General features: G+C 67.9%; 53 protein-coding genes and 1 pseudogene (1 of these 54 only partly in view). 28 read left to right on the top strand and 26 right to left on the bottom strand.

Features of this window, described 5'->3' with window-relative positions; all coding sequences use genetic code 11:
* The 6 genes from C560_RS0108745 to C560_RS0108720 form a co-directional block, all read right to left on the bottom strand.
* Positions 1 to 461, bottom strand: partial view of an amino acid permease gene (locus tag C560_RS0108745; RefSeq protein WP_026537916.1) — the 5' end (the start) only. The gene continues 1,054 nt to the left of window position 1, outside the view; only the first 461 of its 1,515 coding nucleotides appear in the window; its start codon is at positions 459 to 461; the stop codon falls past the left edge of the window.
* Positions 462 to 488: 27 nt separating this feature from the next.
* Entirely contained in the window at positions 489 to 1,904 is a 1,416-nt protein-coding gene (locus tag C560_RS0108740; protein ID WP_026537915.1) for an aspartate ammonia-lyase, read from the bottom strand.
* A gap of 8 nt (positions 1,905 to 1,912) precedes the next feature.
* Entirely contained in the window at positions 1,913 to 2,959 is a 1,047-nt protein-coding gene (locus tag C560_RS0108735) for an asparaginase (protein WP_026537914.1), read from the bottom strand.
* 118 nt (positions 2,960 to 3,077) lie between these two features.
* Positions 3,078 to 3,773, bottom strand: coding sequence for a FadR/GntR family transcriptional regulator (locus C560_RS0108730; protein WP_026537913.1), 696 nt, complete (start codon positions 3,771 to 3,773; stop codon positions 3,078 to 3,080).
* 140 nt (positions 3,774 to 3,913) lie between these two features.
* Complete coding sequence (locus C560_RS0108725) at positions 3,914 to 4,651, bottom strand: YcnI family copper-binding membrane protein (protein WP_026537912.1); 738 nt, start codon at positions 4,649 to 4,651, stop codon at positions 3,914 to 3,916.
* A gap of 112 nt (positions 4,652 to 4,763) precedes the next feature.
* Positions 4,764 to 5,390 carry a hypothetical protein gene (locus C560_RS0108720; protein WP_051533064.1) on the bottom strand — a complete coding sequence of 209 codons (627 nt, stop codon included), beginning with the start codon at positions 5,388 to 5,390 and terminating at the stop codon, positions 4,764 to 4,766.
* 334 nt (positions 5,391 to 5,724) lie between these two features.
* On the opposite strand from C560_RS0108720, the gene C560_RS0108715 reads away from it, so the two are divergent.
* Complete coding sequence (locus C560_RS0108715) at positions 5,725 to 6,021, top strand: type II toxin-antitoxin system Y4mF family antitoxin (protein ID WP_026537910.1); 297 nt, start codon at positions 5,725 to 5,727, stop codon at positions 6,019 to 6,021.
* Positions 6,018 to 7,271 (top strand): type II toxin-antitoxin system HipA family toxin, encoded by a 1,254-nt coding sequence (locus C560_RS0108710; RefSeq protein ID WP_026537909.1) that lies wholly within the window; start codon positions 6,018 to 6,020, stop codon positions 7,269 to 7,271. Before C560_RS0108715 ends, C560_RS0108710 begins: the two co-directional genes overlap by 4 nt.
* Before the next feature lie 67 nt (positions 7,272 to 7,338).
* Here the strand turns inward: C560_RS0108710 and C560_RS0108705 are convergent, their stop codons facing one another.
* On the bottom strand, positions 7,339 to 7,956 hold the full coding sequence (locus C560_RS0108705) for a uracil-DNA glycosylase (protein WP_018776064.1): 618 nt from the start codon (positions 7,954 to 7,956) through the stop codon (positions 7,339 to 7,341).
* 425 nt (positions 7,957 to 8,381) lie between these two features.
* Between C560_RS0108705 and C560_RS0108700 the strand changes: the two genes are divergently transcribed.
* Complete coding sequence (locus C560_RS0108700; protein WP_026537908.1) at positions 8,382 to 8,891, top strand: hypothetical protein; 510 nt, start codon at positions 8,382 to 8,384, stop codon at positions 8,889 to 8,891.
* A gap of 25 nt (positions 8,892 to 8,916) precedes the next feature.
* Here C560_RS0108700 and C560_RS0108695 read toward each other — a convergent pair whose 3' ends face one another.
* Positions 8,917 to 10,482, bottom strand: coding sequence for an HNH endonuclease (locus C560_RS0108695; RefSeq protein ID WP_026537907.1), 1,566 nt, complete (start codon positions 10,480 to 10,482; stop codon positions 8,917 to 8,919).
* Between the two features lie 425 nt (positions 10,483 to 10,907).
* Here C560_RS0108695 and C560_RS0108690 point away from each other — a divergent pair, with 425 nt between their 5' ends.
* A complete protein-coding gene (locus tag C560_RS0108690; protein WP_231494299.1) occupies positions 10,908 to 12,629 on the top strand; it encodes a serine hydrolase in 1,722 nt (573 codons plus the stop codon).
* Positions 12,630 to 12,700: 71 nt separating this feature from the next.
* Positions 12,701 to 13,210 (top strand): hypothetical protein, encoded by a 510-nt coding sequence (locus C560_RS0108685; RefSeq protein ID WP_026537905.1) that lies wholly within the window; start codon positions 12,701 to 12,703, stop codon positions 13,208 to 13,210.
* Here the strand turns inward: C560_RS0108685 and C560_RS0108680 are convergent.
* Complete coding sequence (locus C560_RS0108680) at positions 13,207 to 14,751, bottom strand: amidohydrolase (RefSeq protein ID WP_026537904.1); 1,545 nt, start codon at positions 14,749 to 14,751, stop codon at positions 13,207 to 13,209. The two genes, C560_RS0108685 and C560_RS0108680, sit on opposite strands and share 4 nt — an antisense overlap.
* A 247-nt stretch (positions 14,752 to 14,998) precedes the next feature.
* On the opposite strand from C560_RS0108680, the gene C560_RS0108675 reads away from it, so the two are divergent.
* From C560_RS0108675 to C560_RS0108655, 4 genes are all read left to right on the top strand, one after another.
* The gene (locus C560_RS0108675; RefSeq protein ID WP_155855762.1) at positions 14,999 to 15,334 is read left to right on the top strand and encodes a hypothetical protein; all 336 of its coding nucleotides are present in this window, start codon (positions 14,999 to 15,001) and stop codon (positions 15,332 to 15,334) included.
* Positions 15,331 to 16,386: a zinc-dependent alcohol dehydrogenase family protein gene (locus C560_RS0108670; protein WP_018776072.1), complete on the top strand. Its 1,056-nt coding sequence runs from the start codon at positions 15,331 to 15,333 to the stop codon at positions 16,384 to 16,386. Before C560_RS0108675 ends, C560_RS0108670 begins: the two co-directional genes overlap by 4 nt.
* Positions 16,387 to 16,541: 155 nt before the next feature.
* Entirely contained in the window at positions 16,542 to 18,326 is a 1,785-nt protein-coding gene (locus tag C560_RS0108660) for a DUF4389 domain-containing protein (RefSeq protein ID WP_026537902.1), read from the top strand.
* A 91-nt stretch (positions 18,327 to 18,417) separates the two neighbouring features.
* Entirely contained in the window at positions 18,418 to 19,197 is a 780-nt protein-coding gene (locus C560_RS0108655; protein WP_018776074.1) for an SDR family NAD(P)-dependent oxidoreductase, read from the top strand.
* Positions 19,198 to 19,203: 6 nt separating this feature from the next.
* Here C560_RS0108655 and C560_RS0108650 read toward each other — a convergent pair whose 3' ends face one another.
* From C560_RS0108650 to C560_RS0108635, 4 genes are all read right to left on the bottom strand, one after another.
* Positions 19,204 to 19,863 (bottom strand): GntR family transcriptional regulator, encoded by a 660-nt coding sequence (locus tag C560_RS0108650; RefSeq protein ID WP_026537901.1) that lies wholly within the window; start codon positions 19,861 to 19,863, stop codon positions 19,204 to 19,206.
* A 119-nt stretch (positions 19,864 to 19,982) separates the two neighbouring features.
* Entirely contained in the window at positions 19,983 to 20,975 is a 993-nt protein-coding gene (locus C560_RS0108645; protein ID WP_026537900.1) for a transketolase family protein, read from the bottom strand.
* A complete protein-coding gene (locus tag C560_RS0108640) occupies positions 20,972 to 21,853 on the bottom strand; it encodes a transketolase (protein ID WP_442853149.1) in 882 nt (293 codons plus the stop codon). The genes C560_RS0108645 and C560_RS0108640 overlap by 4 nt, the downstream gene beginning before the upstream one ends.
* Before the next feature lie 90 nt (positions 21,854 to 21,943).
* A complete protein-coding gene (locus C560_RS0108635; RefSeq protein WP_026537898.1) occupies positions 21,944 to 23,281 on the bottom strand; it encodes an MFS transporter in 1,338 nt (445 codons plus the stop codon).
* A 194-nt stretch (positions 23,282 to 23,475) separates the two neighbouring features.
* Between C560_RS0108635 and C560_RS0108630 the strand changes: the two genes are divergently transcribed.
* The 4 genes from C560_RS0108630 (at position 23,476) to C560_RS0108615 (ending at position 27,453) form a co-directional block, all read left to right on the top strand.
* Positions 23,476 to 24,300 carry a sugar phosphate isomerase/epimerase family protein gene (locus tag C560_RS0108630; RefSeq protein WP_026537897.1) on the top strand — a complete coding sequence of 275 codons (825 nt, stop codon included), beginning with the start codon at positions 23,476 to 23,478 and terminating at the stop codon, positions 24,298 to 24,300.
* A 98-nt stretch (positions 24,301 to 24,398) separates the two neighbouring features.
* Complete coding sequence (locus C560_RS0108625) at positions 24,399 to 25,172, top strand: SDR family NAD(P)-dependent oxidoreductase (protein WP_026537896.1); 774 nt, start codon at positions 24,399 to 24,401, stop codon at positions 25,170 to 25,172.
* Between the two features lie 59 nt (positions 25,173 to 25,231).
* Complete coding sequence (locus tag C560_RS0108620; RefSeq protein WP_026537895.1) at positions 25,232 to 26,974, top strand: dihydroxyacetone kinase family protein; 1,743 nt, start codon at positions 25,232 to 25,234, stop codon at positions 26,972 to 26,974.
* 14 nt (positions 26,975 to 26,988) lie between these two features.
* Entirely contained in the window at positions 26,989 to 27,453 is a 465-nt protein-coding gene (locus C560_RS0108615; RefSeq protein WP_026537894.1) for a ribose-5-phosphate isomerase, read from the top strand.
* Positions 27,454 to 27,501: 48 nt separating this feature from the next.
* Here C560_RS0108615 and C560_RS0108610 read toward each other — a convergent pair whose 3' ends face one another.
* The 4 genes from C560_RS0108610 to C560_RS21455 all read right to left on the bottom strand — a co-directional run bounded on the left by C560_RS0108610 (position 27,502) and on the right by C560_RS21455 (position 31,318).
* Entirely contained in the window at positions 27,502 to 28,632 is a 1,131-nt protein-coding gene (locus C560_RS0108610) for a sulfite oxidase (RefSeq protein WP_442853148.1), read from the bottom strand.
* Positions 28,633 to 28,778: 146 nt separating this feature from the next.
* On the bottom strand, positions 28,779 to 29,633 hold the full coding sequence (locus tag C560_RS0108605; RefSeq protein ID WP_026537892.1) for an SDR family oxidoreductase: 855 nt from the start codon (positions 29,631 to 29,633) through the stop codon (positions 28,779 to 28,781).
* A 4-nt stretch (positions 29,634 to 29,637) separates the two neighbouring features.
* Positions 29,638 to 30,642 (bottom strand): aldo/keto reductase family protein, encoded by a 1,005-nt coding sequence (locus C560_RS0108600; protein ID WP_026537891.1) that lies wholly within the window; start codon positions 30,640 to 30,642, stop codon positions 29,638 to 29,640.
* 40 nt (positions 30,643 to 30,682) lie between these two features.
* Positions 30,683 to 31,318 (bottom strand): hypothetical protein, encoded by a 636-nt coding sequence (locus C560_RS21455; protein ID WP_043422839.1) that lies wholly within the window; start codon positions 31,316 to 31,318, stop codon positions 30,683 to 30,685.
* A 289-nt stretch (positions 31,319 to 31,607) separates the two neighbouring features.
* On the opposite strand from C560_RS21455, the gene C560_RS0108590 reads away from it, so the two are divergent.
* A complete protein-coding gene (locus C560_RS0108590) occupies positions 31,608 to 32,036 on the top strand; it encodes a YchJ family protein (RefSeq protein WP_051533078.1) in 429 nt (142 codons plus the stop codon).
* Positions 32,037 to 32,061: 25 nt separating this feature from the next.
* Here C560_RS0108590 and C560_RS0108585 read toward each other — a convergent pair whose 3' ends face one another.
* The 4 genes from C560_RS0108585 to C560_RS0108570 form a co-directional block, all read right to left on the bottom strand.
* Positions 32,062 to 32,856 carry a hypothetical protein gene (locus tag C560_RS0108585; RefSeq protein WP_026537889.1) on the bottom strand — a complete coding sequence of 265 codons (795 nt, stop codon included), beginning with the start codon at positions 32,854 to 32,856 and terminating at the stop codon, positions 32,062 to 32,064.
* A gap of 116 nt (positions 32,857 to 32,972) precedes the next feature.
* Positions 32,973 to 34,940: an acyl-CoA dehydrogenase family protein gene (locus tag C560_RS0108580; protein WP_051533077.1), complete on the bottom strand. Its 1,968-nt coding sequence runs from the start codon at positions 34,938 to 34,940 to the stop codon at positions 32,973 to 32,975.
* A 147-nt stretch (positions 34,941 to 35,087) separates the two neighbouring features.
* Positions 35,088 to 35,426 carry a hypothetical protein gene (locus C560_RS0108575; protein WP_026537887.1) on the bottom strand — a complete coding sequence of 113 codons (339 nt, stop codon included), beginning with the start codon at positions 35,424 to 35,426 and terminating at the stop codon, positions 35,088 to 35,090.
* A gap of 203 nt (positions 35,427 to 35,629) precedes the next feature.
* Positions 35,630 to 36,010 (bottom strand): PepSY domain-containing protein, encoded by a 381-nt coding sequence (locus C560_RS0108570; protein WP_026537886.1) that lies wholly within the window; start codon positions 36,008 to 36,010, stop codon positions 35,630 to 35,632.
* Positions 36,011 to 36,173: 163 nt separating this feature from the next.
* On the opposite strand from C560_RS0108570, the gene C560_RS0108565 reads away from it, so the two are divergent.
* The 3 genes and pseudogenes from C560_RS0108565 to C560_RS0108555 all read left to right on the top strand — a co-directional run bounded on the left by C560_RS0108565 (position 36,174) and on the right by C560_RS0108555 (position 42,252).
* A complete protein-coding gene (locus C560_RS0108565) occupies positions 36,174 to 37,646 on the top strand; it encodes a DUF3375 family protein (protein ID WP_026537885.1) in 1,473 nt (490 codons plus the stop codon).
* A gap of 2 nt (positions 37,647 to 37,648) precedes the next feature.
* Positions 37,649 to 38,524 (top strand): annotated as a pseudogene (locus tag C560_RS21450) (DUF4194 domain-containing protein); the annotation flags it as partial.
* Between the two features lie 188 nt (positions 38,525 to 38,712).
* On the top strand, positions 38,713 to 42,252 hold the full coding sequence (locus C560_RS0108555) for an ATP-binding protein (protein WP_026537884.1): 3,540 nt from the start codon (positions 38,713 to 38,715) through the stop codon (positions 42,250 to 42,252).
* Between the two features lie 97 nt (positions 42,253 to 42,349).
* Here C560_RS0108555 and C560_RS0108550 read toward each other — a convergent pair whose 3' ends face one another.
* Positions 42,350 to 42,844: an FBP domain-containing protein gene (locus C560_RS0108550; RefSeq protein ID WP_026537883.1), complete on the bottom strand. Its 495-nt coding sequence runs from the start codon at positions 42,842 to 42,844 to the stop codon at positions 42,350 to 42,352.
* 550 nt (positions 42,845 to 43,394) lie between these two features.
* Here C560_RS0108550 and C560_RS0108545 point away from each other — a divergent pair.
* The 6 genes from C560_RS0108545 to C560_RS0108520 all read left to right on the top strand — a co-directional run bounded on the left by C560_RS0108545 (position 43,395) and on the right by C560_RS0108520 (position 49,777).
* A complete protein-coding gene (locus C560_RS0108545; protein WP_026537882.1) occupies positions 43,395 to 44,507 on the top strand; it encodes an iron-siderophore ABC transporter substrate-binding protein in 1,113 nt (370 codons plus the stop codon).
* Positions 44,508 to 44,516: 9 nt separating this feature from the next.
* On the top strand, positions 44,517 to 45,584 hold the full coding sequence (locus tag C560_RS0108540; protein WP_026537881.1) for a FecCD family ABC transporter permease: 1,068 nt from the start codon (positions 44,517 to 44,519) through the stop codon (positions 45,582 to 45,584).
* A gap of 176 nt (positions 45,585 to 45,760) precedes the next feature.
* Positions 45,761 to 46,783: a FecCD family ABC transporter permease gene (locus C560_RS0108535; protein ID WP_442853147.1), complete on the top strand. Its 1,023-nt coding sequence runs from the start codon at positions 45,761 to 45,763 to the stop codon at positions 46,781 to 46,783.
* Between the two features lies 1 nt (position 46,784).
* Positions 46,785 to 47,615 (top strand): ABC transporter ATP-binding protein, encoded by an 831-nt coding sequence (locus tag C560_RS0108530; protein WP_026537879.1) that lies wholly within the window; start codon positions 46,785 to 46,787, stop codon positions 47,613 to 47,615.
* 119 nt (positions 47,616 to 47,734) lie between these two features.
* Complete coding sequence (locus tag C560_RS0108525) at positions 47,735 to 48,742, top strand: siderophore-interacting protein (protein ID WP_026537878.1); 1,008 nt, start codon at positions 47,735 to 47,737, stop codon at positions 48,740 to 48,742.
* Positions 48,743 to 48,928: 186 nt separating this feature from the next.
* Positions 48,929 to 49,777 carry an SGNH/GDSL hydrolase family protein gene (locus C560_RS0108520; protein WP_081801655.1) on the top strand — a complete coding sequence of 283 codons (849 nt, stop codon included), beginning with the start codon at positions 48,929 to 48,931 and terminating at the stop codon, positions 49,775 to 49,777.
* Between the two features lie 10 nt (positions 49,778 to 49,787).
* Here the strand turns inward: C560_RS0108520 and C560_RS0108515 are convergent, their stop codons facing one another.
* Positions 49,788 to 50,075 (bottom strand): YciI family protein, encoded by a 288-nt coding sequence (locus tag C560_RS0108515; RefSeq protein WP_018776102.1) that lies wholly within the window; start codon positions 50,073 to 50,075, stop codon positions 49,788 to 49,790.
* 103 nt (positions 50,076 to 50,178) lie between these two features.
* Here C560_RS0108515 and C560_RS0108510 point away from each other — a divergent pair, with 103 nt between their 5' ends.
* Together C560_RS0108510 and C560_RS0108505 are read left to right on the top strand one after the other, a co-directional pair.
* Positions 50,179 to 50,658 (top strand): MarR family winged helix-turn-helix transcriptional regulator, encoded by a 480-nt coding sequence (locus C560_RS0108510; RefSeq protein ID WP_026537876.1) that lies wholly within the window; start codon positions 50,179 to 50,181, stop codon positions 50,656 to 50,658.
* A gap of 85 nt (positions 50,659 to 50,743) precedes the next feature.
* Entirely contained in the window at positions 50,744 to 51,505 is a 762-nt protein-coding gene (locus C560_RS0108505; RefSeq protein ID WP_026537875.1) for an SGNH/GDSL hydrolase family protein, read from the top strand.
* 9 nt (positions 51,506 to 51,514) lie between these two features.
* On the opposite strand, the gene C560_RS0108500 is transcribed toward C560_RS0108505, so the two are convergent.
* The 3 genes from C560_RS0108500 to C560_RS0108490 are packed head-to-tail and all read right to left on the bottom strand — an operon-like array spanning position 51,515 to position 54,274.
* On the bottom strand, positions 51,515 to 52,285 hold the full coding sequence (locus C560_RS0108500) for an FAD:protein FMN transferase (RefSeq protein ID WP_026537874.1): 771 nt from the start codon (positions 52,283 to 52,285) through the stop codon (positions 51,515 to 51,517).
* A gap of 40 nt (positions 52,286 to 52,325) precedes the next feature.
* Positions 52,326 to 52,835: an FMN-binding protein gene (locus C560_RS0108495; RefSeq protein WP_026537873.1), complete on the bottom strand. Its 510-nt coding sequence runs from the start codon at positions 52,833 to 52,835 to the stop codon at positions 52,326 to 52,328.
* Complete coding sequence (locus C560_RS0108490; protein ID WP_026537872.1) at positions 52,832 to 54,274, bottom strand: ferredoxin reductase family protein; 1,443 nt, start codon at positions 54,272 to 54,274, stop codon at positions 52,832 to 52,834. The genes C560_RS0108495 and C560_RS0108490 overlap by 4 nt, the downstream gene beginning before the upstream one ends.
* A gap of 503 nt (positions 54,275 to 54,777) precedes the next feature.
* Between C560_RS0108490 and rpmB the strand changes: the two genes are divergently transcribed.
* The 3 genes from rpmB to rpsN are packed head-to-tail and all read left to right on the top strand — an operon-like array spanning position 54,778 to position 55,491.
* Entirely contained in the window at positions 54,778 to 55,014 is a 237-nt protein-coding gene (gene rpmB / locus C560_RS0108485; RefSeq protein WP_011693744.1) for a 50S ribosomal protein L28, read from the top strand.
* Positions 55,014 to 55,181 (top strand): 50S ribosomal protein L33, encoded by a 168-nt coding sequence (gene rpmG, locus C560_RS0108480; protein ID WP_003798558.1) that lies wholly within the window; start codon positions 55,014 to 55,016, stop codon positions 55,179 to 55,181. Before rpmB ends, rpmG begins: the two co-directional genes overlap by 1 nt.
* A 4-nt stretch (positions 55,182 to 55,185) precedes the next feature.
* Positions 55,186 to 55,491, top strand: a complete 306-nt coding sequence (rpsN, locus tag C560_RS0108475) for a 30S ribosomal protein S14 (protein WP_026266887.1) — start codon at positions 55,186 to 55,188, stop codon at positions 55,489 to 55,491.
* Positions 55,492 to 55,683: the final 192 nt, after the last annotated feature.

Below are 55,683 nucleotides of genomic sequence, written 5' to 3'. Positions count from 1 at the left end.
ATGTACAGCGCGACGGCGGTGATGTCCACGATCGCGGTCATGGCCCAGTTCAGCCAGTACAGCCAGCCGGTGACGAACGCGGCCTTCTCGCCGAAGAATTCGCGGGCGTAGGAGACGAAGGAGCCGGACGAGGGCCGGTGCATCACGAGTTCGCCGAGAGCGCGCAGGATCATGAAGGCGAAGAACCCGCAGACGGCATAGCTGATGATCAGGGCCGGTCCCGCGGTGGCGAGCCGGCCGCCGGCACCCATGAACAGGCCGGTGCCGATGGCGCCGCCGATCGCGATCATCTGGACCTGCCGGGGTTTCAGGCCCTTGTGATAGCCCTGGTCCTCGGCGTGGAGCGCGGCCTCCGAGGCGTGGGCGTGTGCCGGTATCGTGTGGTCGGAGACAGTCTGCTGCCGGGACTGCTGTTGTTGGGCGGGCTGATTTTGGGCGCGGGCAGTGTCAGGAGAAGTCATGGGGGTCCTTCGGGGTTCGGAGGTGCGCTACTTGCTCAGGTTGGCCAGGCGTTGCGGGCTGAGGAGGCTGGCGAGCTGCTCGGCGGTGAGCAGGCCGTGTTCGAGCACGAGTTCCGCGACGCCTTTGCCGGTGGCGAGGGCTTCCTGGGCGATGGCCGTGGCCGTGGCGTAGCCGAGTTGCGGGTTCAGGGCGGTGACGAGGCCGATGGATTGTTCCACGGTGAGGCGGAGGTGTTCGGTGTTGGCTGTGATGCCCCGGACGCAGCGGGCCGTGAGGGTGCGGCAGGCGGCTTCCAGGTGGGAGATGCTCTTGTGGAGGCTGTGGACGATGATGGGTTCGAAGGCGTTGAGCTGGAGCTGGCCGGCCTCGGCGGCCATGGTGATGGTGACGTCGTTGCCGATCACCTCGTAGGCCACCTGGCTGACCACTTCCGGGATGACCGGGTTGATCTTGCCGGGCATGATCGAGGAGCCGGACTGCACCGCGGGGAGGTTGATCTCGCCGAAGCCGGCCCGCGGGCCGGAGGAAAGCAGCCGGAGGTCGTTGCAGATCTTGGAGAGTTTCACGGCGACGCGCTTGAGCACACCGGAGAGGTGCACGAAGGCGCCGACGTCCTGCGTGGCCTCGATCAGGTCCACTGCGGTGATCAGCGGCAGGCCCGTGATCTCGGCCAGGTGCCGGCAGGCGGCCTCGGCGTACCCGGCGGGGGCGTTGAGGCCCGTGCCGATCGCGGTGGCGCCGAGGTTGATTTCGTGGATCAGCAGGTCGGCTTCGGCCAGGCGGAGCCGGTCCTCGCCGATCGTGACGGCGTAGGTGCCGAATTCCTGGCCGAGCGTCATGGGGACGGCGTCCTGGAGCTGGGTGCGGCCCATCTTCACCACCGTGCGGAACTCGAGGGCTTTGGCGGCGAAGGCGTCTTCGAGTTCGGTGAGGGCCTGGAGCAGTTCCCGGGCCGCGAAGATCGTGCCGAGCTTGACCGCCGTGGGGTAGACGTCGTTGGTGGACTGGCTGAGGTTGACGTGGTCGTTGGGGTGCAGCCGGGCGTAGTCGCCCTTCGGGTGCCCGAGGATTTCCAGGGCCCGGTTGGCGATGACCTCGTTGGCGTTCATGTTTGAGGAGGTCCCGGCGCCGCCCTGGATGACGTCGACGACGAATTGCTCGCTGAGCTTGCCGTTCATGACCTCGGTGCAGGCTTCCCCGATGGCGGCGGCACGCCCGACGTCGAGCAGTCCGAGCTCGTGGTTGGTGCGGGCGGCGGCGAGTTTCACGGCGGCCAGCCCGCGGACCAGGTGCATGTTGGAGGACAGCGGCTGGCCCGTGATGGGGAAGTTCTCCACGGCCCGGAGGGTGTGGACGCCCCAGTAGGCGTCGGCGGGAACGTCCCGGTCACCCAGGAGGTCGTGTTCGGAGCGGAATTCTGCGCGTTCGTCGGGCGAGGTCATGGCGGTCCTTAAAGGTCGTCGGGGGCGGGGGAGATCTTGGGGGCTGCGAGGAAATCGGTGGCCTGCAGCAGCCCGACGGGCCGGCCGCCGCCCAGCACTGGGGTGGCGGCGAGGCGCGCCAAGGGGGAGGTGTCGACGCCCAGCGCGGCCAGGACCCGGACGGTGACGGGCATCCGGGCGCGGTCTCCGCCGTCGGAGACCTTCACGGCGAGGGCGCGGCCGTCCGGGAGGCCCACCAGCTGGACGCCCTCGAAGCCGTCCTTGGCAAGCAGGCCGGGGACCAGGCGCATCAGCGCGGTGACGTCGCGGTCCTCGCCCGCAACCATCTCGGGGTGGCGGCGCATGGCGCGGCCGACGGCGGCTTCCGCTTCGCCGGATCCGCCCGCGGCAGCCGCCGCCAGCTGACCGAAGGCGCGGGCCATGCCGCGCAGCGTGAGCGCGAAGAGCGGGGTGCCGCAGCCGTCGGTGGTGGTGCGCTCGGGGTCCTCGCCGGTCAGGTCCGCCACGGTCCGGGCCACCAGTTGCTGCAGCGGGTGCCCCGGGTCCAGGTAGCCCTGGACCGGCCAGCCGTTGATGACGCAGGTGGCCGCCATGGCGGCATGCTTTCCGGAACAGTTCTGGGTCAGTTGGGTGGCCTGGCCGCCGCCGCCGAGCCAGTCTTCGCGCTCGCGGGCGCCGTAGGGGAGGTCGGTGCTGTTCTTGAGGTCCGCGGGCGTCAGGCCGTGCAGGTCCAGGATGCGCCGGGCGCCCTCACGGTGGCTGGCTGCGCCGGAATGGCTGGCGGCGGCGAGGGCGAGGAGTTCGTCCGGGAGGTCCAGCCCGGCGCGGACCATGGCGACGGCCTGCAGGGGCTTCAGGGCGGACCGCGGGTAGAACGGGGCGAGGGGCTCCCCGGCAGTCAGAAGGATCTGGCCGTCCGCTGCGGTGGCGATGACCGAGCCGTAGTGGACACTCTCGACCAGGCCGTCCCGGGTCTGGACCGCCAGCGGGACGTGCTGCGGCAGCCGCTCCGGGGCCAGCGGGGTCGGGGTGTTGGCGAGGGCAGGGGAAGTCATTGCGTCCTTTGTCGGTGGAGATCGATGCGGCTGTGGTGGCTGGTCACTTTGTTGGTGCTGGCTTGGTTGGTGCTGACCCATTGCTGACGGCATTGCTCGCGGCACCAGGAGCCTGACGTCAGGCGTTGAGGATCGAGTCGAGGGCAATGCCAACGGCGTGCAGATGCTGGCTCATGGCGATGCGGGCCGTCGCCGCGTCGCCGGCTTCGATCGCGGCCAGGATGCGCCGGTGCTCCTCGTCGGACGCGTGCTGGCGGTCCGCCACCATGTTCAGGGTCTCGGACTGGTGGGCGAGGGCGTCCCGGATGTCGGCGACGACGTTTTCGAAGACCTTGTTCCGGCTGGCCCGCGCGATCAACGCGTGGAAGCTGGAATCCAGGCCCACCCACACTTCGGGGTCGTCCTCGCCGCTCATCGCGGCAACGATGTCGCGCAGCGTTGCCAGCTCCTCGGCCGAACGGCGTTCTGCTGCCAGCCCGGCGGCAGGAACCTCGATATGGGGGCGTGCCTCCGTGAGGTCGCGGGCCGAGTATTGGCCCAGGACCAGGTCCTTGGCCACGCGGTTGGCGACGACGAACGTGCCCCGCCCAGTCCTGGTGACCGTCAGGCCAAGGGCGGTGCAGGAGCGCAAGGCCTCGCGGACCACGGAGCGGCTCACGCCGTACTGCTGCGCAAGGGTGGCCTCGGAGTTCAGCTTGGCGCCGACGCCGAGCCTGCCGGATTCGATTTCGGCGCGGAGGACGTTGAAAACGGCTTCGGCGGCGCTGAGGCGAGCCAAAGGCTGTCCTGCTGTCCGGCTGTCTGACAGGTTCACGCCTTAAAACATGGCAGGGATCACACCGGGATGTCAAGTGTGACGGCGGCCCCGGGGATCCGGGGCCGCCGTCACCGCTCGGGCCGGAGGTCCGGCGGCGGGCTACTTGCCTGGGTTTGTATCCGGGCTATTTGCCGGGATTACTGGACCTTGGACGGGCGGGTGCGGAGCAGTGCCGTGACGCCCGCGGCCAGTCCGGCCAGGCCTGCGGCCAGCCCGATCCAGCCGGCGGCGGATCCGCCGTCACTGGTCGTGCTCGCTGCCGCTGCCGCCGAGGGTGCCGCCGTCGTGGCTGCTGCGGGGACGGCTGCGCCGTGGGCGTCGGCATCCTTGGCCGTGGTCACGAAGGAGGGTGCCGGGTGCTCGGGCTCGGCCTGGCCCTCGACCGTCTTCTCGTCCCACTTCACGACGGTTCCGTCGGTGTAGGTCTGGGCCGTCGGCAGCGTCACGGTGGTTCCTGCGTCCGGCATGACGCCGACGGACAGCGAGAATGCCTGGTACTCGTCCGGTCCGATCTGGTGGGCCTCGTCAGCGGTCCAGACCACGGAACTCGGGGCCTTGGTGACCGTGGCGCCGGCGATCGTGATCGGCTTCGGCAGTTCGCTCGTGGTGATGACGGCCTTCCAGCCCTCGACGGGCTTCACGGACACCGACGTGAACGGGGTGTCCGTGGGCAGCGTGACTTCGAGCTTGCTGGTCTTGGCCGACTCGGACTCGTTGGGGACATTGAACGTCAGGTGGCTGTAGCCGCCCGCGGCCGGATCATCGGTGTCCACGTGGACGTGGGCGGAGGCCGCTGCTGCGCCGGCGGCGAGCAGGCCGGCGGTCATCGTAGCGGCAGCGGCGGTCTTGAGGGTACGGCGAAGGGAGGATTTCATGGCAAGGGTGCCTTTCACTAAAGGATCTTCGGTGGGGGCCGTCCGGTGGGGTGTCCGGCCGGCGGTAGCAGCGGGTGGCCGCCTGCTGTCCCCGTCCGTAGGTGAAAGGGGACTAATGCCAGGCGGCGCGCGACGGTTCCGGCGGTCCGCGCCTGGTCGGCAGGCGGAGGCCAACCCGGGCTTTGGGGAGGACCAGGTTGAGCGCGCAGGGGCCGGGCACGCGCAGGGGCGTGGCGGCGGAGGGCTGGGGCAGCTGCACGAGGGGGCGCAGCCAGGAAGCAAGCGCGGACAGGGCCCGCTCGCTGTGGGCGAGCAGCAGTGCCGTGCCGAGCGTTGCCAACGCGTGTGCGGCGAACATGGCACCGCCCATGTCGGCCGCGGAACCCGCCATGGAAGGGTCGGGCATCGCCGGGACCATGACTGCCGCCGAATGGCCCGAATGGCCCGGACGGCCCTCCGCCATCCGCGCCTGGAGGGACGCGGGCGCCCCTGGGGACAGTGCGCCGAAGGACCAGTGCAGCCACAGCTGCCCTATGCCGAGCAGGCCGGCCAGGGCGGGAAAGGACAGTCGGACGCGGGTCAGGACGGCCACGGGGATCATCGCCACGGCACATAACGCCGTCACGATCGCCGGCTCGGGCAGCCGTCCGCCGCCGGCCAGGTGGCCGCCGGCGGCCAGCGCCACGATGATGGATCCGATCAGGCCGGTGCGGAACAGCCGGAAGGGAGCGCGCGTCATCGTGTGCAGTCCTTTCCGGATTCCGTGGGGGTCTGGTTGTCGCTTAAGTCCCTTAAATCTTACGGGCCATTGCGAACCGCCAGGCTCGCGCGCGGCAGAACAGCCCAACCTGTCGCAGCAGGGCCGCGCCAGCCGGCTGTGACGGCGGGTGCCTTCAATCGCCAGCCAGTTTCAGCAGCCAGCCACGGCACCGGTACGAACGTGCCGTTATTGCCCTGTGCAGGCGTCTCGGCCCGTTCTATACTGGAATTGACCGCACAGCGGCACGTTCGTACCTATCGCATTTGTCTGCAGCGCAGGTCACTGGGACGTGTCCTGATCAACGGAGGTGGCCATGGGAAACGCATTTCCGGGCGAACTCGCTGCCGAAGCCCGTGCCCGGCGCGGGTCGCTCCGGCTGAGCCAGCGTGAGCTGGCCGAACTGGCCGGAGTCTCAGAGCGCTTCGTCCGGTTCGTCGAACAGGGCAAACGCACGGTGCAGCTGGACTCCCTGCTGGCGCTCCTGGACACGCTGGGGCTGGAACTCCGGGTCCAGACCCGGACCAGCGCCGCAGCCCGGGCCCTCGCCGGCCCGGTGGCCGGCCCGCGGTCCGACGGAGAACTGCGGGACGGCCCGGAGGTCCGGCCATGAGGCACCGCATCGCGGACATCTACAAGGCCGGCGTACTGGCGGCGCGGCTGGAACGGCACGACGGCGGCACCAGGTTCAGCTATCTGCCGGCCTATCTGGCGTCCGGGGGCCCCGCCGTCGCGAGTTCCCTGCCGCTAACTCCGGAACCCGTCCTGTCCGCGGCGGGGGCGGCACCGCCGTATTTCACCGGGCTTCTGCCGGAGGGCCGGCGGCTGAATGCGTTGCGCCGTTCCATCAAGACCAGCGTGGACGATGAACTGTCACTTCTCATCGCCGCCGGCGCCAACCCGGTGGGTGACGTGCAAATCGTTGGCCACGGCGAGAAGCTCGACCCGGACGAGCACGCCGTCGAGCTTGACCCCGGAACGCCCCTGGATTTCGAGGCCCTGCTGGGCGACTCCGGGCTGATCGACCCGGTGGCCCTGGCGGGTGTGCAGGACAAGCTGTCCGCCGGGATGATCTCCATGCCGGTGGCCAGCGCCGGCCGGCGGTACATCCTCAAACTCAACGCGCCCGAGTTCCCGCACGTCGTCGAAAACGAGTTCGCGATGTTCCGGTACGCGGCGCGGCTGCGGATCCCCCTGAGCCGGGTCCAGCTGATCCGCGACGTCGCCGGCCGGCCCGGGCTGCTCGTGGAACGCTTCGACCGTGTGCCAGTCGCCGGTGTGTCTGGGCCCAAAGCGGCGGCCGGGTCGCCGGGGGCGGTGCAGCGGCTCGCCGTCGAGGACGGTGCGCAGGTGCTGGGCCTTTACCCGGCAGACAAGTACAACGTGGGATACGGGCAGGTGTGCCATGCGCTTGCGGCGTATTGTGCGGCGCCGCTGCCCGCGGTGCGGAATTTGGCCCTCCAGGCGGCATTTGCGTGGCTGACGGGTAACGGTGACCTGCACGCGAAAAACGTTTCCATGGTGCAGCAGCCGGCCGGGGAGTGGTCAATCGCGCCGGTATACGACATCCCGTCCACGGTCGTCTACGGGGACAAGACACTCGCCCTGACCCTGGACGGCAAGCGGACAGGGATTTCCCGGAAGCATTTCCTGGGCTGGGCAGCGGGGATGGGGCTGACTGAACGTGCCGCCGTCCAGGTGCTGGAACTGGCGTTGAGGGCCTCGGAACCGCTGCTGGCGGACCTTCAGGCGGGCACGGCGTTCCGCTCCATGACCGACGGCGGCGCCTCGCCGTTTTCAGCGATGGTCACCCGCGACTGGGTCAAGGAACTCAAGCACCGGCGCAGGTTGCTGGCCGCGTGATGCCGTTGGTGCCGGCCCGGCTCGCGCCAGGGCCAGGTGCTGCGGACGGATGCCGCCGCGTGGAGCCTCAGAGGTGCTGGATGCCCGCCCGCTGCATGGCGTCTTTGTAGACCTCAACGTTTTTGGCGAGCAGTTCTTCCTGCTTGGCCGGGGACACTGCGAAGGCGCGGCCGCCAAGGGCGGTGGCCTTGTAGATCTTGACACCATGGTTCTTCAGCGAGGAATGGTAGGTCTTCTCGAAAAGCGTCAGGAAAGAGTGGGCGTCCGCGCCGTGCGCAATAACGGCCGAGACGCGCTTGTTGATCTTGAGGAACTGGCGGAAGGGCCGCAGGCCGTCCGTCTTCTCCTGGACGTTCAGGGCCGAGGACGCCTCCGGATCGCGGATCCACGGGTAGGCGTTCCACGGCATCACATAGCGGGGGTCCAGCTCTGCGGCCTCGTAAATGGAGGTGGCGCGGCGGGCGGCTTCATCGTCGTTGAAGTGCGAGACAAAGCCCGATTCGGTGCCCTTGCCGGGGCTGACATGCAGGCTGACGATCCGGCATTCGTCCTCGTCATGGATGGGGTCGATGTACGGGACCACGGATCCAGGCTTCTTTTCCATGAGTTCGTCGCACAGCTGCGTCACCGCGGCGATGTTCGGCTCCTGCAGCAGGGTCTTCTTTTCGTCCCAGTCAATCGTCACGATTTCTCCCTCAGCACTTGGCGTCCAGAATCAGGCGGCTTCCTCCACTCTACGCTTTCGCGGCAGGGGGTGTTTCGGCAGGGACCCATTCGGCCGGGGTTGCGCGGGGTTTGCCCAGAGTCAATGGCCCTCTGGTGACGGCCGTGAGGCGGGCGTAGGCTTAAAGCGCCTGCAGGTAACCATCTGATGACTCCGGGTTGTTCGGGACATGGAAGTGTCCGAGCCGTCTCTTAGCGAGATCGCGAAGGTACCTGCAGGCCTGACGTCCGCCGCCGCTTAGGTGGGCGGGCGCTTTTCTTTGCCGCCGTCGAACTGCTCTGATTTGCTCTCCAACCGGGGGCGGAGCACCGAAGCCAGGAAGGCCGAGTTATGGCATTCCGTGGTTGGTGGGCCGTACGCCGAGGAGTTTCTGCGAAAGTAGCGTCATGGACTTCGATGTGCAGACGCTCACCGCCGCTGGCTTTACCGGTTTCCGGTCGTTCGCGGAACTCGAGCTGAATGAGATCCCGCAGGCCCCCGGTATCTACGCGGTGCTGATGCCGGAGGGCCTTACGCCGCGGTTTCTGGCGGGAAGCACGGGAGGTCACTTCAAGGGCAAGGATCCTTCTCTTCCTCAGGCCGCCTTGTCTGCCGAATGGGTTGCCGGGGCTGAGGTCCTCTATATCGGCAAGGCCGGCGCCGGGAGGACGGGTAAGCGCGGCCTTCGAAAAAGGATCCAGGAATTTGCGGACTTCGGACGCGGTGTCCCGGTGGGCCATTGGGGTGGCAGGCTGCTGTGGCAACTCGCAGATTCGCAGGCCTTGATGGTTGCTTGGAAGGAACTGTCTCCGGAACTAGTGAACGCAGCGGAAGCACGTTATCAGGAGGATTTTCGTGCGTTCCACGGCCGGCTGCCGTTCGCCAACCTTGTTCAGGCCCGCATCACAGCGAACTAAGCCAGACCGGCCTCAGGTGGCTGTCTCAGGCCGCTGCCGCGGCGCCAAGCCTGGCGTGCTTGGGCGCCATGGCGACGTACCGGAGTTTGCGCCGGTGGAGCGATGTGGCTGATGGCCGAAGCGGAGTGCCCGGCAGGGGCGGTGATGTGGAGTAGTACCTGTGGCCGGTCGGTGTTGTCAGTTCAAGGGTGTGGCGGGGACCGGGTGCGGGGCGTGCTTTCCAGCCGGGGGTTTCCTTGGTGTGGTTGCAGGCTTCGCAGAGGCCTGCACCGTTGTCCGTGGTGGTCGGGCCGCCGGTGTGCCAGGGAATGATGTGGTCCAGGTGGCGGATCGGGGCGTCGCAGTACGGGGTGCGGCAGGTGTCGTCCCTGGCTTGGATGAATCGGCGGTGCCCGGGTGGGAAGATCCGGGCGCGGGAGTCCATGGCGATGAGCTCGCCGGTGCCGGGGTGGGTATAGAGCCGGCGAAGCCAGAGCCGGAACGCGGGATCGTCGACCTCTCCGGCGGTGCTGCCCGGGTGAGGGGGACCGCCGGTTGACTCGCCGGGTTCCCGGTGACCACTTTGCCCTTGTTCGGGTGAACCGACGCCGAATGTGCTGTCTTGAGCCTTTGTGCCGTTGATGAGGGTGCGGGCCCAGCCGGCGGGGACGGTGCCGTAGCCGGGGAGCAGGGCGGGTTCGGCGTCGGCCTGGAACAGGGTGCGGTCGGTCATGATGACCTGGATTTCGACGCCGCTGATCCCGCCGGGGGTGCCGGTGGTGCGTTCGACCAGGGCATCGGCCATCAGCTGCCCGCGGGTGCGGCTGTCTCCGGCCGCGCGGAGGGTGTCGGCGTGCCCGCTCAGTGCCTTGTAGACGGCGACGCCGGCGGTCACGGGCAGCAGGGCGGAGAGGTGGCACATGGTGTCGGGGGCCGGGCGGAGGCTGACGTGCCGGTCGGTGGCGGCGTGCGCGGCGCGTTCGGTCACGGAGCGGGGGTCACGCCGGTACGCGGCGGCGCGGGCCGCGGCGATCAGGGACCGGTCACCGGCGCCGGCGAGCGTTCCGGTGTCGGGCGCGAGCTCGGCGTCGACGGCGGCCCGGTCCGCGGCGGTCAGGCAGGCGGTTTCGCGCACGAGCAGGGTGGCGCGCCATTCGTTCAGCTGCCCGGTCTGCAGAGCGGCGAGGGTATGCGGCATTTCGGTCACGAGGGCTTTGGCCAGGCCCAGGAGCCGGCCGCCCCTGGCGGGGGATTCGCGCCGGGCCAAGGCAATCTGCGCGCCGATCCCGGCGCCGATCTTCTCGGCCGGGACCCCGAGCCGGGCCTGTTCGCGGCGCTGGAGCAGGTCGAAGGCCACGGCGAGCCGGGCCTGTTCCGCGGACGCGGCGGATTTCTGGTCTTCCAGGTCCCGGATCCGGTCGATGATCCTGGCGCTGGCGCTGGGCGCGGGGACGGCGGGCAGTCGGTCCGCCACGTCGGCGGCGGCCGTGTCCATGGCGCCCGGTCCGGCGCCCAGCCGGCCCGCCGCTGCGGCGGCAAAGGATCGGGCGCGGGCGAGGCCGCCGTCGCCGTGTCCCGCCGGAACCACTTCGGGCTCCTGATTGCCGTCCATGAATCCAGTCTCCTCCGGGGGTACGACACCAACGTGACTCCGAGGCGGGCGGACAGATCGCGGGGATCCGTGGGTGGTCACCGAACCGATGGCGGCATGACAGACTGCGGGACCCCGCCCGCCGGCGGCGGCACGGCTCCCGGCGCGGCCGAGGCCGCCGTCGCCGTGTCCCGCCCGAACCACTTCGGGCCCCTGATTGCCGTCCATGAATCAACTCTCCTCCGGGGGGACGACATTAAAAGGGGCAACCAGAGGAGGCCGCGAGGCTAGCGGGGTTTGGGTTTCGTTGGCGGTTGTGTCCGAAGACCCCCACCCGGCCGCCCCGCCCCTGTCTCAAACACCGGCCCGGGTCCATCATGGGAGAGGGCGTTAGCGCTGAGCCCCATTCGGGATCAGACAGGGCGGAATCGGGCGGAGGATTGTCCATGAACCAGAGGGAATCTATCGCGACGAGGATCGGCTCGCTGCCTTCGGACCGCCGCTCGCTACTTAGAGCGGTCGGCGTCGGGGCCGCGGGTATAGCGGGCATGCCGCTGCTGGCCGCCTGCACGGCCCAAAGTGTCCCCGGCGGTGCCGGAAGTAGTGCCCCTGGCACTTCCGGTACGCCGTCTCCGTCGCTGCTTCCGGCGCCGGAACCGCAGGTCAAGCCGCTCCTGGACCAAGAGAAGGTCAACGTCGCCTTGGCAAAACTGGATGGGATGGTCCAGGGCGTGATGGAAAGTACCGGTGTTCCCGGCGTCGCGGTGGCCGTGGTCTACAAGGACCAAATGGTGTACGCCAAGGGCTTCGGCGTGCGGGAATCGGGCAGGCCCGAGACAGTGGACGCCGATACCGTCTTCCAAGTGGCCTCGGTGTCCAAACCCGTGGCCTCCACGGTGGCGGCCGTGGCCGTGGGCCGCAAGGCCATCTCCTGGACGGAACCGGTGATCAACCACACCCCCGGCTTCGCCCTGAAAGACCCCTATGTCACGCGGAACGCCACGGTGGCCGACCTGCTGTCACATCAAGGCGGCCTCAGCACGGGCGCGGGCGATCTGTTGGAAGACCTCGGATTCGACCAGTCCTATATTCTCAGCCACCTCAACCAGCAGCCGCTGGACTCATTCCGGTCGAGCTACAACTACAGCAACTTCGGCTACACGGCTGGTGCCCAGGCTGTCGCCGATGCCATGAACAAGCCCTGGGCAGACCTCGCCGAAGAAGTCTTGTTCAAGCCCTTGGGCATGACCTCCACGAGCTATCGCCACGCTGACTACCAAAAGGCGACGAACAAGGCTCTGATCCACGTCCCCGCCGGTAACAAGACCTGGGTGGCCAAATACACCCGGGATGCCGACGCCGAAGCACCCGCCGGCGGGGCCAGCTCCTCCGTGCGCGACCTGGCCCGCTGGATCCGCCTGCAGCTCGCCAACGGCAGCTTCGAGGGAAGCGAGGTTATCGACCCGGACGCGCTTGGCGTCACGCATATCCCGCACGCGGTCTCGGGCCCACCGGCGACGCCGGGCGCCCGCACCCGCTTCTACGGCTTGGGCTGGAACGTCTCCTACGACGACCACGCCCGGCTCATGCTCGGGCACTCGGGAGCCTTCAACCTTGGTGCCGCGACCGCCGTCTCCCTGCTCCCCGGCGAGCAGCTGGGCATTGTGGCCCTGACGAACGGCCGGCCGCAGGGCATCCCCGAAGCCATCTGCGCAGCATTCCTGGACACGGCCCAGAACGGCGCCCCGACAGTGGACTGGATCGGATTCACCTCGGGCGTCTTCCAGAAGATCGATGAGGCGGAGAAGCCAAAAGTCGACTATTCCAAGGCGCCGGCCCAGGCCAAACCGGCGCAGGGCAACGATTTCTACGTCGGCAGGTACGCGAACTCCTACTACGGCCCGCTCGCCGTCGCGGTGGAGAACGGCGTGCTGACCCTTGAGCTGGGCCCGGCCGGCAGGACCACCAAGTTCCCGCTCACTCATTTCGACGGCGACACCTTCAGCTTTGAATCCATCGGCGAGAACGCCAACGGTCTTGCCGGGGCAATCTTCGCCCCCGGCGCGGACGCCCCTGGTGCGGACGCCGCAGCCGGAGGCGGCACGGCGTCGAGCGTCAGGCTTGATTTCTACGATCAGACCGGGCTGGGCACCTTCATCCGCGGCTGAGCCCGGACTTCAGTGAGTGAGCTTCTTCCGTAAGCTTCAAGGAACGCCACGAGCCCCGATCCAAGGAACCCATGCCCATCAACACACAGTCGCTCAAACAGGACGGATTCACCGGTTTCCGGCCGCTCCAGGACCTTGACATCAACCGGATCCCGCAGAAGCCCGGGATCTTCGCGGTACTGCGGTCCGAGGGCTTCCGGCCGCAGTTCCTGGCCAAGAGCACCGCCGGCATCTTCAAGAAGAAGAACCCCACCCTGAAGACGGAAGCTCTCGACGCCGAATGGGTGGACGGCGCCGATGTCTTCTTCGTGGGAAAAGCCGGCCCCGGAAGCAAGGGCAACCGCGGACTGCGCCGGCAAATCCAGGAATTCGTCGACTTCGGCGAAGGCAAGCCGCCGGGCCACTGGGACGGCCGGCTCATCTGGCAGCTCGCGGCGCCCGGGTCCCTGATCATCGCGTGGAAAGAGTTGCCCGTTGAGCAACTCAACGCGGCCGAAGCCCGTTACCATGCCGCGTTCGTCGAAGAATACGGCCGCCTGCCGTACGCCAACTTGGTCCAGGCACGCGTTAAAGGTGCCTAGCCGCAGTACGTGAACCGTCCCGCCACCAACGTGGCCGCCACCGGCATCGCCGCAAACTCCGCATCCGACACGGTCAGCGGGTCGCCGTCGAGCACTGCAATATCGGCGGGGTCCCCGACCCGGAGACGGCCGCGGCCGCGGGACGAGGCCGTGAGGGCCTCCTGCCGCGTGAGGGCCTGCTCGGCATGCCATGGCCCGCGGCCATCCAGCCGGGCCCGCGCCGTGGCGGCGGACATGGCAATCCACGGGTCCAGCGGGGCCACCGGAGCGTCCGAGCCCAAGGCGAGAGTGGCCCCGGCGGCCAGCAATGAACGGAGCGGGAAGGACCGGTCCGTGCGCCCCGGCCAGTTCGCCTCGGCGGCGTCCCGGTCATCGAGGGCATGCGCAGGCTGGACGCTCGCGGTCACGCCCAACCGGCCGAAGCGGGCGAAGTCCTCGCGCCGGACAAACTGGGCATGCTCCACCCGTCCGGCGATGCCCGCCGCCTCAAACGCATCCAAGGCGACTTGGTTGGCCGCGTCGCCAATCGCGTGGACCGCCGGCACAAAACCTGCCTGCCGCGCCCGGACCAGCAGGGCGAGCAGCTCCGCCTCTCTCACGGTCAGCAGCCCGTGGCCGCCGTTCGGATACGGGTCAACGCAGTACGCTGTGCGGGTATTGAGCGAGCCGTCGATCAACACCTTCAAGGGGCCCACGCTCAGGAGCCCGCCGGCGCCGGCCACCGACAAACCTGTCCGCAGTCCCTCGGCCACGGCCCGGTCCAGATCCTGCGGATAGACGCCCGCCTCAACCCGCAGGGCCGCGAAGCCGCCGGAGATCCTCCGCAGCCAGGCGTCGGGGTTCCACGTCATCTCGAAGTCCACGATCCCGACCACGCCCCGTGCGGCCGCAGCCTGACCTGCCTGCCGAACCCATGGGTCCACCACCGCATCCGGCAGCTGGCCGAGCTCCCGGGTCAGGTCGAACGCCGGTTCTTCCCGGAGCAGCCCGCCCGCATCCACCGGCACGCCGTACTGCTGGGCCGCTGCGGAGTTGAGCCAGACACTGTGGAGGTCGTGGCTGATCAGCGCCGTCGGCCGGCCGCGCGTCACGCCGTCCAGGAGGTCCAGGCTGGGCAGGTCCGGCCAGATGGCATCGCGGAATCCGACGCCCACCAGGGTCTGGACGGGACCCGGAGCGCCGGCGCAGTTTCCGGCCCCGGCGCTCGTGTCCCCGGCCATATGGGCCCCGACGATATGGGCCCCGACGACGGCGGCCGCCTCGCGCGCCGAACCGGCGCCGGAGAGGTCAAGCCGGTTGGAGGCCAGCGCCCACTGCGTCATGTGGACATGCTCATCCCACAGCCCGGGAATGACGTAGCGGCCGTCCAGTTCCACCACCCGGGTTGCAGCGGGGAGCGCACCCGAGTCCCGGCGCGAAGGGATGATCGCCGACACCACCCCGGCGCGAAGATGAACGTCGAGGCATATTTCCTCGCCGGGGTGCCGCACGGAGGCCAGCACGAGATCCGGGGCGCGGGAGGGATCGAGCGGATCAGACATAGAACAAGGCTAGGCGTGCCACGCGGCAGGACCCAAAAGGCGCACACGGGACTTTCGCCCCTTACCCCCGCTACGAGCGCCCCCCAAGCTGAGTGTGTGTGGGGAGGTTGCTGCACGGCCAGTTGGGGGCCGTGTTGAGCGAAGAACCCTTCACGCAATACGGCACGGGTCTCACCGCGAATTGGGGAAGGAAATGGCGTTTTGCACTTTCCGGCTTCAGCAGGAAAAGGCAGGAGACCACGGCCACATGAGTATCCATCACCATTCGGGGGACCCTAAACTCAAGGTGCTCATCCGCCTGAACGCCGACGCCGAAACAGCTCGGATCGAGGTGCACGGTGTGGTGACCGTAGCCAACGTGCGGGCACTGTATGTCGTTTGCCGCCGCGTCACGACCAAGCTTCCCGGGTTCGAACTCGTGCTCGACCTCGCCCATGCCCGGGTGTCGGCCGCCGCGATCGAGGAACTCCGTGAGCGTGTCCGCGCCTCGTTGCTGTATTCGGGGATCGATGGCACGGAAACTCCGTGCCGTTTGCGCCTCGTGGACCCGCTGGTCATCCTCAAAACCAAGGAGCACGTATGAAAGCCCTCGTCTATGGCGGTCCCGGGGAGAAATCGTGGACCGAGGTCCCCGATCCCACAATCCAGAATCCCAGCGATGTGATCGTCAAAGTGGACACCACCACCATCTGCGGGACCGATCTGCACATCCTCAAAGGCGACGTTCCCGCGGTGGCCAAGGGCCGCATCCTGGGCCACGAGGGGGTCGGCACCATCACGGAGATCGGCGCGTCCGTGACCAGCCTCAAAGTCGGGGACCGCGTCATCATTTCGTGCATCAAGTCCTGCGGGCACTGCGCTAACTGCAAGACAGGTCTGTACTCGCACTGCCTGGGGGAGGAGGGAACCTCTGGCATCGGCTGGGTTTTCGGACATCTGATCGACGGCACGCAGGCCGAGTTCGTCCGCGTCCCCTACGCCGAGAACTCCCTGCACCTCCTGCCTGAGGGGGTCAGCGACCAACAGGCCGTCATGCTCTCCGACATCCTCCCCACCGGCTTTGAGATCGGCGTGCAGTACGGCCGGGTCAAGCCCGGCGACACGGTCGCCGTCATCGGCGCAGGCCCCGTGGGACTTGCCGCGATCTCCACGGCCGGCCTCTACGGCGCCGCGACGATCATCGCCGTCGACCTCGACGCGAACCGGCTTGAGAAATCCCGCGAATTCGGCGCCACCGATGTGGTCCTCTCTTCCGATGCCGACTGGAAGGAGCAGCTCATGCTGCTGACCGACGGGCAGGGCGTCGACGTGGCGATCGAGGCCGTCGGCGTCCCGGCGACCTTCACGATGTGCACCGACATCGTGCGTCCCGGTGGCACCGTTGCCAACGTGGGCGTGCACGGCAAAGCCGTGGAACTGCACGTCGAAGACCTCTGGATCCGGAACATCAACATCAGCATGGGCCTGGTCAACACCAACACCACCCCCATGCTGCTCAAGCTCGTGGCACAGCAAAAAATCCCCGCGGACAGTTTCGCCACCCACCACTTCACCTTTGACGAGTTCATGGAGGCGTACGACACTTTCGCCCGCGCCGCGGAGACGAAGGCCCTCAAAGTCGTCATCACGGCATGACCGCGTTCGTTGTTCTCCACGCCGGCGGTGCCGGCATCATCGCCGAAGCCAAGCCGTTCGTGATCTCGCTCGGGCCGTAGCGGCCCGGGCCGCCATCTTCCGGAAGCCACGCCCGGCCGGGCGTGGCAAACGGACCATCTGAAAGGACGGCGGCCATGAAAGCAGGCCGGATTGTCATGCTGGTGATCGGCTCGCTGTGCGCGCTGGTCGGCTTGGGATTGTTGGCGGGCGCCGGCTTTGCGGGCTGGGTCAACTACCAGCAACGCGACGGCAGGTACTTCATCACGCCGTCGGCGCCGTTTTCAGGCAATTCCTACGCGCTAACGACCCCCCGGCTGGATCTCATGACCGGCGGCGGCGTGGACGACGGCGTTCCAGTGGACTTTGCGGGCAGCGTGCTGCTCCGCGGTTCCTCCACCGATCCCGGCAAGGAAATCTTCATCGGAATTGCCCCGCGGGCCGACGTCGCGACGTACCTGGCCGGTGTCCGGCGCACCGAAATCGTCGACGTCAGGTTCAACCCCTTCCACGCGCAGTACCGCGAAGTGGCCGGTTCCCAAATCCCGTCCAATCCGGCGCAGCAGACCTTCTGGGCCGCGTCTGCCACGGGCCCGGGGGAACAGGAACTGACCTGGGACCTCCGCTCCGGCGCCTGGGCAGTCGTGGTCATGAATGCCGACGCGACCTCTCCGGTGAGCGTGAATCTGCAGGCCGGGGCGCGCACCGATCTGCTCCTGCCGGTGTTCATTGGTCTGCTGGTCGGCGGCCTTGTGATGCTGCTGATCGGGGTGCCCCTGATCGTGCTGGGCGCCGTTGGACTCGGCCGTGGCGGCCCGGGCAAAGGCGGGACGGGCAGCGGTGTCCCTCCCGGCTACCTGCCGGCCCAGCCGGGCCAGCCCGGTCAGCCGTATCCCGCGGGTCCCTACCCGCCCAGGGCCACCCCGGGCCAACAGAACAGTGCTGCCCCGCCGGGTGCCGTAGCGGCCTACGCTGCCCCGCCGGGGACTCCGTATCCGGTGACGCCGGGTGCGACGACCCCATACGTCTACCCCGCCCGCCTCCACGGCTACCTCGACCCGAACCTGTCACGGTGGATGTGGCTCGTGAAGTGGCTCCTGGCCATCCCGCACTACTTCGTCCTGTTCATCCTCTGGTTCGCCTTCGGAGTGGTCACGATCGTGGCGTGGTTCGCGATCCTGTTCACGGGGCGCTACCCTCGCTCGCTGTTCAATTTCAACGTCGGCGTGATCCGCTGGAACTGGCGCGTGGCCTTCTACGCCTTCAGCGCGATCGGCACGGACGTCTATCCCCCCTTCACGCTGGCCCGCACCGATTACCCGGCGGACTTCGACGTTGACTATCCCGAACGGCTGTCCCGCGGCCTGGTGCTGGTGAAATCGTGGCTGCTGGCCATTCCGCAGCTGCTGATTATCAGCCTGCTGACGGGGACCGCGAGGACGTGGGAGTACCGGAACGGCGAGTGGGTGCAGCATGGGGTGGGCATCTCCCTCCTGGGGCTGCTGGTCCTCATTGCCGGCGTGATCCTGTTATTCACGGGCCAATACCGGCAGGGGCTCTTCGACCTCCTGCTCGGCCTGAACCGCTGGATCCACCGCGTCATGGCCTACGTCGCCCTCATGCGCGACGAATATCCGCCGTTCCACCTCGATATGGGTCCGGTCGATCCGGGCGAGCTGCCGGTGCCTACATACGCCGGACCCGGACCCGGCCCCGCGGTCGGACCAGGACCTGGACCCGGCCCCGGACCCGCGGTCCCCGGGGTCGGACCCGGACCCGCAGGACCGGGACCCGCAGGACCCGGACCCGCAGGACCGGGACCCGCAGGACCGGGACCCGCGGCCGGGCCTGCCGGACCCGCCGGACCCGGATCCGCCGGGCCTGGACCAGCCGCCGGACCCGGAGGGCCGCCCAGAAGCTAATGCCGTGCTGCTCCCGGTCCTCTTGCCACCGGCCCGCCGCAAGAACATAGTTGAGGGAATTCACGTACTCCGCGGCACAAGGCAGGCGACCATGGTGAACATCGGGATTCCTGAAAGCGGCTTGCTTCACGGCAAGACCGCCCTGATCTACGGCGGCGGCGGAGCGGTCGGCGGGGCGGTGGCAAGGGCTTTCGCGGCCGACGGCGCCACGGTGCACATTGCCGGGAGGACGGAATCACGGCTCGAAAAGGTTGCCAATGACATTCGCGAGGCAGGCGGCACAGCCGAAACCGCCGTCGTCGACGCCCTGGATGAAGAGCAGGTGGATGCCTTCGTAAGCCGGGTGGCGAAGAAGACCAAGAGGATCGACATCTCCTTCAACGTGATCTCGTTCGGCGACGTCCAGCAGCCACTCATGGAAATTGATGTGGATGACTTCACCCAGCCCATCACCCTGGCCGCGCGGACGCACTTCCTGACCACCCGCGCGGCCGCCGCCTACATGGTCAAGCAGCGCTCCGGCGTCGTGCTCATGTTCGGGGGCTCGGGCCCGCAGACGATCCCCGGCCTGGGAGGTTTCAAGGTGGCGCTCGACGCCATGGAGGGGCTGCGCCGGCAGTGGGCCCTGGAACTGGGAAAACACGGCATCAGGGTGGTCACCATGGTCACCGGCGGCATTATCGAAACCATCCCGTGGCAGGCCGAGGGCCGCGAGGAGATCGTGGTGGAGATTGCCAGGGCCGCGCACCTGAACCGCACGGCCACGCTGGCGGATGTCGGTAACGTGGCATCCTTCATCGTCTCGGACAAGGCGGCGGCCATCACGGACGCGACCGTCAACATCTCCGCCGGCGCGATCGTGGACTACTGACGCCGGTTAGGCCACCAGGTTGGCTGCGGCGACGTCCATGTGCTCGAGGACCGTCGTGCGCGCCAGTGTCGCGTTGCCGGTCTCGATCGCGGCGACGATGTCGTGGTGCCGGTCCACGCTCATGTTCTTGACGGCCCTCTCGATCCCGGCAAACATGATGGACATCCGAATGGAGCCCTCAAGCGACTCCCAGGAGTGCAGCAGGGTCTCGTTTCCGGTGAGCCGGCACAGTGTCCGGTGGAACTCCAGATCGGATTCAATCCGTTCCTCCAGGCTGGCCTCGGCGGCCGCGGCCATGGCTTCGACGGCCGAGCGCAGGGACGTAATCACGGATGCCCGGTCCGGCAACTCACACAGCGTCCGGACCGCCAGCGATTCGAGCGCGGCCCGGACGGCGAAGATGTCCCGGATTTCCTTGCCGTCCAGGTGCCGCACGGACAGCCTGCCACGCGGTCCGGCCGACAGCAGTCCTTCCTGCTCCAGCTGACGCAGGGCCTCGCGCAGTGTCCCGCGGCTGATCTGGAGCATGTCGGAGAGTTCGGTCTCCACCAGATGCCGCCCCGGCTCCAGCTCGCCGCTCGTGATGGCCGTGCGCAGGGCGGATAGCGCCTGCTCGCGGAGGCTCTTCTTTTCCAGTCCGAGAAGCGGGGCTGTTGCTCCTGCCATCGTTAGTCCTCACGCTCAGTGGTCAACTGCCTGTCAGTGGTCAACTGTCTACAGTTGGTGTGTTAACAGTTGATGGTACGGCACGGGCGGGGCCGGTGACGGCCGGCCCCGCAACATCCTCAGCCCAGTTCGGCGAGCACCTTGGCGACGATCCTCTGCACCGAGAGGCCGTAGCGTTCGTGCAGGGTGGGCAGTGCGCCGGCGTCCAGGAATTCGTCCGGCAGTGCCACCGGCACCACCCGTTTGCCCAGTCCCGCGGTGACCACGGCCGAGGCCACGGTCTCGAACAACCCGCCCACCACACTGTGGTTCTCCAACGTGACCGCGAGGCGGTCGGTGTCCAGCTCGGCGAGGACCGTCGCGGTGTCGAACGGCTTGATGGTGGGGGCGTGGACGACCGCGACATCCACGTGGTGCGCTGCCAGCGCCTCGGCCGCCTGGAGGGCCCGCATGGTCATGAGCCCGCTGGAGATGAAGACGACGTCACGGCCTCCACGCAGGACTTTCGCCTTGCCTAGCTCGAAGGTGTAGTCGTACTCGTCCAGCACGGTGGGGACGTTGCCGCGCAGCAGACGCAGGTATGTGGGCCCCTCGCTGGCCGCCAGCTGCGGGACCGCCTGCTCGATGTCCAGCGAGTCGCAGGGATCCACGATGGTCAGGTTGGGCATCCCGCGGAAGATCGCCATGTCCTCGGTCGCCTGGTGGCTTGGACCGTACCCGGTGGTCAGCCCCGGGAGCCCGCCGACGATATTGACATTGAGGTTCGGCTCGGCGGCATCCAGGCACAGGAAATCGTAGGCGCGCCGGGCAGCGAACACCGAGTACGTCGAGGCGAACGGGACCAGGCCGGTCTCAGCCAGGCCGGCCGCGGCGCCGAAGAGCAGCTGTTCGGCCATGCCCATTTGGAAGAAGCGTTCCGGGAAGGCCTGGGCGAAAATGTGCATGTCCGTGTACTTGCCCAGGTCCGCGGTCAGTCCCACGATCTTGTCGTTCTCCTGCGCGGCCTTGACCAGGGCGTGCCCGAACGGTGCGGACGCGGTCTTCTGGCCCGGGTCCGCGAAGGAGGCGATCATGGCAGAGGTCTTCAGTTTCGGTGTTGTTGCGGTACTCATCGTGCGGCCTTTCCTTCGAAACCTGCGGTCAGCTGCTCGCGGCAGAGCTGCCATTCGTGTTCTTCGATGCGCATGAAGTGGGCTTTTTCGCGGTTCTCGAGCAGCGGCACGCCGCGGCCCACCTTCGTGTCGCACAGGATCACGGAGGGACGTCCGACGGCGGCCGCCTGGGCGGCCGCGTTGTCGAACGCGGCCAGCAGCGCGCCGACGTCGTTCCCGTTCACGCGCTGGGCGTACCAGCCAAACGCCTGCCACTTTTCGGTGACGGGCTCGGTGCGCAGCACGGTGTCGGTCTTGCCGTCGGCCTGCAGGGCGTTGATGTCCACCATGGCGGTGAGGTTGCCGAGCCGGTGGTGGTGGGCGCCCATCGCGGCCTCCCACGTGGAGCCCTCGTCGAGTTCGCCGTCGGAGAGGAAGTTGTAGACCCGGGAACCCGAACCCTGGTAGCGCAGGCCCAGGGCGGCGCCGACGGCGATGGAGAGGCCATGGCCGAGGGAGCCGCCGGAAATCTCCATGCCGGGGGTGTAGGTGGACATCCCGGACATCGGCAGCCGGGAGTCGTCCGAGCCGTAGGTCGCCAGTTCCTTGACGGGGATGATTCCGGCCTCGGCGAGGGCGGCGTAGTGGCCGATCGCGTAGTGGCCGGTGGAGAGCAGGAACCGGTCGCGGTCCTCCCACCCGGGATCGTCGGCGCGAAACCGGAGCTGGTCCGCGTAGACCGCGGCGAGCATGTCGGCCGCGCCGAGGGCCTGGCCCACGTAGCCTTGGCCCTGGACTTCGCCCATGTTCAGGGCATGGTGGCGGATCCGGTAGGCGGCCCCTTCGACCCGCGCCAGGCGTTCTGCCTCGACGCCGGAGGCTTTGCCTCGGGTTGTTATTTCCTGTGTTGAAACCACAATTCTGCCTTTCAAATATGACGCGACGAGCTGCTGCGGGATGCCTTCGACGGCTTCCGGGGCGGCGCGTTTCTACGCGCTCACGTGGGTGGGGGTGCTTTTGGTGGCCTCGGCAGCGAGTGCACGTTCGCGCTTGCCCCAGGTTTCACGGGTGGCGACGGCGGCCCACAGGCCGATGGCGGCGTAGGTGCCGAAGAGCAGTGCCGGTCCCATCCAGCCGAAGCTGACGAAGAGCAATGTGGTGATGAACGGGGTGAACCCGGAGACCATGGCCGAGATCTGGTAGGCCAGCGAGGCGCCGGATGCACGGGTCTTGGCCTGGAAGAGCTCCGGGAACCAAGCGCCCTGGGCTCCGGCGAGCGAGTTCTGGCACACGGCGTAGGAGATCACCAGGGTGGCGATGATGAAGATGAACAGTCCTGTGTTGACCAGCAGGAACATCGGCACCGCGAAGGCCACGGCGAAGGCGCAGGACCAGATGTAGAGCGGGCGCCGGCCGATCCTGTCCGTCAGCCGCGCCCAGGCCTGGGTGGCGAAGATGCCGATTGCGGAGGCGATGCACAAGGCCACGAGCGTCTGGGACTTGTCGGCCAGGTGCTGGCTGTTCAGGTAGGAAATCATGTACGTGATGGAGACGGCGTAGCCGGCGGTCTCGGCGATGCGCAGGCCGATGCCCTTGACGATGTTGCGCCAGTCGGTCTTCAGGACCTCCGTGATGGGCGACTTGACGATGTCGCCGCTGTCCTTGACCTCGTCGAAGACGGGGGACTCGGGGACCTTGGAACGGATGATCAGTCCGACGACGACCAGCACGATGCTGGCGAGGAACGGAACGCGCCAGGCGAGTTCGCCGCCGAGCTGGACGCTGAAGAGGAACACGAGGTTGGCCAGCAGCAGCCCGACCGGGAAGCCGGCCTGGACCATGCCGGTGTACTTTCCCTTCGATTTCCAGGGTGCATGTTCGTAGCTCATGAGGATGGCGCCGCCCCACTCCGCGCCGAAGGCCAGGCCCTGGACGATGCGGACGAACACCAGCAGAGCCGGAGCCAACAGACCCACCTGGGTGTAGGTGGGGAGCAGGCCGATGACGAAAGTGGCGACGCCCATGAGGATGAGGGAGGCCACCAGGACCGGCTTGCGGCCGACTTTGTCCCCGAGGTGCCCGCCAATGATGCCGCCGATCGGGCGGGCCGCGAATCCGACACCCAGGGTGGCGAAGGCAGCCAGGGTTCCGGTCACGGGGTCGCCGGTGGGGAAGAAGGCCGTACCGAAGTACAGGGCAGCCGCCGTGCCGAAGCCGATGAAGTCATAGGTTTCAATGACGGCGCCGACGCTGGAGCCGATCGCGACCCGTTTCGCTTCCCTGGTGCCGTGCACCGGGCCCCGCATGGTCAGAGCTTCGTTGCTCATGTCAATCCCTTTCGAAGAGAGCTGCCGACGCTTCCGCACCGACACTGTCGACTGTTAACAGATGATACGCCAGTGTGACCCGCGCCATAAGGCAATGTCAACAGTCAACTTCAAAGGTTGACTGTTGACAGTCGAATTTTGTAGTGTGGTCCATATCACCACCGCCTCCGGGCGCTACCAGAGGATCAACGACGATGTTCAATTCCCGACTCGGCTGCTCGTCCATCAGCTTCCGCCACCAGAGCCTGCCAGAGGCCCTGCGCACCATCGAAGGCCTCGGCTTTGAGGAAATAGATCTCGGGGCCCTGCCCGGAGTGTGCGACCACGTTCCCTACGACCTCGACGCCGATGCCGTCGCCGCCGTCACGGCCGAAGTGGTTGCCTCCGGGCTGCGGGTCCGGTCGGTTAACGGGGACATCGGAGACCTGAACGCCTTGCTCGACGCCGACGCACAGTCAGCACGGAACCGGCACCTTGACGCGCTGCTCGCCCTCGCGGCCGGCATCGGCGCCAAGGCCCTTGTCCTGCCCTGCGGCGCCCTCGGCCACGACCCGGTCCGCGGCCTCGACGAGGACCTGGACACCGTTGCCGCGCAACTCACCGCCGCGAAGCGGCGGGCCGACGTGTTCGGCGTCGAGCTCTGGACCGAGTCCCTGCACTTCCTAAGGTTCTGCTGGAACCTTGAGCGCGCGGAAGAGCTGGCCGGGCGGCTGGCCGGTTCCGGGGTCGGGATCGTCATGGACTTCAGCCACATCGTGGCCGCCGGCGAGGATCCGTTGGACTACCTCAGGCGCCATCGGGGCCGGATCGCCCACGTCCACTTGCGCGATGCAGTGCCGGGGAACATCAACCTCAGCATCGGCAACGGCCAGGCCGATTTCGCCGCCGGCCTGGAGGCCCTCGCGGCCGACGGCTACACCGGCCACTTCTCCCTGGAGCTGGAGACCCGGGACGTCACCCACGGGGAGCGCCCGGCGGCGGCCGCCAAGGCGGCGAGCTTCATCACCGACCTCATCTGAACCATCGACTGCTCCGAAACGGCCCTTTTGGACCCCCAAAACGGCGCCACTGGAGCAATCGATTCAATCCAAGACACAACACCAACCCAAGGAGCATCATGAATACCATCCAGCGCACCGCCGTCCTCACGGGGGCAACCTCGGACCGGGGCATCGGCATCACCACTGCACGCCGCTACGCCAGCCAGGGCTGGGCCGTGGTGATCCTGGACCTCGACGGCGAGAAGTCTGCCAAGGTCGCAGCGGAGATCGGCAACGAGTTCACCGTTCCCGCGTTTGGCTTCGAGATCGACGTCGCCAGCGAGGACTCCGTGACAGCCGCGTACAACGCCGTGGCCGCCGAGGTCCGCTCCGGCAGCCTTCCCGCCGTCGGGGCCCTGGCCAATATCGCCGGCATCACCTCCCCGGTGCCGTTCCTCGAGACCACCCTGGACCTCTGGAACAAGGTCATGGCCGTGAACGCCACGGGCACCTACCTGGTCACCAAGGCGTTCCTGCCGGACATGATCGCCAGCGGCTGGGGCCGGATCGTGAACATGTCCTCGGTTTCCGCCCAGCGCGGCGGCGGCGTCTTCGGCAAGGTCCCGTACTCTGCGGCTAAGGCCGCCATCCTCGGCTTCACCAAGGCCCTGGCCCGCGAAATAGGCAGCACCGGCGTGACCGTCAACGCCATCACCCCCGGCGCCGTGGACACGAACATCCGTGTGGGCAGCACCGAGGAGCAGGAAGCGGCCATCAACGCGGGCATCCCGCTGGGCCGCAACGCCAGCACCGAGGAAATCGCGGCCGTCATTACCTTCCTGTCCTCCGAGGACTCCGCCTACCTCACCGGAACCACCATCGACATCAACGGCGGAAGCCACATCCACTAGCCGCCGCACTGTTCAGTTGACCGAGCGACAGACGACCGGCGCAGCCGAGAGAGCCCACGATGACCAGAATATTTAACAACCCGTCCGATTTCGCCGAGGAAGCCCTCGCCGGCTTCTGCGACGTCCATGCGAACCTGGTGCGCCAGGTTCCCGGCGGCGCCGTCCGGCGGCACCGGCCCCGCCAACCGAAGGTGGCCGTGCTGGCCGGCGGCGGCTCGGGGCACTACCCGGCCTTCGCCGGGCTGATCGGCACCGGACTGGCCGACGGCGCCGTGGTGGGGAACATCTTCACCTCGCCGTCTGCCCAGCAGGCGTACTCCGTGGCCAAGGCGGCGGATTCCGGCGCCGGGGTGGTCTTCACCTATGGCAACTACGCGGGCGACGTCATGAACTTCGGGATGGCCAGCGAACGGCTCGCCGCCGAGGGGATCGAAGTGGAGAACGTCCTGGTGACCGACGACGTCGCCAGCGCGCCGCCGTCGGAGTCGGAAAAACGCCGCGGCATTGCCGGTGATTTCACGGTCTTCAAGATCATGGGCGCGGCCGCCGAAGCCGGCGCCGACCTGGCCGAGGTGGTGCGCCTGGGCCGGAAGGCCAACGACCTGACCCGCACCATCGGCGCTGCCTTCCACGGCTGCACCTTCCCCGGCGCCGAGGCGCCGCTGTTCACCCTCGAGGACCGGCAGATGGGCCTCGGCCTGGGCATTCACGGCGAACCCGGCCTGTTTGACACGGATCTGCCGCCCGCGAAGGAGCTGGGACAGGAGTTCGTGTCCCGGCTGCTGGCTGAGACGCCGCATAGTGCGGGAGACCGCATCGCCGTCATTCTCAACGGGCTCGGTTCCACTAAGCACGAAGAACTCTTCGTCCTCTGGCTCAGCGTCGCAACGCTGCTTCGCGCCGCCGGCTACACACTGGTGATGCCGGAAGTCGGCGAACTGGTTACAAGCCTGGATATGGCCGGTGTGTCCCTGACCGTGACGTGGCTCGATGACGAACTCGAGCCGCTCTGGGCAGCTCCCGCCGAGACCCCCGCCTACCGGCGCGGGAATGCCGCGCTCCCCGGCGGCCAGGCGGACGAGTCGGCCACGGCCGAGGACACGGAGGCGCCGGAGGCCTTCGCCGCGGCAGAAGCTTCACGCGCCTATGCACAGCAGTGCGTTGCCGCCCTGGCGGCAGCCCGCGAAGCCATCCACGACGCCGAGAAGTTCCTTGGCGACCTCGATGCCATCGCCGGCGACGGAGACCACGGGCGGGGCATGGTGCGCGGGATTAATGCGGCCAGTGCCGCCGCCGCAGACGCTGCGTCCCGCGGTGCCGGTGCCGGTGCCGCTCTGGCCGCCGCCGGCGATGCGTGGGCGGACAACGCGGGCGGCACCTCCGGGGTGCTGTGGGGCGCCGGCCTGCGGGCCTTTGGCGAGGCCCTCGGCAACGACCACGCACCCAGCGCAGCCGAACTTGCGGCAGCGGTGGCAGCCTTTGCCGCCCGGATCGCCGAGCTCGGCAAGGCCGACGTCGGCGACAAGACCATGGTGGACGCGCTGGTCCCGTTTGCCGAGACCTTCAGCCGGCTCACCAGCGAAGGGGCGGGGGCGGATGCCGGCTGGGCGGAAGCTGCCCGGGAGGCTGCCTCCGCGGCGCAGGCCACCGCGGCCCTGCGCCCGCTGAAGGGCCGGGCGCGGCCCCTGGCGGAAAAGAGCGTGGGCACACCCGACCCCGGAGCCACGTCCCTGGCAATGGTGTTCACTGTGTTCGGTCCGCACCTTGCCGGTGTGCGGCAGGCTGCAGGGGCACGCCCGTGAGCCCGGCAGCAGGGATCCGGCTCATTGTGGGTGCGGACGAGGCCGGAGTGGATTACAAGGACCAGATCCTGGCGGACCTCCGGACTGACCCGCGGGTGGCCGAGGTCATCGACATCGGCGTCAACCGGGCCGACGCCCCGGAGGAGTTCGCCAAGCCCTACCCGTACGTGGGCATCGCCGCGGGCGAATTGATCCGGGACGGGCACGCGGACCGGGCCATCCTGTTCTGCGGCACCGGGATCGGTGTCGCCATCGCCGCCAACAAGGTGGACGGCATCCGGGCCGCGACCGCCCATGACTCCTTCAGCGTGGAGCGCTCCGTGCTCTCCAACGACTGCCAGGTCCTCACGATGGGCCAGCGCGTGGTGGGGCTGGAACTGGCACGGCGGCTGGCGCGGGAGTGGATCGGCTACACCTTCGATCCCTCGTCCGCCTCGGCGGACAAGGTGAAGGTGCTCACCGGCTACGAGGGATGCTGAGCCCTGCCCCGGGCCGCCCGGCCAGGCACGGGCCCGGGCTCCGGGCCGCTACGCCACGCTGACCTTGATCCGCTGCACCACGTTGTTGCCCATGCCCTGGTAGTTCCATGCCGGCTCCAGCGGCTGTTCGGCGCCGGTGGCATCGGTGGCCCGGCAGGAGAGCTCGTGTTCGCCGGGATCGGCCACCCACGGCATCGACCACGCACACCATGCGAACGGGGCAGCCGGGTGCTCCAAATGGGCCGGGGCCCACTTTCCGTCGATCCCGACCTCGACGCGCTGCACGGCGCCCTGCCCGGACCACGCCCGGCCGGTCAGCATCACCGGTCCCGGGGGCAGGATCCGGCTCCGGGTGAAGAAATCCGGGACGCCCGGGGGAACCATGAGCGAGCGGACCTTGATCCAGTTGACCGGGGTGCCGGGATCCTCGGCATCGTGCTGGTAGCGATACGCCACCGCCTGCTGGAAACCGTCATAGGGCTTGGTCAGAACCTTGATCGAGGTCAGCCACTTCACGCTCGCCATGCCGTACCAGCCGGGCACCACGAGCCGGAGCGGATAGCCGTGCTGGGGCGGCAGGTCTGCGCCGTTCATCCGGTAGGCGAGCACGACGTCGGGCCGCAGGGCCTCCTCGATCGGCAGGCTGCGCGCGTACTGCTGGGCGACGCCGCCCTGGCTGCCGGCGTCGGCCCCGGTGAAGAGCACCTCCACGGCGTCGTCCTCCACTCCGGCGCGCGTCAGCAGGTAGGCGAGCGGGACGCCGGTCCATGCGGCGGTCCCCACTCCCTCGAGTACCCACGGCTGGCTCAGCGGACGGGGCCGCAGGAGGGACCGGCCGTTGCCGGCGCACTCCAGGGTGACCGGGAGGGTGATGCTCGGTGCCCGGAGCAAAGCCCGCAGGCTCAGTTCGAAGGACCGCTGCACGGCGCCGCCGATCCACAGATGCCAGTGTTCGGCGTCGATGAACGGGATGTCGAAGTGGGTGAGCACGTAGTGCAGTCCGGGCGGTGTGGTGTCGCTCCGCAGGGCCTCGAGCGGCATGGAATGGTTCCGCACGGCGAGCTGGAGCTCCTCCGCCGTCAGCGGGCCGTGGCTCGGTTCGCCGGGATGCGCCCGTTGTCCGGCCTGCCGGCGCGGACTCCTCAGGACAGAAGAGTGTCTGGACATTTGCTTTGGCATGGCACGCCGCGATTCTTCTGAAGGACCAGCCCGGACTTGTGGAGGACCAGCCCGGTTTTATAGGTGTCACCTGGTTTCAGGTCTACGCCGCAGCCCGGAAACCGTCAACACCGTCCGGTCCCCTCCGGTCTCTTCCGGCCCAGGGGCTACAGCGTGTGCGCCTCGGCCAGGAACTGCTCGAGGCTCAGCGGTTCGCGGCCCGTCAGCTCATGCACCGCCGACGTCGGACCGGCGAGTTCACCGGCGGCGATGGCCGTGTAGGTGCTCACCCAGGCGTCCACCTGCCATGGCGGGGCGCCATAGGAGGCGCGGGACGCGTAGGCCTCCGCCAGGGTCTCGTTGTGAAAGGTGATGGCCCGGCCGGTTCCGGCGGTCAGGAGTTCGGCGCCGCGGGCCAGCGAGATATCCTCCGGGCCGGTCAGGTCGTAGGTCCGTCCCACGTGCAGGGACGGGTCCCGCAGCACGGTGACAGCCGAGCGGGCAACGTCCGCCCGCGCCACGGCCGCCATCACGCCGTCCCCGGCGGGGCCGCGGATCACGCCGTCCTCGCCGGCCAGCAGCGGCAGGAAGTCCAGGTAAAAATTGTCCCGCAGGAACGTGTAGTCCATGCCGGAGGCCTTGATGCGCACCTCCGTCGCAAAGTGGTCCCGGCCCAGCGTGAACGTGGAGTCCGGCGCCGCGCCGAAGAACGAGGTGTACACAATGTGCTGGACCCCGGCTGCGGCCGCCGCATCGATGAAGGCGTAGTGCTGCTGCAGCCGATCCTCGGCCTCGGCTGCGGAGACCATGAACAACGTTTTCGCCCCGGCCAGCGCCGCCTTCGCCCGCTCCGGTTCGGCGTAGGTGGTCACGAAAGGTACGGTGCCTTCGAGCTCAGGTGCCCGGGACGCGTCCCGCACCAGGAGCCGTTGCTGGCTGCCGGCGTGGGCCAGCAGCCTGGCCACCAGGCCGCCCAGTTGGCCGGTGGACCCGGTGACGGCAAGCTCGGGAGCGTTGGGCATGGGCCTAGGCCTCGCGGGAGGCGGGCGATTTGGTCTGCGCGGGGTCGCGTTCGGCCAGCGAACCGATGACGGCGTCGATCTTGTCCATGATCACCGCGTCCAGCTTCACACCCGCTGCCGCGACGTTTTTCTCGATTTGCTCCGGCCGGGACGCGCCCATGATCGCCGAGGCCACGTTCTTGTTCTGCAGCACCCAGGCGATGCTGAGCTGCGCCATGGTCAGCCCGGCCTCCTCCGCGATCGGCTTGAGCTGCTGGACGCCGGTGAGGACCTCGTCGGACATCCAGCGCTCGATCATCCGCGAGCCGCCCTTGGAGTCCGTGGCGCGGCTGCCCTCGGGGGCAGGCTTGCCGGGATGGTACTTGCCGCTCAACACGCCCTGGGCAATCGGGGACCAGACGATCTGGGACAGGCCCAGTTCTTCCGACGCCGGAATCACCTCGGCCTCGATCACCCTCCACAGCATGGAGTACTGAGGCTGGTTGGAGATCAGCTGGAAGCCCAGCTCCCTGGCGAGGGCATGGCCGTCGCGGATCTGGTTGGCCGTCCACTCGCTGACCCCGATGTACAGGGCCTTGCCCTGCCGCACGATGTCCGCGAAAGCCTGCATGGTCTCTTCCAGCGGCGTCTCGTAGTCGTAGCGGTGGGCCTGGTAGAGGTCCACGTAGTCGGTCTGCAGCCGTGTGAGGGAGCCGTTGATGGATTCCATGATGTGTTTGCGGGACAGCCCAAGATCGTTGTGGCCTTTGGGCCCGGTGGGGCCGAAGACCTTCGTGAAGATTTCCAGCGACTCGCGGCGCTCGTCCTTCAAAGCAGCTCCGAGGACCGTCTCCGCCACGGTGTTGGCATACACGTCGGCCGTGTCGAAGGTGCTGATACCGGCGTCGAGCGCGGCCCGGACGCACTGCGTAGCGACGTCGTTCTCCACCTGGGAGCCATGGGTCAGCCAGTTGCCAAACGTGATTTCTGAAATCTTGAAGCCGCTGTTCCCGAGGTATCTGAATTCCATGGGTTCCAACGTAGCGGACTTGCCTGCCCGGGGTAAGGGCTCAGCCGGCCTTCCGCTCCTGGGCCGGCTGTTTGGCCTTCCCGGGCGGCAGGGTTCCGCGCAGGGACACGAGCGATCCGGTGTCCAGCAGGGACTTCGCTGCGGGCATGGGCGGCTTTTTGAATGCCCGCGGGACGGCGCCAAGTGTTCCATTGGTGTCCGTGGCCGACTGCACGAGGGCAGAGACTTCCTTGATGTCCTGTGCCGGTGCCAGGGGGTTGGGCAGGTCCCGGACGGTGACCCGGACGGCCGGGCCGGCCTCGGCTCTGGCCCTCGCGGCGGCGCGGGCATCTGCCCGGGCCACGGCGGCCGCCCACTCCGGGGACAGCGCCGGTTCCTTCTTGCCTGCGTTCCGGTCCGGGCGCGCGGGCTTCGCGGCCTTGGCCGGCTGGTGCCGCGTCGGCTCCTGTGCCGCATTTTCCCGTGCCGCATCTTCCCCAACCCCTGGTTCCCGTAGTACGGGGCTGCGGCGGAGGAGCCCGGCGGCGGCCAGGACAACGACTGCCGCCAGCCGGCCGACTCCTGCGAGCACGAGGGTGGCGGCGAAAACCAGGAAGAGGCCGAGGAACATGAAGAACGCCACGCCGAGGGTCCCGAAAAAAGTCAGGTTCAGCGCAATGGTCGTTGGATCTTCCATGTCACCTCTCCTTGCCGGCCTGCTTCAGCGTGGTCCCTGCCGCAAGCACGTGGCGGGCAGGAGCCCCCTTAACAATACGTACTTTTCGCCGGCCCCGTGCCGCCCCCGGCAGTCGTGGCGAAGATGTGTCAAAGCCGTTATCCGCGGGCGGGGCACGTGGCTCCCGGCCGGGCGTCTATAGTCAGAGACAGCCCCGCCGGCGTCGTCCGGCCCGCAGGAAGGACACCGTGTGACGCACGCCGCAGCAGCCGATTCCGAGCCCGCCGGAGCATCTGGTACGGACCGGTCGGTGAGTATTCCGGAAGCGGCATATTCCGCGCCGCATGAGGGGAACTGCCCGTGCCTGTCGGGCGAGGCGTATGTGCACTGCTGCGGCCGGTTCCATCGCGGGGACGCCGAGGCGCCGACGGCGGAACAGCTCATGCGCTCCCGCTACAGCGCCTTCGTGGTCCGGGACGCGGGCTACCTGCTCCGGACCTGGCATCCGGACACGCGCCCCGCGGAACTGGAGTTTGATTCCGGCCTGCAGTGGCGGCGCCTGGACATCCTCTCCACCAGCCGCGGCGGCCCGCTGGACAGCGAAGGCGTGGTGGAATTCGCGGCGCACTACCGGCACGAGGGCGAACGCGGCCTGCACCGCGAAACCAGCCGCTTTGTGCGGGTGGACCGGCGCTGGTATTACCTGTCCGGCTACGAGTCCGGCGGCCTGGCCGGCTGACGCTTCCGGAGCGGGCGCCGTCGGGCTAGCGCCGTCCGGCTGAAGTGTCCCCGGCTGAGTTGTCCCCAACGGGGTGGTTCTCAACCGTTGCCGCCGGGCTGAACCCGGCCCGGTCCACCTTGCGGTGGAAGCGCATGCCCGCGAGGCCGCCCAGCACTGCGCCCACCAAAGCCACCGCAGCCACGACAATCGCCGCGATGATGCTCAGGGTGTTCAACTCGCCCTCGTTGATCGGGATGCGCGGGAAGCTGTTCAGGTTGGCCAGGATGTTGAAGCGCTGCCCGGCGACCAGGCCCAGCGCGGCCACGACGATCGCGGCGATCAGGGCCCAGATCCAGACCATGAAGCCCTGCCGGGCGCCGTTGAAGCGGGCCATCCGCCCGGCGACATACCCGCCACAGTAATAGGAGACCAGAAGGATCCCGAGCAGCACGATGATGCCGGTCAGCCCGACAGTCTGGTTGTTGGAGGCCTGGTCTACGGCGTCGTTCACATCAGTGTTGGTAGCCAGTCCGACGGCGGTGCCGCCGGCAGCGACCAGCGCGGTGAGCAGCACGGCCGTACCCGTCGCCGCCAGCCAGCCGAAGAATGCCGAGCCGACCTTGATGCCGCCGAACTGTTCCTTCTCGCGGGCCACGACGGTCTCGCGCGTGGGGATCTCATCCACGACAGTGTCGGCCACAGTGTCGGAAACCCCGTCGCGGACCGGTGCGTCGCGGACGGGGTCGTCGTGGCGGACTGCCGTCACCGGGCGGGTCGTGGCGTCTTCCTGCGTGGCGGGGCGTGTCGTCTTGTCGTCGGGGCCTGCGGTGCTGCTCATGAGGGCTGCTCACTTTCGCTGAATGACCGGGCACCCTGGAGGTGCCGGTCTGGCGTCAACCTAACCACGGCAGAATCCGGTTAGCAAGGATGCTTACTATCCGTGGCGGCTGCCCGTCAGCGGTACTTGCGGTGCAGGTCCGCCCGGACGGAGGCCCGCCGGCTGGCGTCCGCGATCCACGGGCCGGTTCCTTCGGACTGGTCGAGGATCCCGGCCTCCAGCCAGGCGTAGTCGCCGGCAAGCGTCTTGCGGGCCAGGGCATGGTCGGCGTCGTCGGTGTTCCGCCACAGCCGGTCGAAATATTCGTCGACGCGAACACGGGCCTGTTCGCAGTACGCCTCGGCGAGTTCATACGCGGAGGCGCCGCGTTCCGGCTGAGTCCGCAGCAGCATCTCGGCGCGCGAACAGCAGGCTGCCATGGCAAACAGCTCGGCACCGATGTCCACAATCCGGCCCAGGAACGCCTGCTTGTGCTCAAGTTTGGCCTGCCAGCGGCCCATTCCGTAGAAGGTCTGCCGCGCCAGGCGCCGCGAGGAGCGCTCCACGTAGCGCAGCTGTTTCGCGAGCCGGCCGAAGTCGCTGTAGGACCGCGGGTCCATGCCGGCGCCCGCCACAAGTTTGGGCAACCACTTCGCGTAGAAGCCCGAGGCGCCGACGGCGGCCTTCGCCTTGTCGGAGAGGCGGGCGTCCTCCGAGGCGAGGTCTCCCGCGGCCGCCAGGTGCGCGTCCACAGCTTCGCGGGCGATCAGCAACCGCATGATTTCCGAGGACCCCTCGAAGATCCGGTTGATCCTCATGTCGCGGAGCTGCTGTTCCGCGGCGACGGCGCGCTCGCCGCGGGCCTCGAGTGAGTCGGCCGTTTCAAAGCCCCGGCCACCGCGGATTTGCACGAGTTCGTCCGCGATGAGGCAGCTGATCTCCGTGGACCACAGCTTGGCCAGGGCCGCCTCGATCCGGATGTCCTTCTGCCCGGCGTCGGCCATTTCCGCGGAGAGTTCAAACACGGCGTCCAGGGCGAAGGCGCTGGCCGCGATGAAGGCGATCTTCTTGCCCACGGCCTCATGCTGGCCGATCGGCCGGCCCCACTGCGTGCGGGCCTCGGACCATTCGCGGGCGATCTTCAGGCTCCACCGGCCCGTCGCGACGCACAGTGCGGGGATTGAGAGCCGGCCGGTGTTCAGTGTGGTGAGGGCGATTTTCAGGCCCTGCCCTTCCCGGCCCAGCCGGTTGGCCGCGGGGACCCTGACCTGGTGGAAGCGGGTGACGCCGTTTTCGATCCCGCGGAGCCCCATAAAGGTGTTGCGGTTTTCCACGGTAATGCCGGGGCTGTCCATTTCGACCACGAACGCGCTGATGCCGCCTTTGTGGGCGGTCCCGTCCGCATCGGTGTGCGGCGGCACGAGGGCCATGACCACGACGAGTTCGGCGATAACACCGTTGGTGGTCCACAGTTTGACGCCGTCCAGGAGGTAGGACTCGCCGTCGTCGGAGAGGACGGCAGTGCTGCCCATCCGGGCGGGGTCGCTGCCGACGTCGGGTTCGGTGAGCAGGAACGCGGTGATGGCGCCGGCGGCGCAGCGGGGCAGGTATTCACGCTTCTGGGCCGGAGTGCCAAAGACCTTGACGGGCTCCGGCACGCCGATCGACTGGTGCGCGGAGAGCAGGGCGCCGAGGCTTGGGTGCACCGAGCCGAGCAGGGCCAGTGCGCGGCCGTAGTAGACGAGCGTGAGGCCCAGTCCGCCGTATTCGCGGGGAATTTTCATTCCGAACGCACCGAGCTCGGCGAGCCCCCTGAGATAGTCGTCCGGGATCCGGTCGTCACGTTCGATGGTGCGTCCGGACATCGTGCGGCAGTAGTCGGCGAGCCGGGCCATGAACGCCTCGCCGCGTTCGACGTCGTCGGCGGGGGCCTCGGGCCACGGGTGAATCAGGGACAAATCGAAGCTGCCAAGGTAGAGGCCCTTCGCGAAGCTGGGCTGGCTCCAACTGGTTTCGCGGGCGGCCTCCGCAATGGCACGGGCATCGGCGGCCGTCGCGTCGGGACCGACGTGCTCAGGCGCCCCGGCGGCCGACGGGCTCGGAATATCTGGTGCTGGAGTACCTGGTGTCGGAGTACCTGATGCTGGAATACCTGACGCGGTGGCGGGGTCTTCAATGGCGGAGCTCACGGGGCATCTCCTCTAACCTGGTTACCGGCTTGAGCCCTGGATCCGCCGCGGGTGGAGGACCCTTCAGCTGTCCCGCAATACTACTCGCGGGTAAGTGCCTGTGCTAGGGGAGGACTGGCCCGGATAGTCGGCCCGGAAGTCCGTGCCGAAGTCGACCTGGAAATCGGCCGGCAACTCCACCGTTGAGGCGTGGTGGACCAGCCGGTCCCAACCGTGGTTGATGCCGCGGACCAGGCCCACCACCGCGCCGGCCAGAAGGTACCAGGCGAGCCGGCCCACGCCGACCAGAACCATTGCCGCGAACGCGGACACCATCATGAAGGCGCCGATCATCACGGCAAACACGAGGGTTCCAATGACCACCATCGTGCCGGTTTCCACTGCGCTTAGGTCGAACTGCATTCTTCCCCCTGCACCATTGCTCCGGTTGAACCAGTAGCCCGAGCGTAGGGTGCCGGGGGGTGCTGAACTAGGGTCCTTTGGACGTTCGTGGCCTCTTGATACGGGATCGAAATGCTACCGGGGCGTAGGTCACGGCGGAGTTGCGGCACCCTCACCAATCGCGGGTGTCGCCCCCTTGTCAGTGCCGGGATGCTGCCCTTGCGTCAGTCTTCGTCGTATTCAGGGGCGCTCTGGCTCATGACCTGGAAGTCCGCGCCGAGGGCGACTTCGACCTGCGACCCGTCGTTGAGGCGCACCTCGACCTCGTAGGCCGCACCGGAATCATCATCCCGCTCCACTTCGGTGACACTGCCCTGGCCTACCTTCGCCAGCGCGGCACTTGATGCCATGGCACGGTCGGCGTCGCTGAGCGCCGGTCCGTCGGAATCGTCACCGATCTCAAAGTCCCCGATCTTGGCTGTGAGGGCGCCCGCACTTCCGGACCAGACATCCCTGGCCTGGGTGGCCCCGACCGCAATTGACGCTCCCCCCAGCACTACCGCTGCAGAGGCCGCCCCCGTGATCCAGATCGTTCTCTTCCGCATGATCGTCTCCTTTCAGCTGGTCATTCCAGTGTGCGCCGACACATGGGAGCAGACAACGATGAATGCGGACTGGGCCCTGCGTTAACCTTGTAGCTGGCAGATTTTCGAATCGCTGCCCCGTAACGCCACCCCAAACCATCCCCTGGCAGCCGAAGGAGAGCGCGTGTCCCGTTCCGCCGTGTCATCAGCCGACGCCATCAGCGCCCGGCTCCGGGACCTTGAGCTCCTCACCAAGGGACCTGCCTGGGCGCTGACGCGCTCGGCACCGTGGGTGATCGCCGTGCTCCAGGCTTCCTTCACCCGCACGCGCGCTCAGCTGCCGCTGGAACAGTTCCACGCCGACGTCGACGCCTTCCTCGAGCAGCTCCGCCGGCAGGCACCGGGCACGGGAGAGCAGCACAGCGGCTCGGCCAACGGCACACTCTCCGGAAAGAAATACGCGGACGAATGGACCCGCAAGAACTTCCTGACCCGCCGGAACCAGTCGGGCCAGATCGTTTACGAAGTCACCGAGCCTGCTGCCCGCGTCCTGGCCTTCCTGGACAGCCTCTCCAGCGAGCGGTCCACGCTGAACGGCTCCCGGCTCGGCACACTGCTCGGCGATGTGGAGAAGCTCGCCAACGAGACCAACCCGGACCAGAGCGCACGCATTGAATCCCTCGAAGAGGAGATCGACGAACGCCGCCAGCTGATGGAAGACATCAGCTCCGGGGACTTCGACGGACTGCTCGACGACGACGAGGCCGTGGAGGCCGCCGGCAACATCCTCGATCTCGCGGCCAGCCTGCCCGCGGACTACAAGAAGATGCGTGACCGGATCGAAGAGCTCGTGGGGGAGCTGCGCAACCAGATCATCGAGGAATCGCTCAGCAAGGGCGCCACCATGGCGCAGGTCCTCGAGGCCGACAAGCGGCTGCGGCAAAGCCCCGAAGGCCGGACGTTCCGCTCCTTCACCGCGTTCCTGGAGGACCCGCAACAGCAGCTGAGGTTCCGGTCGGCGATCGGCGAAGTGCTGAGCCGGCAGTTCGCGGACGAGCTCAGCCATGATGAACGCGAGACGCTCAAGAACCTCGTGGCCGAACTCCGCACCCAGCACAGCCAGATCCAGCGGATCTACGGCAAGCTCAGCGAGAGCCTCAACACCTACGTCCAAAGTGACGATTTCCGGCAGTCAGTCCGGCTCCGCAAGGTCCTGCGCGAGGCCGAGCAGGCGATCCGCTCCCTGCCGTACGAGCGCGAACGGCCCGGCCTGGTCCGCGGCCCGGTGCTATTCAGCGCCGGCTTCGAGTCCCTGGCCATGGTCAAGCTCTTCGATCCTGACGAATTCGCAGCGCCGCCCAAACTGGCCGACCCCATCGCGTTCTCCGACTCGGACCGGGCGCGCTCGCCCCGGACCGCCAAGGCCAAGCCGGAAGCCATCCGCGCCGCGCTCGCGGGCGCCGCAACCCTCACCGAGGCCTGGGCGCAGCTGCCGGCGGAGGAACGCCACATCAACTCCATCCGGGCCCTCCTCTCGCAGACCCTCCACGAGGGCGCCGGCTTCGACCGGGGCGCCTGGGGCCCCATCGAATTCGAACAGATCGACGGCACCACCCGCACCGCCTACCTGCCCGTCGTCACGCTCGCGAAGGATTGACCATGACTGAAGAGACTGTGACCGAGACCCTGACAAAGACAGAGGCAGAGACAGAGACAGAGGCAGAGACCGCCACGGCGGACCTGCAGTCCGCGACCGAGCCCGCCACAGCACCCGCGGAAAGCGAGGGCGCCCACGTCCGGAGCGACCCTTTCACCGTCACTCCCCGGGACACGTTCGTCGACGGCGCCGCGCTCTTCCCGGGCGACACCGGCGTGCTGCCCATGAAAGTGCGGCAGGCGCTCGTGAAGCTGCTCAAGGGCCCGTACATCGACGGCGGCCGCGACGAAAAGCTGTGGACCACGCTCCTGGACAACCAGCTGATCCTGCGCAGCCGCCTCTCCGAACTCTTCCTCACCCTGCAGCTGGACCACGAACGCAAGGTCGCCGTCCTGCGCCCCGTGGACCCCGAGGCGATCGGCGGCAGTACCCGATCCAGCATCCTGCGCCAGCAGCGTGCCCTGAGCCGGGTCGAGACCATCGTCCTGCTCCGCCTGCGCCTGCTCCTGGACCGCCACGTCACCGCCCAGACGGACCCGACGATCACGCGCGAGGAAATCGCCGAACTCGTCGCCCACTACCAGCCCACCGGCCAGCAGGACGCCCTGCGAGATGCCGACGTCGTCAATCGCGCCATCACCAAACTCCTGGCCCGCCAACTCCTCCTCGCCACGGGCCTGGACGAGGTCTACACCATCTCCAACGCCCTCCCGCTGGCCCTCCCGTTCGAAAACATCGGCGACATCCCGGCCCAAATCGAAGCTTTGGTAGCGGCCAGCACAGACCAGTCGGGAACGGAGCCGCTCCTGGAACTCGACGACACTCCTCTGGCCGGCTCTGGCTCGGAGGATGATCCGGACGACGACGCCGATGCCGCCGCCGTCGGTGACGATGACACCGACGCAGCAGCCGATGCCGCCCAGGGAGTGGCATCGGGCCTGTCGGAGCCGCGCGCTGAGCTGATCGAAGATCAGCGGCGCGGCGAAGGGGCGGGGGCGGCATCGGCTGCGGAGTCAAAGGCAACCACAAGTAACGCAACCACGGCTACCGAACGAGGAGAAGCCAAGTGAGTATCGCAACCATGCTCCCCATGGGCGAGCTCACCAACCCTGGCCAGATGCGCCTGGCCCTCGTCCAGGTGGTCAACTGGGGCACGTTCCATGGAGCCCACACAATGCACGTGGACCGCAACGGCACACTGCTGACCGGTAATTCGGGCGTCGGAAAGTCCACGCTGTTCGATGCCATGCTTCGGGTCTTCGACGCCCGTCCCCGCTCCAACGAAGCTGCGGCACAGCGGGCCGGCGGCGCTGTCGAGGATAAGCGCACCACGTTCACGTACATGCGCGGCAAGGTGGGCGACAAGGCCGTGGGCGAGGGCTCGGCGAGTGCGTTCCAGCGCCCCGGTGCGACCTGGTCCGCCGTCGCTCTGACGTTCGACAACGCCGCCGGCACCCGGGTGACGGTTTCGGCGCTGTTCGACCTGCCCAAGAACGGCACGGAATCCAGCGTCGGCCGGTACTACGTGATCGACAACAAGCCGCTGGACCTCGCGGCGATCGAGGGCATCGCGGAGAAGCGGTTCACCAAGTCAGCCCTGGACGCGATCTTCCCGGACGCCCAGATCTTCGACGTCCACAAGGCCTTCGCCGAACGTTTCCGCCGCCTTCTCGGCATCAACTCGGACCAGGCCCTTCCGCTGCTGCGCGTCATCCAGGCCGGCAAGGGTCTCGGCGGCAGCGTCAACACCTTTTTCCGCGACCAGGTCCTCGATGCCCCTGCCACGCTGGCCGCGGCGGACGACGTCGTCGAGGAATTCAGCAACCTCATGTCCATCCGGCAGCGCCTCGAGGACGTCCGGCAGCAGCGCGACCAGCTGGCTCCCGTCCCCGGGCTGAACAAGGAATACGCGCAGGCGCTGCTGGATGCGAACCGGCTGCGGGAACTGTCCGGCGAGGAATTCGAGGCCTACAAGCAGCAGCTCGCGGTCACGGTCCATGAGAAGACCCTGGCGCGGCTGAAGGAACTGGCCCACGCGAAGGCCACTGACCTGGCCGCCGAACGCGCAGTCCGGGACGGCTTCGCCAAGGAACTGCGCCAGCTGGAGGGGGAGTACAACAACCAGGGCGGCAACGCGATTTCCGCGATCGAGCAGTCCCTGGAGAACGCAAAGGTGGGGCTCAAGCTCCGGCAGGAGGTCGAGGCATCGACCCGCAAGGCGCTGACCGACGCCGGGCTGGAACTCCAGTGGTCGGCCGCCGGCTGGGAACAGGCCCACGAGCACGCCGCGGCGCGCTCGGCCGAGCTCCAGGACGATTCCGAGGCGCTCAAGGAACTGCGCTTCGAGGCCTTTGACGGCCACGCCACCAGGAAGCGTGAACTCGCCGCGGCCCAGCAGGAGCTCGTCTCGCTGAAGACGCGCAAATCGCTGCTGCCGCCGTCGAGCATTGAAAACCGGAGCGCCATTGCCGCTGCCACGGGCGTGCCCGAGGAACAGATGCCCTTCGGCGGCGAGCTGATCGACCTGGCCGAGGGCCAGGAACAGTGGCGCCCGGCCGCCGAGCGTGCCCTGCGGAGCCTGGCCACCACGCTGCTGGTCCCGGGCGAGCACTTCGCGGCAGTCACCCGGTACCTCAACGACCATTCCGTGCGCGGGGCGCTGCGCGCCGTGGACGTCTCCCGGCCCCTGGCCGGCGGCGCGCTGGCCGTCGAGGACGTGGCCGACCGCGATCTGCTGACCAAGCTCAGTTTCCTCACCGACGCCGGGCTGCCCGCCGGGCCCCACGCCCAGGCGCTCGCGCAGGCCAGTGCCTGGCTCCGCGAACGGATTGCCCTCGACTTCGCCTACCCGTGTGTGGAAGACCCGGACGAGCTCGCCGGCCTGGACAAGGGCCTGAGCCTGGGCGGCGTGGTCAAGCGCAACCGCCACACGGTGGAAAAAGATGACCGCTTCACGTCCCGCCAGGACTACGTCCTCGGGTTCGACAACGCCGCCAAGCTCGAACTGGTGGCGGCCCAGGTTGAGGACCTGCAACAGGAGCTGGCCAAGGCCGCCGAGCTGGCCCAAAGCCGGGAAGAGTCACACCAGGGCATGACCCGCCAGCTTGAAGCCCTGCGCCGGGTGGCCGAGGACCACCGGCCCTGGGAACAGGTCTCGGCCGCCGTGGCCGCGGAAGAGCTCGCCCGGATCGAGCAGCGCCTCAAGGACGCCCTCGCCGCGCAGGCCGACCTCGAACCGCTGCGCGCCAGCATCGAAGCCGCGCGGCACAAGCACCAGTCCAGCACCGAGTCCGCGGCAGTGCTGCAGAGCGAGTACAAGGCCCTCGATGCCCGCATGACCGCCGCTGATGCCCTGCTCGACGCCGCACGCACCCGGCTGGCGCAGACACCGCCGTCGGACGCCGGCGTCGCCGCGCTGGAACCTTACTTCACCGGCTTTGGCGACGTCCTGGAGATGCACGAGCTCGACAACCTCGCCAACCAGGTCCGCACCCGGCTCCTGGCCGAACTGCACGTCGCCGAGTCCCGCGGGCAGGCCACCTCGGAGCGCCTCACCCGCATTTTCGAGGGCTTCGTCCGGGAATGGGGCACGGCGATTTCTGCGGACCACGGCACCTCGATCGGCGCCGCGGGGGAGTTCGAATCCCGGTACCACGCGATTGTCAGCGACGGGCTGCCCGCCCAGGAGGCCGAGTTCCGGCAGTTCTTCAACCAGCGGACGCACGAATCCTTTTCCACCCTGCTGCACCTGCTCGACGAGGAGCGGCGCGCCATCACGAGCCGCATCCTGCCGCTGAACGGGATCCTGTCCGAGGTCAACTTCCACGAGGGCAGCTTCCTGGAACTCGACATCAAACAGACGTTGCCCGCGACGGCGAAGCAGTTCAAGGACGCCATCCACAGCGCGCTCAAGGTCCGGCACGCCCGGCCCGGCAAGACTGCTACTGCAGCGTCCGCTGCCACGTCCGCTGCTGCGTCCGGGGCGGAGGGGGACGACGACGCCGAGCTCACCAGCCGCTACAAGTCGCTCGAAACGCTCGTGAAGCGGCTGGGCTCGCAGACCCCGGAGGACCGCCGCTGGCGGGCCGAAGTGCTGGACGTCCGCGGCCACCTGTTCATCCAGTGCAAGGAACACCGCGAAGTCCAGGGTGCCGGTTCCAAGGGCACCGGTCCCAAGGGGGCGGCGAAGGGTGCGAAGAAGACCGAGGTCTACATGCATGCGGACACCGGCTCCATGTCCGGTGGCGAGCGGCAGCGCTTCACCGCGTTCATCATGGCGGCGGCGCTGAGTTACCAGCTGGGCATCGCGGAACAGGGCTTCACCACGTACGGCACGGTCATGATGGACGAGGCGTTCGTCCTCGCCTCGGAAGAATTCGCCGGCGCGGGCATCAAGGCGCTGCACGAGTTCGGCTTCCAGCTCCTGCTGGCCGCGCCGGAGAACGTCATCGACCTCTCCCGGCACCTCGGCTCGGTGACGGAGATCCTCCGGGACAAGCGCACCAACCGTTCCGGCGTCCTGACGGCTCCGGTGATTGCCGCGCGTCCCGGCACGGAGGGCGCCTGGCGCTCCGAGGCAAACCCCGTGGACATCGTCCTGCGCTGACCCCAGCCCTCCCCTTAAAGCAACGCGGGGTCAGTTACGGCCCATAAACGCCGCTTTAATGGGCCGTAAGTGACCCCGCGTTGCTTGAAGCCGGGGGCTAGTTGCCCTGGACGCGGTCCACGAACTGGGCCGTGCGGGCCACCAGCCCGTCGATCTGCCGCAGCACGACCGCGGCGGGGTCAGGGTTGATCTCGTTGGCCGGAGGCTCCACCCTGACATTGCGGCAGCACAGGAAATCGGCGCAGATCAAGGTGCCCAGCGTGTTGCCGTCGCGGCCGGACTGCCCGGCGCGCTTGGCCACCCACAGCAGGACGTCGTCCTTGGAGAAGACGTCCCGGCACAGCTCGCAAAGCACGGAACGGTTCTTTTTGGCCCCGCCTTCAGGGGCCCGGAGCATGATGCCGGTGGGACCCTTCGGCCCCTGCACCACGAGATAGCCGCGGAGGGGCATCTTCGCGTCCCGCCAGGCCAGGAAGTCCATTGTTTCCCAGTCCAGGGTGTCGAAGCTTTTGGGGAGACTGAGTTTGGCGGCTTCTGACCGGCTCGCGTTGATGAAGGACGAGCGGATCTGCTGCGCCGTGATTTTTTGCATGACGGACACTTTCGAAAATCGGATGGCTCCGGCCAGGCGGCGCGCGGCGCGCCGGGCGGATTGTGGGCAGAAGACTGCCAGCCTGCGACTCCGGTGGGGCACGGCGTCTCGCGTCAGTCGTCCCTGGTGGTTCGGGACTCGGCGGGAAGGGCCTGTGCAGGACGGGCCTATGTAGGAAGGGCCTATGCGGGCGGGGCTGGCAGGAGCGCGGGCGCGTTGCAGGCCACAGCGGCCACCCCGCTAACCGTGGCAGCAGTCATCGTCGCGATGTCCATGCTCACTTCCCCCGTCCCAGCACATCGCCGGTTCCGATTGTCCGGCGAGCCCATCCTTGCAAAGCCCGGGATTCGTGTCCAGTCAACTGATCTCCCGGCCACCCCAACGCGGGGTCACTTACGGTCCATAACCGCCACCGTCATGGGCCGTAAGTGACCCCGCGTTGTTTTTGTAGTGGCCTAAATTGAGACAATTACGTTACTCAAACCTTTCTTAATTGCACAAAGGATAGGCTAGCCTTACTTAGGTTTGCATCACTTACCTAAGGAGTTCCGTGGCTTCCGCCCTCTTTCCCCGTTCAGGCGGCCGCCCCGCCGGTCGCCGCCTCCGCAAGAGCGGAGGGCGGGCCGCGGCCCTTCTGGCCGCCGCCGTCGCGCTGACCCTGACCGCCTGCTCTACCGGACCCGCCGGTTCGACGGCGGCAGACGCTCCCAGCCAGCCGGCCAGCACCGCCTTCCCGGTGACCATCAAGCACCTCTTCGGCGAGACCACCATCCAGGAACAGCCCAAGCGCGTTGTGACCGTTTCCTGGGTCAACGACGACGTCGCCATCGCCCTCGGCGTGGTTCCCGTGGGCGTCCCCAAGAACGAATGGGGCGGTAACGACAAGGGCTCCACACCGTGGAAGGACGCCGCGCTGGAGAAGCTCGGCGCCGGCTTCGGCTCGGCAAAGGCCCCCGTCCAGTTCTCCGAGGCAGACGGCATCAACTTCACCGAGATCGCCAAGCTCAACCCGGACGTCATCCTCGGCGCCTACTCCGGCCTGACCGAGGAGAACTACAAGAAGCTCAGCGAAATCGCCCCCGTCGTGGCCCAGCCGGAAATCGCCTACGGCACCTCCTGGCAGGACTCCACCACCATCATCGGCAAGGCCCTCGGCAAGGAAGCCGAAGCCGCCAAGCTGGTCGCCGACACCGAGGCCACCATCAAGGACAAGGTCTCCAAGTACCCGCAGATCGCCGGAAAATCCTTCATCTACGGCAACCTGGAACCGGACAAGAGCGACGGCGTCAACGTCTACACGGCCAACGACAACCGTCCCCGCTTCCTGACCGAAATCGGCATGAAGCTCGCATCCGTTGTCGAGGAGAGCTCCAAGGGCTCCAAGGAATTCTTCATCCCGTGGTCCGCCGAAAAGGCCAACGAACTCAACTCGGACATCTTCGTGACCTGGGTGCCGGATGCCGCCACCACCGGCTCCATCAAGGCCGACCCGCTGCTGGGCCAGATCCCCGCCATCAAGAGCGGCGCCCTGGTCGCCGACTCGAACAACACGCTGACGCTGTCCATCTCCGCGTCCTCGCCGCTGAGCCTGCCGTGGTCCCTGGACACGTTCCTGCCGCAGCTGGCAGGTGCCGCGGACAAAGTCACCGCTGCAGCGAAGTAACACGCTTCCATGACGAACAGTACGACGACGGCGCCCGCCAGCCGCGTGCCCGGCGCGCCGGCCGCGCCCGCCGGGAAGCGAGCCCCCGCCAAGCAGGCCGCCTGGCTGCTGGCCGCCGCCGTCGTACTTGTCCTGGTCTGCGCGGCGTCCCTGGCCATCGGTGCCCGGGCGGTCCCACCCGGCACCGTCTGGCAGGCGCTGACGCAGTTCGACCCCGCCGACGGCGACCACGCCGTCATCCACGCCCGCATCCCCCGCACCGTGCTGGGCCTGCTGGCCGGCGGTGCCCTCGGGCTGGCGGGCGCGGCCATGCAGGGCGTGGCCCGCAACCCGCTCGCCGACCCCGGCATCATCGGCGTCAACGCGGGCGCGGCCCTCGCCGTCGTCACGGGGATCTACGTCTTCGGCGTTTCGTCCCTGACCGGCTACATCTGGTTCGCGTTCATCGGCTCCGCGGTGGCCGCCGTCGTCGTCTATCTGATCGCGTCCTTGGGACGGGACGGGGCGACGCCGGTCAAACTGGCCCTGGCCGGCGCGGCCCTGAGCGCGGGGCTGTATTCGCTGATGAACGTCGTCCTGGTTTCGAGCCAGGACACCCTGGACCGGTTCCGTTTCTGGCAGGTCGGCGGGATCGCCGGCCGGGACTGGTCGGTGGTGCTGCCCGGGCTGCCATTCCTGGCCGCCGGGGCGCTGATCGTCCTGTTCACCGGCCGGATCCTGAACAGCCTGGCACTCGGGGACGACATCGCCCGCGGCCTGGGCCAGCGCGTCGGACTGGTCCGCGGCGTCACCGCCCTGGGCGTCGTGCTGCTCTGCGGATCGGCCACGGCGCTGGCCGGGCCGATCGGATTCGTCGGCCTGGTGGTTCCGCACGCCGTCCGCTTCCTGACCGGCCCGGACTACCGCTGGATCCTGCCCTTCTCGCTGGTTTCGGCGCCCGTGCTGCTCCTGCTTTCGGACGTGGTGGGCCGTGTCATCCTGCTGCCCGGCGAAGTCCCTGCGGGCATCATGACGGCCCTGGTGGGTGCGCCCGTTTTTGTGTGGCTGGTCCGCCGCGGAAAGGGGGCAGGACTGTGAGCAGGGCAGACCTCGCCAACGTCAGGCGCGAGCTGGGAGACAACGCTCCCGCGGAGCGCGAACCTGCAGATCCCGCCGGTCCGGTCCGCGCCGGTGGGAGGCCGCTGCGCTGTGTTTTGAGGGGCAGCGTTTTGAGGGGCGGTGAGTTGATGGACGGTGTGTTGATGGGCAGGCTGATGAGCCGAACGGCCCTGCTGGCCTTCGCCGTCGTGGTGCTCCTCGCCGCCAGCGTCCTGCTGGGCAGCTACACCGTCACCATCCCGGACTTCATCAGGATCCTCACGGCCCACCTCACTGGTGGCGAAAGAATCCCCGGCGCCAGCTTCATCGTGATGGAAAACAAGCTGCCGCGGGCCGTGATCGGCACCATGATCGGGATTGCCTTCGGGCTCTCGGGCACCCTGTTCCAGACTATGCTGCGCAATCCGCTGGCCAGCCCCGACGTGATCGGCATCAGCTACGGGGCCAGCGCGGCCGCCGTCACCGCCATCGTCGTTTTCGGCGCCTCCGGGGCGGCGGTTTCCGGCGCGGCACTGTGCGGGGCCGTGGCCGTAGCCGTCCTGATCTACGCAATCTCGAGGAGCGGTTCACTCGGGTCAGGCGGCGGCAACCGTGGCGGCGCCGCCGGAAGCCGCCTCATCCTGGCTGGCATTGGCATCGCCGCGGCACTGAACGCCGTGGTCAACTTCCTCATGACGCGGGCCGACATCCGCACCGCGGCCGAGGCCCTGATCTGGCTGAACGGATCCCTGAACTCCGCCAACTGGGACCGCGCCGGAGTGCTGACACTGGCGCTGCTGGTCCTGCTCCCCGCCGTCGCCCTCCTCGCGGGCCCGCTCCGGATCCTGGAACTGGGAGACGACGCCGCCGCCGGACTCGGCAGCCGGGTGGGCCTCACCCGGCTGGGCGTGGTGGCCGTTGCCGTCGCCCTGGCCGCCGTCGCCACTGCAGCCGCGGGGCCGGTGGCCTTCGTCGCCTTCCTGGCCGGTCCCATCGCACGCCGCTTCACCGGCAAGGCGAGCCTTCCGGCCGGCGCGTTCGTCGGTGTCCTGATTGTCCTCGCCGCCGACTACTTCGCCGCCAACATCGCCCCCCTGCTGCTGGACGGCACCGTCCTTCCCGTCGGTGTGGTCACCGGCGCGCTGGGGGCACCGTTCCTGCTGTGGCTCCTGGTCACAGCCAACCGAAAGGACGCCTGACATGGCCGTTCTGAACGCCAAGGACCTGACGCTGCAGTACGGCCAGCGCCGAGTGGTGGAAGAGCTCACGGCGGAGATTCCGGAGGGTAAGGTGACCATGATCGTGGGCGCCAATGCCTGCGGCAAATCCACGCTCCTCCGCGGCCTGTCCAGGCTGCTGAAGCCGGCCGGCGGGACCGTGACCCTGGACGGCAAGGACATCCATTCCCGCCCGGCCAAGGAACTCGCCCGCATCCTCGGCCTGCTCCCGCAGCACCCCACTGCCCCCGACGGCATCCTGGTCCGGGACCTCGTGGGCCGCGGACGCTACCCGCACCAGGGCTTCTTCCGCAGCTGGAGCACAGGTGACGATCTTGCTGTGCAGCGCGCGCTGGAAGCCACCGAAACGCTGGAGCTCGCCGAGCGCAATGTTGACGAACTCTCGGGCGGGCAGCGCCAGCGCGTCTGGATCGCGATGGCGCTGGCCCAGGAAACCGAGGTCCTGCTGCTCGACGAGCCAACCACGTACCTGGACCTGGCCCATCAGGTGGAGGTCCTGGACCTGATCACGGACCTGAACCGGCAGCGCGGCACCACCGTGGCAATCGTCCTGCACGACCTGAACCTGGCGGCCCGGTACGCGGACCACGTCATCGCCATGAAGGGCGGCGGGATCGTGGCCGAGGGCACCGCGGTCGACGTCGTCACCGAGGACCTGGTCCGTGACGTCTTTGGCCTGGACTCGCGGGTTCTTCCCGACCCCATTTCCGGCACGCCACTGATCATCCCGCTCGGCCGTCACCACGCCGAGTTCCCACAAGCCGAAAAAGCAACCCTGGAGTTGGTCCCATGAGGGCAGTTAGCAGCAGTGCAAGAGCCAGCAGTGCAACGGACAGGAAGGCAGCCGACATCAGCCAGGCGCGGGCACGCCGTGCGCCCTCGGCGGTACGGGACCACCCGGCCACCGAACCAATGACCCTGGCGTTCGACGTGACGGTCGCCGCGGTGCAGGAGCTCAGCCCCAACTTCCGCCGCGTCACCTTCGGCGGGTACTCCCTGCGCGACTTCGGGGTCCACGGCGAACCCCTGGACCTGCGTGTGAAGCTGATGATCCCGTCCCTTGCCGGGGACGGCACCCAGCTGCCGCTGCCGGTGTTCCACATGGAGCAGGCAGGCTGGTACCAGGAATGGCTGGCCATGGATCCCGCGACCCGCGGCTCCATGCGCACCTACACCGTGCGGCAGGAACGCCTCGACTCCGTCTACCCGGAGATCGACGTCGACTTCGTCATGCACTTCGACGCCGCCGGCAACGGCGGACCGGCCGCGAACTGGGCCCTGAACGCCCGGCCCGGCGACGCCCTCACCATCATCGGACCCAACAACCGGGCCGCGCACTGCGTCACGGCCGGGACCTACTCCGGCATCGAATGGCGCCCGGGCCTGGCCCAGCGCGTACTGCTTGCCGGTGACGAGACCGCTGTCCCGGCCATCAGCGCCATCCTGGAAAGCCTGCCGTCGTACATGAGCGGCCACGCGTTCCTGGAGGTCCCCGAGGCCGGCGACTTCCTGGACCTGACCTCGGACGCCGACGTCGAAATCACCTGGCTGGCTCGGGGCGCCTCGATCGGCCGCTCCCGTCCGCACGGCGAACTCCTGCAGGAGGCGGTCCGCGCCGCCGTTCCCGAGCCCGGCTGGGTGGGCATCAAGGCCGCCGCCGGCGGGGCAGGGCCGGAACCCGATGACGTGAACGTGGACCAGGACATCCTCTGGGAGACCCCCGCCCGGATGGACGCCACGGCGATCAGCGCCGGCCGGAACCCCGACAAGCCCGCCGGTGCGCTGCCCTTCTATGCCTGGATCGCCGGCGAAGCGGGCACCGTCAAGGAGCTGCGGCGGTACTTGGTGCGGGACGTGGGGATTGACCGGAAACAGGTCGCGTTCATGGGGTACTGGCGGCAGGGTAAAGCCGAGCTGTAGTCTTCGGCGTCGGGCCTCTTCCGTGCTTACGCCCGCAATCGCAGTCTTACCGTCGTGCCCGTTGTGTGGGCTTCGCCGGCTGCCGGTGCGTTGCGGTTGCGGCTGCGGCTGCGGCTCGTTCGGCCGGTCATCTTGGGTTAACTCTCCCTTTCCCTGCCGGCTTTTTGGGGTGGGTAGGGTGACGGGGTGGCTTCAATTCCTTTGCTTCCGGATCGAGGCGGGCGGCGGGTCTTTGTTGCCTTGGGGGATTCCTTCACTGAGGGCGTGGGGGACTACGATCCCCGTTTCCCAAACGGCGTGCGGGGCTGGGCCGACCGGGTCGCGGAGAAGCTGGCCAAGGCGCAGCCGGGGTGGGAGTACGCCAATCTGGCCATCCGCAGCAAACGACTGCGCCACATCATCGGCGAACAGCTCGGCCCCGCCGTGGCCATGGAGCCGACGCTCGTCACGTTGTACGCGGGCGGAAACGACATCCTGGATTTCGGCACGGACATCGGGGCCCTCATGCGGGACTACGAGTCCCTGGTGGCTGCGCTCGCCGACACGGGGGCGACGCTGGTGCTCTTCACCGGCTTCGACGTCAAGGTCTCCGCGCTGCTGGAGCCGCTCAAGAAACGTAACGCCTTCTACAACCGGCGCGTCCGCGAGATCGCCGGCCATTACGGCGCGGTGCTGGTGGACTACTGGCGCTTCGACGCATTCCACGACCCACGGATGTGGGATTCGGACCGGCTGCATATGTCCAAGGCAGGCCACAAATACCTCGCCTCACAGGTCCTGGACCACCTCGGCGTGCCGCACAAGATTAAACCCAGGGAGTGGGAGCCGCCGGTGAAACCGGGCCTGCGGGAGTGGGAACGCCGGCAGCGACGCTGGGTCCGCGACTGGGTGCTGCCGTTGTTCGGGCGGAAGCTCCGCGGTGTCACCCTCGGCGATCAGCTCCGGCCGCGCTGGCCCGAACCCGTGCGGGTCCCGCGCAAGGGCGGGCTGAAGAAACTGCTGGACGACCAGCGGGCCAGCGGCGACACCGGGTAGCTGCCGGGACTCAGCTGTCCAGCAGGTTTTCGTAGCCCGGAGCCACCCTGTTGGCGTGGAACTCCATGACCTCGAATTCAGCCACACCATTGACGTAGAACGGATCCTTGGCCAAGGCAGCGTCAAGGCTGGCCCGGTCCGCGTTGGAGAGCAACAGGCCGCCGGTGCGGGGGATTTTGCGCCCCGCGACCATGAAGACGCCGTCGTCGAAGGCTGCCTGCAGCCACGTCACGTGCGCCGGAAGATGGAACTCCACAATGTCCTCGGGGACTTTGTATGTCAGGGAGACTACGTACATGCGGCCAGCCTACCGGTAGCTGGCCGCGGACAGGCGGGAAGTTTTCTGGAATTGCCCCTGCTGAAGTTGAATCGTCAAGCTTCCAGTCTCCTAGAATGTAGCCATGACCGAACCGCGCTGGCTCAACGCCGACGAACGCCGGGCCTGGCTGGCCCAGCTCAGCATCAACACCATGCTGCCGGCCGCCCTGGACACCCAGCTCCACGCAGCGGGCAAGCTATCCCTGTTCGACTACAACGTGCTGGCGATGCTTTCCGAGGCCGAAGGGCGCTTCCTGCCCATGAGTGAGCTCGCTGCGCGCACCAGCGCTTCCCTGTCCCGGCTCTCGCATGTGGTCACCAAGCTGCAGAACCGCGGCTGGCTTGAGCGCAGGCCGCATCCCGGCGACGCCCGCGTTACTACGGCCCACCTGACGGACGCCGGCATGCAGACGATTGTGCAGCTCGCCCCGGGACATGTTGAAGCGGTCCGCTCACTGTTCCTCGACGCCTTGAGCCCCAAGGACGTCGCGGACCTGGCCCGGATCGGTGAAAAGATCGTGGCCCGGCTCGACGACGACCACTGGATCCTGCGCGACAACTAAGCGCGATAGCCGAATGCGCCGCCGTCAGCCCGACGTCGGCCATCCCGTCTTTGTTGCTTACGGCAACTGCTGGCAGACTGGATTCATGGATTTCACGTCCCGCTACGTAGCCCTTGGAGACTCCTTTACGGAAGGCGTCGGCGACGACGACCCCACCCGGCCTAACGGCGTCCGGGGCTGGGCGGACCGGGTGGCAGAAGGGCTTGGCGCCGCCGATCCCGGCTTCGGGTACGCGAATCTTGCCATCCGCGGCCGGAAACTCCGCCAGATCCTGGCCGAACAGGTCGATGCCGCCGTCGCACTCAAACCCACCCTGGTCAGCATCTACGCCGGCGCCAACGACATCCTCCGGCCAAAGGTCGACATCGATGACCTGCTGGCCGAATACGACGCCGGAATCCGCAAGCTCACGGCCACTGGCGCCACCGTGGTGATGTTCACCGGGTTCGATGCGCGGGGCTCCAAGATTTTCGGCACCATGCGCGGCCGCACGGCCATCTATAACGAGCTGGTTCGCGGCATCGCCGGGGACCACGGTGCCCTGCTGGTCGATTACTGGCGTTTCAGCGAGTACTACGACTGGGGCATGTGGGCCACGGACCGGATGCACATGTCAGCTGCCGGCCACGCGAACATGGCCAAGCGCGTCCTCACGGTGCTGGCACACGACCACTCGATTGACGTCCCGCCCATGACGCCGGTGCCTGAACTGAGCCGGGTGGACGCCCTCCGCGCGAATGCCCGGTGGGTCCGCGAATTCGCCGGCCCGTGGGTTGTCCGGCGGGTCACCGGGAAATCGTCCGGCGACGGCCTGGTGCCGAAGTATGGCCAGCTGACCCACCTCTAGAACAGCACCCTAGGCGCGGAACCCCGGCGTCGCGAGCAGTTCCCCGCCGCGGCGGACGGCGAGGACATCGATCTCCCAACCGTCCGTCGCCCGGTGCAGCATCGCGGTCCCGCCGGCCACGATCGCCGTCGCCAGCACATCGGCGGTGACGATGTCTGCCGCAGCCACGGAGACCTGGACGAACTCGGCGCCGGAAGAGCCAGCGGTCCGGGCCCCGAAGCCCGCTGCCCAGATGTGGTCACCCCGCTCCGCCGAGCCCGACGTCGCCAGCGCGCACCGGGTGCCAGGTCCGCCCAGCTCGTAGGCGGCAAGCAGTGCCGAGCGGTCCAGCGGGTCAACGACGCCGGCCGCCCACGAAGCTCCGCTGCCCGGCACGGGAGAGCCCGTCACCAGCACGTCGCCGCCGGCATTCAGGCACCAATCGGTGATCCCGCGGCCCCGCAACGCCTCACCGGCCTGCCCGATCGCGTAGCCCTTGATAAGCCCGGAAAGGTCCAGCACGCCGTCGGGCCGTTCCGGGGAGAACGCGCCCTCCGTCCTAAGCCGCCAGGTGAGCGCATCCGCGTAGCGGTCCCGCATCCCGGCGGAGGAGTTCCGCAGGCAAAGCTCCCCGCGCGCCAGCCGGCTGGCCTCGGAATCGGGACGGTACAGGCTGAACGTTTCGTCCAACCCGGCAAAGACGCGCTCGACGGCGGCGGTTGCGGCGTCGAGCTTTGCCTCGCCGCCCGCAGCACCCGGGACGGCCCCCGCTGGAACGGTAAGGCTGATGACGGTGCCCATGGAGCAAAAAGTCCTGGCTCTCAGGGCCGGGCCGCCCAGCTCAGAGGTTGGCTGCATCGAGGGCCGCCTGCAGGGAGTTCAAGTATGCGTCGCTGGTCACCGTGGCACCGCTGATGGTCTGCACGTCCGCGGATTGGGCGGCAAGGACCTCGGTGCGCAGGAGCGGGGCCGCCCGGTTGCTGATCTGCACGGACTTGCGTTCGGCATCGGTCAGCTGCAGCGCCGTGACGTCGGTGATCTTTCCGGCCTGCACCGTGATTTGCACCTGGACGGAGCCGAACCGGGTCTGGACGACGGAGCCTGCGTACGTCCCTACAGCCTTGGCCGAGGCCCCTGTGGCGCCGCCCGCGCTTGACGAGCTTGATGATCCCGACGAGCCGGAGGCCCCTGCCGAGCCGGACGTTCCGCTTGAGCCGGACGAACCCGTGGACCCGGCGGCCGCGCTTGCTACGGAGCTGCCGGTATCGGCTGCGTGGAGGCCCGACTGCCAGCCGGCAATGAGGATGCCGGCGGAGGCCAGGGCGGCTGAAACTGCTGCGCGGGTTCTCACCAGTCGAACCTTTCGTAGTGGATTTGGTCCTCCCGGACGCCGGCTGCGCGGGCGTCTTCCAGCACGTTGTGTGCCCAGGCGGAGGGGCCGCAGACGTACACGTCGGCGTCAGTGATATTCGGGTGGTAGCTGGCCAGCCGGTGGCCTGCGCGGGCGGCGTGCTCCGGAAGCCAGGTCCGGATGCCGGCCGGGCGGGAGCCGGTCAAGTGGAAGAGCGTGGCGCCGCGCCGCCGGCAGAGATCGAGGATCTCCTCGCCCAGGTAGAGCTCGGATTCGCTGTGTCCGCGGAGAATGACAGTGGCGTTGCCGGGCTGGAATGGCGTGCTCTCCAGCAGGGCACGAACCGGCGTGATGCCGATTCCGGCTCCCACCATGACCACATGGTTGCGGCTCCGCGCGGCCGTGCTGAACAGCCCGTACGGGCCCTCCACTGCCACTTTGGTGCCGGGCTTCAGCGACGCCAGCTGGGATGACCCCCGGCCCAGGTTGCGGACAGTGATCCGCAGCGTGCCCTGGCCAGCGGCGTCGAAGCGGACGGGTTCGGCGGACAGGCTGAACGGATGCGGATGCCACCACAGGCCCGGAGCCAGGAACCGCCAGATAAAGAACCGGCCGCCGCTGCCTGCCAGTTCGTCCAGTCGAAGGCCGGACATTTCAATGCTGACCACTCCAGGGGCCACCCGCACCACCCGCTTGACGGTCAGCTGGTGCCTGAAAGTTGCCACCAAAGGCTGGACCACCCGGTAGTTGAGGAGTGCGGCGCCGGTCGCGATGCACAGAGCCAGCCAGTACCAGCGCTGCCAGGTGCCCTCGGCAAAGAGGCCGCCCACACTGAACTGGTGGGGGAGGGACGTCAGGACGGCCGCGTACGTCAGGAGGTGGACGGCGTACCAGAATTCGTAAGGGAACCGACGTCGGACCGCTACGAGGGAGGTGACGACGACGGCGATGAACAGGAGCATGGAAATGTAGGCCAGCCACATGTCAGGCACAAGGACCCAGAGTGCAACCGACTCGCTGACAGGGTCCAGCCCTTCCGCCATGCCGTAGCCGATGGCAATGAGGATTCCGTGCGCCAGCAGCAGGTACAGGGCCGGTTTGCCCAGCTTGCGGTGAAACTCAAGGGCTCGGTCGTGGCCGACTGTCTGGTCGATAAGTGGGATTCGGGCCGCCAGCAGCAGCATGAGAAGTACCAGGTCCATGCCGGCGAGGCCGGCCACAATCCCCAGTGCGGTGAATGAGCCGGCTGGAGTCGAGAAGCCGTCGGCTCCGCCGTCGGCCAGCCACAAGGCGACCGCACCTGCCAGCGACGCCCAGAAAAGGACCGTCAGCAGATCCGCTCTTAGCAACCGCCGGCGGTACTGCGCCCTGAACGGGTTCACAGCGCCACCGGAGCTGCGGCGAACCCCGGGACGGTTCGTCAGAAGTTGTGTGTTCATGGATCCAGAATTGCCCCGCTGCCTATCATTTCGCTGTGAAAAGGCTTCGTCGGGCATATGACCTGGAAGGCCCGGGCCTAGCGCATGGACTGGCCGTGGGGCACTGTCCTATACACCATTCAGCGACGGATTGGTCTTTAATTCGCCGAACTCGTAGACTTGGTAGGCGCTAGGTGGCGCGGAGCGTGCGCAATTGCTCCGGTTGGCAGGACCCGTCTGAAAAATCGACGGTCCTGGAGGCCGGTAGTTAGGGGCTCAAGTTGCGCGCATTCCTGTATTCGCCCAGCATCCCGGCACTTCGCAATGGCTGTCCAACAGAGGGCCAGCGTCAGGTGCCCGTGGCCCACAACCTTCGCCGCAGTGAGGAAACAGACGGTTTATGCCGTCTGGCTGAATCCCGCGGACACGGCGGTTGGGGGAGGGAGCCGGATGCGGACGCCGCCCAACGCACGGTCAACGGGAACTCCGTTAGCCGTTTCATTTATTTTTTGAGGAGAGTCGTCATGGCAGCACACTGCCAGGTGACCGGAGCCGAGCCGGGCTTTGGACACAGCATTTCGCACTCGCACCGTCGCAACAAGCGCCGGTTCGACCCGAACATCCAGAAGAAGCGCTACTGGGTTCCGTCCCTGCGCCGTAACGTCACCCTGCAGGTCTCTGCGCGTGGCATCAAGACCATCGACGTACGCGGCATTGACGTAGTCGTCGCCGCCATCCTGGCACGAGGAGTGAAGCTCTAATGGCAAAGGATAAGGACGTACGTCCGATCATCAAGCTGAAGTCGACCGCGGGCACGGGCTACACCTACGTGACGCGCAAGAACCGTCGTAACGACCCGGACCGTCTGGTCCTGAAGAAGTACGACCCCAAAATCCGCCAGCACGTCGAATTCCGAGAGGAGCGCTAAACACATGGCTAAGAAGTCAATGATCGCTAAGAACGAACAGCGTAAAGTCATCGTCGAGCGTTACGCTGCAAAGCGCCTCGAACTGAAGAAGGCTCTGGTTGATCCCAACTCAACCGACGAAGTACGCGAAGCTGCTCGCCTCGGCCTGCAGAAGCTGCCCCGCAACGCCTCACCGGTACGTCTGCGTAACCGCGACATCATCGATGGCCGTCCGCGCGGTACCTTCCAGAAGTTCGGCATCTCCCGTGTTCGCTTCCGCGACATGGCTCACCGCGGTGAGCTCCCGGGCATCACGAAGTCTTCCTGGTAATTCAGTACCCCTGAAGTCAGTGGCTTGAAGAAGGGCCGGCAACCATTTGGTTGCCGGCCCTTCTCGCATTTAACGTCCGGGCCGCCTCCTGGCTCCCGCCGTGCCTGTTGTGGTGATGCACTGCACAGTGCTGGTTTGTGGGGGTGGGGGGTCTGGTGGGGTGGTTTTGGGTGGTTTTGGGTTGTGGTGGCG

This window comes from Arthrobacter sp. 9MFCol3.1, from assembly GCF_000620385.1.
Lineage (GTDB): Bacteria > Actinomycetota > Actinomycetes > Actinomycetales > Micrococcaceae > Arthrobacter.
The sequence above is the reverse complement of the archived record's forward strand: the minus strand, read 5'-3'. Positions and strand labels throughout refer to the sequence as shown.

What these genes read in the sequence shown, in the direction of transcription:
- C560_RS0108685 (WP_026537905.1), top strand. Translation starts at nt 12,701, where the DNA reads ATGCCCATCAACACACAGTCGCTCAAACAGGACGGATTCACCGGTTTC.
- C560_RS0108490 (WP_026537872.1), bottom strand. Translation starts at nt 54,274, where the DNA reads ATGAACACACAACTTCTGACGAACCGTCCCGGGGTTCGCCGCAGCTCC.
- C560_RS0108525 (WP_026537878.1), top strand. Translation starts at nt 47,735, where the DNA reads ATGACCCTGGCGTTCGACGTGACGGTCGCCGCGGTGCAGGAGCTCAGC.
- C560_RS0108510 (WP_026537876.1), top strand. Translation starts at nt 50,179, where the DNA reads ATGACCGAACCGCGCTGGCTCAACGCCGACGAACGCCGGGCCTGGCTG.
- C560_RS0108650 (WP_026537901.1), bottom strand. Translation starts at nt 19,863, where the DNA reads ATGGCAGGAGCAACAGCCCCGCTTCTCGGACTGGAAAAGAAGAGCCTC.
- C560_RS0108605 (WP_026537892.1), bottom strand. Translation starts at nt 29,633, where the DNA reads ATGCCCAACGCTCCCGAGCTTGCCGTCACCGGGTCCACCGGCCAACTG.
- C560_RS0108585 (WP_026537889.1), bottom strand. Translation starts at nt 32,856, where the DNA reads ATGAGCAGCACCGCAGGCCCCGACGACAAGACGACACGCCCCGCCACG.
- C560_RS0108600 (WP_026537891.1), bottom strand. Translation starts at nt 30,642, where the DNA reads ATGGAATTCAGATACCTCGGGAACAGCGGCTTCAAGATTTCAGAAATC.
- C560_RS0108715 (WP_026537910.1), top strand. Translation starts at nt 5,725, where the DNA reads ATGGGAAACGCATTTCCGGGCGAACTCGCTGCCGAAGCCCGTGCCCGG.
- C560_RS0108645 (WP_026537900.1), bottom strand. Translation starts at nt 20,975, where the DNA reads ATGAGTACCGCAACAACACCGAAACTGAAGACCTCTGCCATGATCGCC.
- C560_RS0108700 (WP_026537908.1), top strand. Translation starts at nt 8,382, where the DNA reads ATGGACTTCGATGTGCAGACGCTCACCGCCGCTGGCTTTACCGGTTTC.
- C560_RS0108515 (WP_018776102.1), bottom strand. Translation starts at nt 50,075, where the DNA reads ATGTACGTAGTCTCCCTGACATACAAAGTCCCCGAGGACATTGTGGAG.
- C560_RS0108740 (WP_026537915.1), bottom strand. Translation starts at nt 1,904, where the DNA reads ATGACCTCGCCCGACGAACGCGCAGAATTCCGCTCCGAACACGACCTC.
- C560_RS0108620 (WP_026537895.1), top strand. Translation starts at nt 25,232, where the DNA reads ATGACCAGAATATTTAACAACCCGTCCGATTTCGCCGAGGAAGCCCTC.
- C560_RS0108550 (WP_026537883.1), bottom strand. Translation starts at nt 42,844, where the DNA reads ATGCAAAAAATCACGGCGCAGCAGATCCGCTCGTCCTTCATCAACGCG.
- C560_RS0108535 (WP_442853147.1), top strand. Translation starts at nt 45,761, where the DNA reads ATGAGCCGAACGGCCCTGCTGGCCTTCGCCGTCGTGGTGCTCCTCGCC.
- C560_RS0108695 (WP_026537907.1), bottom strand. Translation starts at nt 10,482, where the DNA reads ATGGACGGCAATCAGGAGCCCGAAGTGGTTCCGGCGGGACACGGCGAC.
- C560_RS0108720 (WP_051533064.1), bottom strand. Translation starts at nt 5,390, where the DNA reads ATGACGCGCGCTCCCTTCCGGCTGTTCCGCACCGGCCTGATCGGATCC.
- rpmG (WP_003798558.1), top strand. Translation starts at nt 55,014, where the DNA reads ATGGCAAAGGATAAGGACGTACGTCCGATCATCAAGCTGAAGTCGACC.
- C560_RS0108540 (WP_026537881.1), top strand. Translation starts at nt 44,517, where the DNA reads ATGACGAACAGTACGACGACGGCGCCCGCCAGCCGCGTGCCCGGCGCG.
- C560_RS0108675 (WP_155855762.1), top strand. Translation starts at nt 14,999, where the DNA reads ATGAGTATCCATCACCATTCGGGGGACCCTAAACTCAAGGTGCTCATC.
- C560_RS0108655 (WP_018776074.1), top strand. Translation starts at nt 18,418, where the DNA reads ATGGTGAACATCGGGATTCCTGAAAGCGGCTTGCTTCACGGCAAGACC.
- C560_RS0108660 (WP_026537902.1), top strand. Translation starts at nt 16,542, where the DNA reads ATGAAAGCAGGCCGGATTGTCATGCTGGTGATCGGCTCGCTGTGCGCG.
- rpsN (WP_026266887.1), top strand. Translation starts at nt 55,186, where the DNA reads ATGGCTAAGAAGTCAATGATCGCTAAGAACGAACAGCGTAAAGTCATC.
- C560_RS0108575 (WP_026537887.1), bottom strand. Translation starts at nt 35,426, where the DNA reads ATGCAGTTCGACCTAAGCGCAGTGGAAACCGGCACGATGGTGGTCATT.
- C560_RS0108570 (WP_026537886.1), bottom strand. Translation starts at nt 36,010, where the DNA reads ATGCGGAAGAGAACGATCTGGATCACGGGGGCGGCCTCTGCAGCGGTA.
- C560_RS0108505 (WP_026537875.1), top strand. Translation starts at nt 50,744, where the DNA reads ATGGATTTCACGTCCCGCTACGTAGCCCTTGGAGACTCCTTTACGGAA.
- C560_RS21455 (WP_043422839.1), bottom strand. Translation starts at nt 31,318, where the DNA reads ATGGAAGATCCAACGACCATTGCGCTGAACCTGACTTTTTTCGGGACC.
- C560_RS0108635 (WP_026537898.1), bottom strand. Translation starts at nt 23,281, where the DNA reads ATGAGCAACGAAGCTCTGACCATGCGGGGCCCGGTGCACGGCACCAGG.
- C560_RS0108725 (WP_026537912.1), bottom strand. Translation starts at nt 4,651, where the DNA reads ATGAAATCCTCCCTTCGCCGTACCCTCAAGACCGCCGCTGCCGCTACG.
- C560_RS0108530 (WP_026537879.1), top strand. Translation starts at nt 46,785, where the DNA reads ATGGCCGTTCTGAACGCCAAGGACCTGACGCTGCAGTACGGCCAGCGC.
- C560_RS0108710 (WP_026537909.1), top strand. Translation starts at nt 6,018, where the DNA reads ATGAGGCACCGCATCGCGGACATCTACAAGGCCGGCGTACTGGCGGCG.
- C560_RS0108735 (WP_026537914.1), bottom strand. Translation starts at nt 2,959, where the DNA reads ATGACTTCCCCTGCCCTCGCCAACACCCCGACCCCGCTGGCCCCGGAG.
- C560_RS0108690 (WP_231494299.1), top strand. Translation starts at nt 10,908, where the DNA reads ATGAACCAGAGGGAATCTATCGCGACGAGGATCGGCTCGCTGCCTTCG.
- C560_RS0108630 (WP_026537897.1), top strand. Translation starts at nt 23,476, where the DNA reads ATGTTCAATTCCCGACTCGGCTGCTCGTCCATCAGCTTCCGCCACCAG.
- C560_RS0108500 (WP_026537874.1), bottom strand. Translation starts at nt 52,285, where the DNA reads ATGGGCACCGTCATCAGCCTTACCGTTCCAGCGGGGGCCGTCCCGGGT.
- rpmB (WP_011693744.1), top strand. Translation starts at nt 54,778, where the DNA reads ATGGCAGCACACTGCCAGGTGACCGGAGCCGAGCCGGGCTTTGGACAC.
- C560_RS0108680 (WP_026537904.1), bottom strand. Translation starts at nt 14,751, where the DNA reads ATGTCTGATCCGCTCGATCCCTCCCGCGCCCCGGATCTCGTGCTGGCC.
- C560_RS0108610 (WP_442853148.1), bottom strand. Translation starts at nt 28,632, where the DNA reads ATGCCAAAGCAAATGTCCAGACACTCTTCTGTCCTGAGGAGTCCGCGC.
- C560_RS0108670 (WP_018776072.1), top strand. Translation starts at nt 15,331, where the DNA reads ATGAAAGCCCTCGTCTATGGCGGTCCCGGGGAGAAATCGTGGACCGAG.
- C560_RS0108625 (WP_026537896.1), top strand. Translation starts at nt 24,399, where the DNA reads ATGAATACCATCCAGCGCACCGCCGTCCTCACGGGGGCAACCTCGGAC.